Raw genomic sequence first — 55,000 nt, 5'->3', positions numbered from 1 at the left:
CATCGCCCTGCAACAAGCGCAGCATCGGGCGCGACTGGGCAATATCGCCCTCAAGCTCCGCAAGCACCCGCAGTTGTGCGCCGGTCAGGGCAAAGGGCAGTTGCAGCCGGTCGACGAGTTGCCCCGTGCCCGCAATCGGCACCGCCTTGCGCTGGTCCATCGCGGCGCGCACCAACCGCATGGCAAGCTGGTTGGAAAACAGCTCGTCATAAGCCAACCGGTCGCGGTTTGCCTGATCGTCCTTGTGGTGCACCTGATTGAGCGCGGCGTGCCACCCCGCCCAATTGCGCGCCGTCAGCAAGCTGGGTTCGATCCATTCGGACAGGTCCGGCAAATGCTCGAGTGCAGCGGTGGCCAGTTGCCCCATCCGATTGTTCGTCAATCCTTCCGACAACGGGTAGACCGGTTCGGCCAGCCCCGGCGCGCCTGCCTCGCCGACCGCAACGATATGGTCGGGATGCACCATCTGCAATTCGTCGCCATAACGGTCGAGCTTGCCCGAAATGATCCGCGCCTCCCCCACCGGCAACTGCTTGCGCGCCCATCCGCCGTTGCGGCCGAAAAAGGTCAATGTAATATAATTTCCATCCGCATCGGCGGCATAGATGCGTAAAGGTGCCCGCGCGCTGCCGCTGCTGCGGTGGTCCATAACGGTAACCGAAAGGATGATATTGCTGCCGACATCCGCCACATCGAGCCGGTGTACGGCCTTTCGATAGGTCCAGCTCGCCGGAAAATGATACAGGACATCCTTGATCCTGACCAATCCCAGTCTCTCAAGCGGCTTGGCCAGCCCCGGCCCGACGCCTTTCATCGCGCGCACTTCTGCAAATAACGGATTGAGAATATCTGGACGCATGACTAGGGCGCTTATAACCGGAAATTCTGCCTAAACCACAAGCTTAAAGGATGCGCCCGATGGACGCCGACCCCTATCTTCGCAAACTACACTTTCGCGCGCACCATCGCGGCACGCGGGAGGCGGACGCCATGGTCGGCGGATTTTTCGACCAGTATCACACCCAATGGAGTGAAGCCGACTTCGCCTGGTTTGAAATGCTGCTGGAAGAGCAGGATGTCGACATCATGGCTTGGGCGCTCAAAACCGCGCAGCCCGACCCTGCCTTGGCAGGGCCCATGATGGACCAGTTGCAACGGCTGGATTTCATCACGTTGCCGGAAGGGCTGAACACGGCGGGAAAATGACCGACCTGCAACGTATCATTCACAGCCCGGCAGGGCTGACTTTGTCGTCGGTGCCGTCGGGCTTCGCGCCCCTGTTGCTCGCCGATCTGACGCGCGCGGCCAAGGCGCGCACCTTGTATATAGCGCCCGACGATTCTGCGATGCGCGCCATTGCCGATGCGGTGCCCTTCTTCGCGCCCGAAATTGAGATAATGCAGCTCCCTGCATGGGATTGCCTTCCCTATGACCGCGCCTCGCCTTCGGTCGCGGTTACATCGCAGCGGATGTCGACCCTGCAGGCTTTGCAGCAACCGACATCCAAAAAGCAGCTTGTGCTAACCACCATCGGCGCGGTCATCCAGAAATATGTCACGCCCTTTCGCATCCGCCAAACGGGCGAGAGGCTCACCGCAGGGCGTGAGATAAGCCGCGAGCGGCTAGCATCACTTCTACAATCCAACGGCTATTTCCGCGTCGATACCGTGGCCGAGGCCGGCGAATTTGCCATTCGTGGCAGCATCGTCGACCTGTTTCCCGCAGGCAGCGAATTTGGCCTGCGCCTCGATTTCTTCGGCGACGAAATCGAGAGCATCCGCCGCTTCAATCCCCAGGATCAGCGCAGCATCGACCGGGTCGAGCATTTCGACATCCTTCCTGCGGTCGAGGCGTTGATGGACGAAGAAGCAATCAAGCGGTTCCGCGTCGGATATCGCGACCGCTTCGGCGTCACCGCCACCGGCGATCCGCTCTATCAGGCCGTATCCGAAGGTCGTCGCCTTTCGGGAATGGATCATTGGTTGCCCCTGTTCGAAGAACGCATGGCAACCATTTTTGACCATGTCGGCGCGGACGCGCTTGTTATCCGGGATGCTGGCGCCATTGCCGCGGGACAGTCACGGCTGGATGCGATTGCCGATTATTACAACAACCGCGTCAAGGCCCAGGTCGCCGAACCCGGCAGTTACCGTCCCTTGCCACCTGAAATGCTCTATCTTTCGGGGGATGAGGTGGAACAGCTGCTGGTCAACAACGCGGCGCATCTTCTCACCCCGTTCGCGCAACCGGATTCGAACAAGACCATCGATTTCGCCATCGCTGCGGCGCGCGATTTTGCGCCCGAACGCACGCAAAAGGCGAATGTGTATGAAGCCGTCGCCGGTCATCTGAAGGCCTTGCTGAAATCCGGCAGCCGGCCGATCATCGCCAGCTATTCCAACGGCGCGCGCGAACGGCTGAAGGGCTTGTTAAAAGATCATGGCGCCCCGTCCCTAGCGGATGCCGATGGCTGGCAAGCGGCACTGGGGCTCGCTGCCCCGGTCGGCGGACGCGGAACCGTTGCGATGGTTGTTCTACCCATCGACCACGGCTTTACCTCAGCCGATATCGCGCTGATAAGCGAGCAGGACATGCTGGGCGACCGGCTGGTACGCCGCCACAAAAAGCGCAAATCGGCCGACGCGTTCCTGGCCGAACTGGCCGCACTTAGCCCCGGCGATCTGGTAATGCATCAAGATCACGGCATTGGCCGTTATGAAGGGCTTATTTCCATCCCCGTAGGCAACAGCCCGCATGACTGCGTAGCGTTAAGCTACTCGGGCGGTGACAAGCTCTATGTTCCGGTTGAAAATATCGATGTCCTGTCGCGTTATGGGTCGGATAGCGAGAATGTAAGCCTCGACAAATTAGGCGGCGAAGCGTGGCAGCGGCGCAAATCGAAGCTGAAAGAACGCATTCGCGCCATCGCGCACGAACTGCTGAAAACCGCTGCCGAACGCGCCCTGCGACCCGGCGCGGTCATTGAGGTCGACGATCAGGCCTATGCGAGCTTCGTCGACCGTTTCCCCTATGAGGAAACCGAAGACCAGTTGCGGGTTATCGAAGAAGTGCTGGAAGACCTGTCGGCGGGCAAGCCCATGGACCGGCTTGTGTGCGGCGACGTGGGCTTCGGCAAGACAGAGGTCGCGATGCGCGCCGCCTTTGCCGTTGCGATGGCCGGGTATCAAGTCGCGGTCATTGCCCCCACGACCTTGCTGGCGCGGCAGCATTATACCAATTTTCTCGACCGTTTCCGTGACCTTCCACTGAAACTCGGACGTTTGTCGCGGCTGGTACCCGCAGGCGAAGCCACCGCAACACGCGAAGGATTGGCAGATGGCACCGTCGATATCGTTATCGGCACCCATGCTGTACTTGCAAAGTCGCTGAAATTCAGGCGGCTCGGCCTTGTTATCGTGGATGAGGAACAACGCTTTGGCGTCAACCACAAAGAACAGCTGAAGGCGCTCAAAACCGACGTCCATATGTTGACCCTGACCGCGACCCCCATTCCCCGCACGTTGCAGATGGCCATGTCGGGCCTGCGCGATTTGTCGGTAATCCAGACCCCGCCGGTCGACCGGCTAGCCGTGCGTACCTATGTCATGCCATGGGATCCGGTCGTGTTGCGTGAGGCTTTGCTGCGCGAACATTATCGCGGCGGCCAAAGCTTTTTCGTTGTTCCGCGCATTGCGGATTTGACCGAGATGGAGGAATTTCTTCGCACCGAAGTGCCTGAAATCAAACATGTGACCGCGCACGGCCAGATGTCGGCAACGCAAGTCGAAGAACGGATGAGCGCCTTTTACGAAAAGCGGTACGATGTGTTGCTGTCCACCACCATCGTGGAAAGCGGTCTCGACATTCCGAGCGCGAACACGTTGATTATCCACCGGGCCGACCGCTTTGGCCTTGCCCAGCTCTATCAGTTACGCGGACGTGTTGGCAGGTCCAAGATACGGGCCTATGCCTATATGACGCATGAGGCGAACCGTGTGTTGACCGAAACGGCGGAAAAACGCCTGAAGGTTCTGGGCGACCTCGACAGCCTCGGTGCCGGGTTCCAGCTTGCCAGCCATGATCTCGATATTCGTGGCGCGGGCAATCTGGTCGGCGATGAACAGTCTGGACATATCAAGGAAGTCGGGTTCGAACTGTACCAATCGATGCTGGAGGATGCGATTCTGGAAGCGCGGGCGGATTCGCAAGGGCTCGCCAAGCCACGGGGCAGCTTCTCGCCGCAGATCACCATTGATGCACCGATCCTGATCCCCGACGATTATGTCCCCGATCTGTCCGTCCGCATGGCGCTGTACCGTCGCTTGAACGAATTGGAAGAAGGACAGGACGTCGAAGGCTTTGCCGCCGAAATCACTGACCGTTTCGGGACTATCCCGGAACCGACCCAAAATCTGCTCAAGCTTATCCAGATCAAGCAAAATGCGCTTGTCGCACAAGTATCCAAGATCGAGGTGGGCGCGCGCGGAACGCTGGTCAGCTTCCACGAAGATACTCCACCCAATGTCCCCGGCCTGCTCGCTTATGTGGCCAAACTGGGCGAAACCGCAAAGCTGCGCCCCGACAGCAAGCTGGTCATCAACCGCGTCTGGGGCGACCCGACCTCGCGCTTGAACGGATGTTTGCAACTGTCGAAGGGCTTGGCCAATCTGGCGCGTAAGGTTGGGTGATGGGGGTTGGGGACAGTCTGACCAAGCACCCACCCTCTCCCCTTCAGGGGAGAGGTACGGAGCCTTATTGCTTTAGCAATTAGGCGGAGTGGAGAGGGGGAGTTCGCGAACGCACTTCACCGTCGCTCCCCTCTCCGCTGCGACTAGGCGGCAAGCCGCCAAGTCTCGCACCTCTCCCCTTTAGGGGAGAGGGAACGTAATTAGGGACCGTCTCTTTAGGCCACTCCCCTCAATTCGCCCTCAACGCAAAACGCTCGAACTCCGCCGGTGCCAGCGGCGGTGAGCGTAAAAAGCCTTGGAAATAATCGCAGCCTTCGGCCTGCAGCATCTCCAGCTCTTCCGCTTTCTCCACACCTTCAGCAATAATCGCCAAACCGAGCGCTTTCGCCATCGCAATGATGGCGCGCATAATAATCCGGTCTTTGCCGGTGCCCACTATATCCGGCGTCATGCCCTTGTCGATTTTGAGATAATCGAGCGGCAACGACTTCAGATAGGCAAGGCTGGAATAACCCGTCCCGAAATCATCCACCGCGATCCTCATTCCCTTTGCACGCAACAACTCAAGCTGGCCGGCCGTCCGCTCCAGATCGCGGATCAGGCTTTCTTCTGTAAGTTCTAGCGTCAACCGGTCGGGTGCGAACCCGGCTTGCGCCAGAATTTCCAGCAAATGGACACCATAATATTCGGTCAATTCCTCCGCGCCCAGATTGACCGCAAGGCGTAAATCGTCCAGCGCAGCGGGCCATGCGGCGGCGATATTGATCGCCTTTTCCTGAATCAGGTGCGACAGTTCCTCGCGTAAATCGCACCGGTCCGCTGAGGCGAACAGGTCGCCCGCGCTGATCTCCCCCAATTGTGGATCGTTCAGCCGGGCAAGGGCTTCGGCCCCCACCAAATGACCGGTCGACACCTCGAATTGCGGTTGCAGCAATATCACGATCTCGCGCGCCGCCAGGGCAGAACGCAGTGCGATATCTACCTGCTCCACGGCCGGATTGAACGGGGGCTGGGCTTCGGCAACGACATAGCGCCTGCCCTTGCGGCCATAGGCTTTCGCCAGCGCATCGGCGGCACGGGCAGCCATATTCTGGCGGCTTTCGGTTGGCCGCGACAGGGCGATCCCCAACCGCGCATTGATGTGCAGGGGCGCGGCGCCTTCGCCAAGATCGACCGAGACCATTTCCAGCAATTTTTGCGCGGCGAGCTCAAGCTGTTTTCCGCCCCTATTGCCGTCCACCACCAGCATGAATTCACGCCCCGGCATCTTCGCCATCAAACGGATAGGCGATAGCTGTTGCTCGGCAAAGCTCCGGATTTGCTGGCCCACACGCCGGATAACCGCGTCACCCACGGCACGGCCTAAACGGTCATTGATCTGCTTCAAATCCTTGATGCCAAGCAACAGCAAGGTCACCGGCTCATAGGATGCTTCGCCAAGCCATTCGCGCACATGGCGTGCCCGGCGCATGGTCAATATTTTACTGGATGTATCGCGCAAGTGCAGCATTATGCCGCTTTAGCGCGAATATGTTTAGCAACTCTTGCGATTTTTGCATTTCGGCTTTGTAAGCCGCAAATTTCTGCTTACATGGCCAGCATGATTGACGGACACGGGCGCCACATCGATTATCTCCGCATCTCGGTCACGGATCGGTGCAATTTCCGGTGCCATTATTGTATGCCGGAAAAGCAGAAGTTCCTGCCTCATGCCGATGTTCTGGATTATAGCGAAATCGCGCTTCTGGCGAACCGCTTTATCGCACACGGCATCCGGAAAATCCGCCTGACGGGCGGCGAACCGCTTGTGCGTCGCGATATTGATATACTTATCAATGAGTTAGGGACACACGTTCAGGCCGGCCGCCTCGACGAGCTGACCCTCACTACAAACGGCAGCCGGCTCAAGCAATTTGCCCCCATTTTAGCACGCTCAAGCTTCAGCCGAGTCAACATAAGCCTCGACAGCCTGAACCCCGACACGTTCAGGACCATCACAAGAGGAGGCGATTTAGCGCAGGTTTTGGACGGAATAAGCGCTGCAGCAGAACATGGCTTGCGCGTTAAAATCAACATGGTCGCGCTAAAAGATGAAAACCAGTCCGAAATTATCGCAATGGCCGAATTTTGCGCTGCCAATGGCTATGATCTATCGCTGATCGAAACGATGCCGTTGGGCGAAGGCGTGGCGGACCGGCACGATCGCTACATTCCAATGGAAGATTTTATCGCGCCGTTGCGGGACCGTTTCGAATTGGAACCGCTGGCACACCGCAGCTCTGGCCCTGCCCGCTATTGGAACGTCGCACCGCTGGGGCTCAGACTTGGCCTGATTACCCCAATGACCCACAATTTTTGCGACGACTGCAATCGCCTGCGCCTCACCACCGATGGCAAAATCTATATGTGCCTTGGCTCATCGATGCATGTCGATTTCCGCAAAGCTATGCGGGAAAATGGCATGGAAGCAGTCGACAAATTGTTGCAACAGGCTTTGCGCTTGAAACCGGCACGTCATGACTTTGAACGGCAAATGGCAGAACCTGACCAGCGCCTTTCCCGTCATATGAATGCGACCGGCGGATGACGGATTATTCACGTCTTGCAATTCTGTCGTCCGCTACCCCCGCCGCGCGCGAGGCGGAGCAGATTTTGAGCGAACAAATTGACTTTGTGCCGCTTGACGACGCCGAAGCGGTCATCATTTTGGGTGGCGATGGTCATTTGTTGCAGGTCCTGCACCAATTATACGAAAACCGACGTGACATTCCGGTTTATGGCATGAACCGGGGTACAATCGGGTTCTTGATGAATGTTTGGCAGCCTTCGGACCTGTTGAGCCGGCTGACCCGTGCGAAATCCTTTTCGGTCCGGCCGCTGGTCGCGACAATTACGACCGTCAGCGGCCAGAGCTTCACATTGCCAGCGATTAACGAAGTGTCGTTGCTGCGCGAAACACGCCAGGCGGCGAAGTTGGAGATTTCGGTGAATGGCCGGGCGGTGATACCCGAACTGATTTGCGACGGCATATTAGTGTCCACACCCGCCGGATCGACCGCCTATAATCTGTCGGCCAATGGCCCCATTTTACCTCTTGATTCCTCTCTGCTCGCGCTGACGCCAATCAGCCCGTTTCGGCCACGGCGTTGGAAAGGGGCAATATTGCCTGACCGCTATGTTATCAAATTGAAGATTTTGGAGGCCGGCAAACGTCCGGTCAGCGCCGTCGCCGACCAGCGGGAAATCCGCGACATTTCGCACGTCGAAGTTGCTCTTGACCGCAACCGCGCCCTTACGCTTTTGTTCGATCCCGAACATGCACTGGACGACCGGATTGCGATGGAACAATTTATTGTCTGAATTGGCAAAGGGTGCTTGCCAAAGTTTAAAAAGCGCTGCTATAGGCGCGCCTCTGCCTGAGAAATCGGGCTGCTCCCTGGTAGCTCAGTGGTAGAGCAGTTGACTGTTAATCAATTGGTCGGGGGTTCGAATCCCTCCCGGGGAGCCATTTTCACCTACATCAGGCCCCAGCCCTGCCACAGCAGACGCAGCGCGGCGTAGCCGACCAACAGCGCGGTGAGTGTCTTGAGCAGACGCGGTGTCATTATCTTCATACCCAACATACTGCCAATCTGGCCGCCAACAAAAACTGCGATCAGCAACGGCCAATATTGCCCCGCCGGTTCGGCCAGCGAATGGGGCCCGGCCTTGATAAGCTGCCCCGCCAGTCCTGTGACCGAGTTGATCAAGATATAAATAGAGGCAAAAGCGGCAATCCGGCGGGCGTTGGACCAGCGGATAAGATGCAACACCGGTGCCATAAAAATACCGCCGCCAATACCGGACAGCCCGGCCAACAAGCCAACGCTACCCGACAATAGCAGCAACACTCTTTTGGGGATCCGCTGGGGTGCCATCCGTTCGGGCTGCACGATGAGCGCCACCGCCGACAACAGCAACGCACTGCCCAAAATCATTAGGAACAGCCATTGTTTAAGCGGCACCAGACCGCCAACGAAGGCAAGTGGTGCCGATACAAGCAGCAACGGCATTATCTGCGGCCACTTTACTAGCCCAGCCCGAACAAAACGGACACTGCCCCCAGTAACAACGATAATGTTGCACAAAAGCGAGATAATCGGGATCAAGGCATAATCGACACCCCAAAGACCCAGCAGGGCAGTATAGGTCGAACCGCCGCCAAAGCCAACCGAGGCGTAAATCAACGCAACGATGGCGAATAACCCGGTTAGCCAAAACATTCCTGCCCTCCCTCAATCTTTGCCAGTCTATCCTGAACTATTTTCAAGATAGCGACGCAATCATATAATTCAGTCCCGACTATTCCTAGAAGCGGGATGATCAGGCAAGCTACCTTATCATTCCTCAAAAGGCGCCATGGCAATGCTTGTATTTCTTGTCCGATCCACAAGGGCACGGATCATTGCGACGAATATCGAGATTACCGGCGAAAGGATCATCGCCTTGCGGAGGCGTCGGACGAACCAGACGCGTCGTCACTAGTCCCGAAGTTCCACCATCCACATCTTCACTGTCATCTTCGCCCGTAAAGGGGTCGATATGGGTAGTCAGGAAGTCCGGAAGTTCGGGTAATTCCGGTGGCACCAAATCTTGTTCTGCTCTGAATTCATTAGTGGCAATCGTTTTGGTAACCCCTTCACGAATAGCGACGAGCATCCTTTCAAAAAGGCCGAATGCTTCCTGCTTATATTCATTGATCGGATTTTTCTGGGCATAAGCTCGCAGATATATCACCTGACGCAAGGCGTCGAGAGTTGAAAGATGTTCTTTCCAATGGTGGTCGAGTGTCTGTAATAAAATACTTTTTTCAACCTGGCGCCACACCGTTGAGTCCAAATCCACACCCTTGGCTTCAAATTTCGCAGCCGCCATTTCGGCAAGCCGGGATTCAATTATTTCAGGCTCAATCGCGTCTTCCTGGAGCCAACTGTCAATGTCGGGGGCAAGTCCAATGACGTCCGCGCATTTTTGTTTCAGGCCATCGATATCCCATTGCTCGGGATAAGTTCCCATGGGACAGTGATCGCCGACCAGCATATTTACGGTGTCGTTACGCATATCTTCGATAATATCATCTACCGCTTCGGCATCCATGATATCACTGCGCTGTTCATAAATGACCTTCCGCTGGTCGTTCATGACATTATCATATTCTACTAGTTGCTTGCGGATATCGTAATTGCGCGCTTCTACTTTTCGCTGCGCAGTTTCGATTGCTTTGGACAGCCATTTGCCGCCAATTGCTTCGCCATCTTCCAAACTCGAATTCATCATCCGCGAAAACAAGGTCTCAGATCCGAAAATCCGCAACAGGTCATCATCAAGCGACAGATAGAAACGTGAAAGACCTGGGTCCCCCTGTCGTCCGGAACGACCACGCAATTGGTTGTCAATCCGACGACTTTCGTGCCGTTCAGTCGCCAGGACGAATAGACCGCCGGCTTCGATGACTTTTGCTTTTTCAGCCGCGATTTCGGCTTTTAACGCTTCAACAGCCGCATCCCGTTCAGCCCCCTCGGGCTTGTCACGAAGTTCATCCTCAAGCCGAAATTCAAAATTTCCACCTAACTGTATATCCGTTCCACGACCCGCCATATTCGTCGCAATTGTAACGCTTCCCAGACGACCGGCCTGTGCGACGATATGCGCCTCGCTTTCATGGAAGCGCGCATTCAAAACGCTGTGCGTCACACCTTCTTTTTCAAGAAACTCGGATAACAACTCAGATTTCTCAATTGACACGGTGCCCACCAGAACAGGCTGCCCCCGATCATTGGCTTCCTTGATTGTCTTTGCAATCGCTCCAAATTTGTCTTGGGTATTCTTATAGAATTGGTCGTCTTCATCCACGCGCAGCACCGTTACATTGGTCGGAATTTCAACGACATTCAGCTTGTAAATTTCGTGAAACTCACCTGCTTCTGTTGCGGCAGTTCCCGTCATGCCTGACAATTTGGGATACATACGGAAATAATTCTGGAACGTAATCGTGGCCAAAGTCTGGTTTTCTGGCTCGATTTGTACACCCTCTTTTGCCTCAACGGCTTGGTGCAGACCATTGGACCAACGGCGTCCATCCATCATACGTCCGGTAAATTCGTCGATGATTATAACTTTGCCGTCTTTTACAATATAATCGGTATCGCGCTTGAACATGACATTGGCTTTGAGCGCCTGATCGAGATGATGCACAACCAATGTATTTTCATAATCGTAAAGATTGGACCCCGTCAGCAATCCCGCAGCCTCAAGCAATCGTTCCGCTTTTTCCGTGCCATCTTCGGTCAAAGTCAAATTGCGGCTTTTTTCGTCCTTTTCATAATCACCGTCATCAAGCTGCAAAACGACCGCATGAACCTGCATATAAAGTTCAGATTTATCATCCGTGGGTCCGGATATAATCAACGGTGTACGGGCTTCATCGACAAGGATCGAGTCCACCTCGTCAACGATGGCAAAATTAAACGGCCGCTGCACCATTTGGGCGCGTTCATACTTCATATTGTCGCGCAAATAGTCGAACCCGAGTTCATTGTTAGTTGCGTAAGTAATATCGCTATTATACGCGGCGCGACGTTCATGTTCAGTGACGCTTGGCACGACAACGCCAGTACTCAAGCCGAGAAACCCGTATATCCGCCCCATCCATTCTGCATCGCGCCGGGCAAGATAGTCATTCACGGTCACGACATGCACACCCTTGCCTTCAAGCGCATTGAGATAGCAAGCGAGTGTCTCGGTAAGTGTCTTTCCTTCACCTGTTCGCATTTCAGCGATTTCACCCCGGTGAAGTACGATCCCGCCAACCATTTGAACATCGAAATGCCGCATACCCATGACCCGCTGAGAAACCTCTCGCACAGTCGCAAATGCTTCCGGCAATATATCATCCAAAGTCTCGCCAGCAGCTAAACGATCCCGAAAAAGCTGCGTTTGCTGGGTCAGACGTTCATCCGTCATTGCGGATATTTCGTCCTCAAGTGCGTTTATTTTTTGCACGATCTTCATAATCGATTTGACGTAACGGTCGTTCGAAGATCCGAATATGGCTTTTGCTACTCCACCTAACATGGGTGTTTCCTTTGATATATCGATGTGTGGCTTCGCCTTTTGCAAACGGCGATAAAATGGATGGATTTTATGCGGGCGCGACAATGCGCCCGATCATTTTACTGACGTGATACGTCGTGCGCCGTAACCGGCGTCGGTACGATATGGGCATCGTCACTAAAGTAAAATATTAGAATGGGGCGTGAAACCAAATCCACATCGGCAGATTCATGATGCGACTTATGGCCAAACTCGACAAGAACAACCGACGCGGCAACTATTGCCGTCGGGGACACAGCGGAACCCAGTGCAGCAGGCGTTACCGTCACAGGACGCGACGCTTCTGCTGCGGAAAATCCGGTCAACATCGCCAAAAGGTAAATCAGCAAGCGCATAATGGGCCCTGTTTTGTGATATTGGCCATATAAGGATGCCACACGCTTAAGTCTATCCCGAAGGCTATTTTAACATTCGGGCGCATGTGCCGTCGTTTCGACATTTGTTTCACACGCAATTGCTGCTAGCGCGACAAGCCGTAAATGGGTGCACAATTCACTCTCTGAGGTGCTCTGACCATAGCCCGATTTGTAATGAAAGATTCTGGAATTGTCCGTAAAATCGCCTTTAGCCCGACCCTTCCCTCAATCTCCCTTAATTGAAGGCGCAACGGCGCGTGTTGCTCGCGCCGGGTACAAGGATTGGGGACGGTGCGACCTTACATTTGTCGAACTGTCCGAAGGTACAACGGTCGCAGGCGTGACGACGCAGAATATATGCTGCTCTTCGGAAGTTGAATTATGCCGCAACAATGTCAAAGGGGGCAAGGCGCGAGCTTTGGTGGTAAATGCTGGCAACAGTAACGCATTTACCGGTCGTCGCGGTCTTGAGGCGGTGGAAGCCATAACATCCAAAGTCGCCGCGCATTTGGGATGTGATACTGGCTCCATATTTGTCTCGTCTACTGGCGTGATCGGCGTTCCCTTGCCGAAAGACAAAGCTGAGGCTGGCCTGGACGCCGTATTCAATGCCGAACCCTGTTCCTGGGAAGATGCAACTAACACGATTGGAACAACCGATACTTTTGCAAAAGGCGCGACCGCCAGCGCAATCGTTAATGGCACAAAGGTAAATATAGTCGGAATAATAAAGGGTTCTGGCATGATCGCACCCGATATGGCCACTATGTTGGGATACATCTTTACTGATGCTGCGGTTGATGCAGCATTTCTTCAGCAAATATTGTCGGAATCGAATCAGAACAGCTTTAGCTGCATTACCGTCGATAGCGACACATCGACGAGCGACACAGTACTTGCCTTTGCGACGGGCAAAGCCGGGAACACGTTGCTCCGTTCATTCGCCGATGCCGGTTCAGACGCTTTTGCCTCTGCCTTTCAAGATGTCTGCTTGCAATTGGCCCATCTGGTTGTGCGCGATGGCGAAGGGGCGCAGAAGTTTATTGCTATAAACGTCACTGGCGCAGTGAATGACACAAGCGCGCGCCGCGTTGGTCTGGCCATTGCAAATTCGCCATTGGTCAAAACGGCAATTGCCGGTGAAGACGGCAATTGGGGACGCGTGGTTATGGCGGTTGGCAAGGCCGGTGAGCCTGCGGATCGCGACCTTTTATCCATTTCGTTTGGCGGGACCCAGGTCGCGAAATATGGTCTACCGGTCGATAACTATAACGAGACCCCAGTGGCACAACATCTCAAAGAGCAGGATATTGAAATCGGCGTTGATCTGGGCCTTGGTAATGGCCGGGCAACCGTGTGGACGTGCGACCTCACCCACGGTTATATCAGTATCAACGCCGACTATCGCAGCTAGGTTCTGACCCTAGATTGCGGGTATCGAGGTTGCCCCCGATATCTTGCATCATGCGTTAAAGGGCAGCTTCCAGCCAGCCCTTGATCTGGGCCTTTGGTGCAGCGCCGACTTTGGTGTCGACAACGTCGCCACCTTTGAACAGGATCATGGTCGGAATTCCACGCACGCCATATTTGGCGGGTGTGTCGGGGTGGTCGTCAATATTTAGCTTCACGATATCGACTTGCCCGCCCAATTCCTCGCTAATTTCTTCAAGGCTTGGGCCGATCATTTTGCAAGGACCGCACCATTCAGCCCAAAAATCGACCAGAACGGGGCGTTCGGATTGCAGCACCTGGACATTAAAATCAGTATCGGTGACGGATTTGGTGGCCATAATAATCTCCTTTGTTAGCCCCATATCTATGCCCTGCGGTCAATGCTGGCAAGGCAGCGTGGCGATAGAATTGCTTTTATAGGGTGGAGGCTGGTTTGTGCGGCGCCAAAAGCGCATCGGGCAACATAATGAGACGCGGAGCATGGGTGTAAAGCAACGATGCCTCCACCACCCTGTCAGGGAAAATGGCTTCCAGCGCAGCAACATAATGTGCCATTTGCCGCAAATAGGGCGTGATAACGCCGGATTCATCGGCCGGAACCGACCGTCCGGTCTTGAAATCAACAAGACGCACCCGTTCAGGTTCGACGATCAACCGGTCAATACGACCCGTAATCACGGTTTCGCCGACCAATGCAGCCAATGGAACTTCGGCCTGCGCAGGTGGCTGGAAGAAACCAGCCCAATCAGGATTATGCACCACTGCCGCGACCGCCTGCAAAATCTGTTGTTTATCGATTTCCGGATCGCGCACGGTCATATCCAGCCACCGAGCGGCCGCAGCCAGCGATCCCTCGTCCGTGACCCTTTCGAACAGCGCATGCAATATCTTGCCACGCGTGGCAGCAGCCTGCATTGCGGGTGACGGCGGCGCATCGCCATATTCGTCATCTTCAAGCCGCGAAGGGACAAGAGGACGAGGCGGCCGGGTTTCCTGTGGCGCTTGGGCAAACAGCCATGCGGGTGAGTCCGCCGGCGTGTCACTAGCGCCGCTGACGACTGCGGTCCCGCTTTGTGGTGATGCGGCAATACCCTGTGCGCCTTTATGCCGCATGACCCGTCCCCAGCGAGCGTCATCTTCCCAATCGCAACCGAGTGCTCGCATCGCACCCTCCAGCATCAAGTACCAACTGTCGGCGGGTGCGACGCCCTTTTTCTGTCCACCCAGTGCGCCGCCCATGATCAGCCTTTCTTCCGCGCGGGTGACGGCGACGTAAAGCAGACGGCGATGCTCTTGCAATTCTCGACCTTCTTGCAATGTCATAAGATCGAGCAATTTCCCAGACTTCTCGGCGCTGCGGATGGGCAATAAGGGGACATTTCTCCCTTCGTCGATAAGCAGTTCGGATGTCTGTTCAGGCTTTTTTCTCGGATCATAAGTAGTGTCAGCCAGAATGACCACGGGCGCTTGCAGCCCTTTGGATCCGTGCACGGTCATCACCCGCACCTCGTTCGCGCCGCTTTCGCCCTCACGCTTGATGACATTCTCGCCTTTTTCGAACCAGTTCAGAAAGCTTTGCAAGCCCCCACCCTGTTGCTGTTGAAACAGCAAGGCAATGTTGAGCATTTCTTCAATTGGCACCAGCGCTTCGGTTCCCAAACGCTCGACAAATTTACGTCGAGCGGCGATCGGTCCGGACAGAATATCTTCCAGGAAATCATAGACGGTCACATAATCGGCCGCATCCAGCATCGCACGAAGAGGTTCAATCTCGAGGGCAATCGACGGCTGCTGGCGCAAACGCTGCCACAGGCTGATCCCTTTTTCTTCACGATAGCCATATTCCAAAAGCTGATCCTGCGTCCATCCGATGATGGGCGAGACCAGGATGCACGCAAGGCTGAGATTATCCTCCGGCTGCAACACGAAACGGATCGCGGCGAGCATATCCTGCACCGCGAGCGGTTGCGCCAGACGCAGACGGTCGACGCCCGCCACCGGCACGTTGCGCTTATGCAATTGCGCGACCAGCAAGGAAGCAATATCCCCGCGGCTACGCATCAGGAACATGATGTCTCCTGGTTCAAGATGCCGCTTCTGTGTCGAAAGCCAAGGTCGTTGATCAATCAACTCCTGAGCATAATCAGCCAGCTTGATCGCCAATTCCCGCTTCTGGTTGGGAACCCATTCTTCTTGCTCGTCCGGTCCCTCATCCACGTCTTCCTTGGGTGAAATAGGTGCAAGCAGTTCGACCAGCCCGACCTCGGACAGCATTTGGCTATAATGAACGGGCACCGGATCAGAGATTCCGAATTCCGTGCTGCCGACCGTCGAAATCAGGGCATTGACGAGATCAAGCACAGGCGTTGTCGATCGAAAGGATTGCGAAAGTGTCAAACGTGCCAGTTCGCCCCCTGCACCGGCAATATCGGCGGCAAATTGATGCCCCGCTTCCTCATAGCGTTTCGGGTTGGTTCCCTGAAATCCGTAGATCGCCTGTTTGAAATCCCCGACCGCAAAAATAGTCCGCTCTTTTTCGGCGCGCTGGCCCATACCGCTGAAAAAATCGGAGGCCAGTGCATTCACAATGTCCCATTGCGCCTTGTTTGTATCCTGCGCCTCATCGACCAAAATATGGTCGATTTGCCGGTCTAGCTTGAATCGGATCCATTGCGCCATTTCGCTACTGGTCAACAATTCTGCTGTCCGGCGGATCATGTCGTCAAAGTCGATGACGCCGCGTTCATGCTTGGCGCGGCTATAATAATAAGCAAGCCGTTTGCCGACCAACAGGGCGCTGGCAAGACGTTCGGCATATTCTGCGCGAACGAGATGGTCGGCAATGGACTTGGTCCAATCGTACAAATCTTGCGCCAAGTCACGATAGGCATCGTCTATCGGCGTGTGATTGGCTGACGACACCATTGGGCCATCGCTGGCGTTCGACCAGCAACGATGCAATGTCGGAAATGCTGCGGCTCTTTGCGGCGGAGTCATTGCCAGCCAGTCGTAAAGTGTTTGCGCCCTTTTCCCTCCGCGACTTTCGCTTTTGCCCTTGCCCCATGCGAGGTTTTGGTCTGCAATCCATTTAATATCTTCACGGCTGATATTCGGGTCCGCCAAAGCATGTTCAAGCATTTCCCCGGGCGAACCTTCAAAAGTCACCCCCGCCACATGACGCGCCCAGACTGCGGCACCCGAGCCTTCCGGTATAGCGGCCATCACATCGGGAACCGACGCACATTTCGCGAGGAATTTTTCCGCCGCGGCCTCACCCATGACAAGGCTCATATCTTGCAGGCTGCGAATTAGGTCCTGATCCCCCGTGGCCTCTGCAGCAATCACCATATTTGCCAATGCTTCGCGCAGCAGCAATTGCTGCTCGGCGCCTTCAACCGGTTTGAAGCCGGGAACAAGACCAGCTTCTTCGGGAAAGCTGCCCAACAAGGACTGGCAAAAGCTGTGGATCGTCAAAATCTGCAGTCCACCATGCGGGGCATCAAGCACTTTGGCGAATAGCTTGCTGGCCCGCTGGCGATAATCCGGTATGGATTTGGCCCCGATTGCCTCTAGATCGGCAAAAAGTAGCTTGTCATCAAGCTGCACCCACGAGGCAAGCCGCTGGTTGATGCGCTCCGCCATTTCGGCGGCACCAGCTTTGGTGAAGGTAATACACAGCAAATTTTCGGGCTCGACGCCGTCGACCAACAATAACCGAAGCACGCGCGCGGTCAGCACCTGCGTTTTGCCAGTTCCCGCCGATGCGCTGAGCCAGATATTATCCTCGGGCTGCACCGCGGCGAGCTGCGCTGGGATCAGCGCGTGGAGCGGCTTGTGCTTTTCGGATTCGGTCACGCCTGCGATGCCTCCGAAATGGACTGACGTCCGTCCCATTCCTGCATCCGCATGAGCTGGTCATAATCGGCGTAATTGGAAAATTCAGGATGCAATTTTGCGATGAAAGGCGCGGTGCCCAAAATCCAGAGCTGAAGCGCCTCTTCCGCCTGACCCGCAATGAAGCTGACAAAATCCTCGGCAGCTTTTCGCTTGTCATTGGCTTTTGTGGCCGTGGCATGGGCAATAAATCCGAAACCGCCCCGTTTCGTGTCTTTCGAGAGGCTCCAATATTCAAAGCCCCGCGCAGTTCCGTGGACATTCTCTATTGCCCCGCGTTCAGCCATCAACCCAATCAGGCCGAGCTGTAGGGCAAACCCTGCGTTGATCTGTTTCGGCTTGGGTGGGCCACCGTTTTTATAATCCATGATGATTAGGTCGCCATCCGCCGAAGCATCAATCCGGTCGGCCCTGCCGGTGATACGCAGACCCAGCAACTCGAACGTGCCCTCCTTCTCCGCGATCAGAAGTTGCCGCCCTTCCTCTACGCGCAACCGCTGTGTTTCCTCGGCGATCCAGAGCAGTCCTTGTGCAACCCGTGGTTGCCAAAGCGTCCTCAGGATCGGATCGAGCGCCCCATTGGTTAGCAAGGCATCCGCCCGCTTTATCAGGCCATCTGGATCGCATCCATCCTGCCAAAACCATTTTTCCAAAATATCATGTACCAAAATACCGCGCCATTTATGGTCGGGCTCGGCATCAACGGGGTCCATGGGACGCAATCTCAACACGCGCTTGGCGTAGAAAGAATAGGGATCGGACTTGAGCTGGTCGAAATCGGTAACCGACAATTTCACCCGCCGCTGCGCCGGCGATGGCATCGGCTTGGGCCGGGGTGCGAAGTCGACTTTTTCCGTCGGCGCATCGAGCAGCGCGACGAGTTGCGGGGTGACAGTGTCAACCTCCAATTGCGCGCCCAAAAATGCCTTCATCCGCAGCAAGAAGCGAGACGCCACGGTAGGTCCGCTCCGGTCACGCCGCGCCCGGGTCAGCACTACCTGCTTGCCCCCCAACGCAGCAGCCAAATCGTGCGCCGACAGGCCAATATTGCGATCCAGCGTTGCCAGCCCCAATTGACGCCGGATAGCAGGGGCAAGCCAGGGATCAGGCTGGGCAATTTGCGGCCAGGTCATTTCGTTGAGTCCCGCACAAATCACGAGATCGGCCTGCTGCAAACGCGCCTCAAGCAGACCATAGATTGCGACGCGCGGGTGCCCGCCATAGGGAGGTCGCACCACCAACCCTGCGAGCAATTCGCGCAAAATCGCGGGCAAAGCGCTACGGTCGTCCAGCTTAACAGCTGACAGATTACATTCCGCGAGTTCAGACAAGGCACGCGCTAATTCCCGCCCGGCGGTTCCTTTCCAGATCTGGCCACCGGTCAACCGGTCTGCTACCTGTTTCAAAGCTTCAAGCGCCGCGGCCAAACCGTCCTTGAACCCATCCTCCAATTTCTGGAGTTCATTGGTATAGTCCGCCCACCATGTATTGAGCGTCTCATCTTTTAAGTCGGCAATCCGGTCCGCAAATGCATGAATGTCAACGCCGGCTGCTGGCCCACGCACCGCTGCATCAAACTGACGCGTCCGGTCCAACCACAAGAGGCGGTCCTGTCCCATATGGACCAGCGGATGTTTCGCCACTTCCAGGATGTCGGTTGCCGTAAAACGATGGGCAACCGTTTGGGCGAGTGCCAGAAATAATGCTCCTTCAGGCGCTTGAAGCAGCGGTTTACCCGCACTGTCGTCCACCATTATGCCCCAGCGCCGCAATTGCGAAGCTACGCGCATGGCGATTTCGCGATCGGGCGTAATGATGGCCGTCCGCTGTCCCGGTTGCTCCAGCCTTTGCCGGACAAGAACCGCAATCATCTTGGCCTCTTTCGCGCTATCGTCGGTTTCAATCAGTTGCACATGGCGCAATTTCTTCCGCCCGTGCGGCAAGTCACGCCAATGGGTGCTTTGCGTAGGCAAACAGAAAATATCGGTCAGCGCAAGCCCGACATCCGACGCATTGCTTCCGGGAATAGGGGCAACCTCATCGCGTCGGACACCCATGCGGTCGAGCAGTAGACGCAGGTGAAATTGCGGATGTACTTCGAAGTTACGGGGCGGTTGCGGTGTGCTGTCTTCCCGTATTTGGGGACGGAGCGCGTCCCACTCGGAATCGGGCATGTGCATATCCAGACCGGGCAAAACGACCGATCCGTGCGCCAACCGGGCAATCCTGCGCAAAAGATTCGCAACAGCAACGGCGGATGTAGTAATCCCGGCGGCAATCATCGGCACGTGCGGCGGATAGTCGCGCAGACGCTGCTCCATCCTGCCTAGCAGGATATTACGCCGCTCAGCCGGACCTAGGAGCTTTTCCTGCTCTAGTGCCGCGCGATAGGCAGGGATAATCTGCGCGATCTGGCCATAGGCCTTTTGCCAATGGTCCTGCAATTCGCTCGCATCTTCAGGGGCGCCGAGGCGGTGAAAATCGACCTGTTCAATTTCCAGCTCGTCGATCATTTCCGCCAGTTTGCGCGCAAGGCGTAGAGATTCTGCTGAAGAAACAGCCTTGTCCTTTGGCCGGTTCTTCATCACCAATTCAGCCAATAGCAGAACTCGTTTTGTTGGATTGATAACGGGCCAAACGATACCTTCGTCTGTCATCGGGTCCAAAATCGGTCCAAGCGCTTCGTCCAACGCAAGGTCGCCAATGGCGACCATCTTAGGCAACAACAGTCCCGGTGAAACCCGCCGCACAAAAGCTTCAGTCATCGCCTTTATCGCACGGTTGTTCGGCAATAACAAAGTAGTACGGGTGATCGCCAGCGGATCGTCACCGCATTGCGCAATTATATAACTCACCGTCGTGTCGCAAAAATCCGAGCCTAAAGGAACCGTGAAGACACGTGTACCCCTATGCGCGGGTTCAACGCTGTGCATGGTTCATCAATTTCGCTTCGGTTGCCGTGATCGCGTCTGGATATCCGACATCGAACCAAAGACCACGATGCACGAGACCATAGCAACGCCCTTTGGATATCGCACGATCCCAAAAGACATTGGTCGAAAATACATCGGACGGCGGATCGATGATAAGGGCCTTCGACAGTATTTGAATTCCCGTCCACACATAGGCTGCCTGTTGACCGGGTTTCCTGCGAGACAATCGGCCATCGCCATCCAAATCAAAGTCGCCCTGCCCCTGCGTATTGTTTGCTTCGGCATAGGGAATGAGCAGCATGAGGACGTCCATGGCTTCGCCATTCCACGCCGACATAAGGCGGGTGAAGGCGTTTTCCTCATCATTTGTCCACCAATTGTCGGCATTCACGCATATGAAAGGGTCGCCCGAAATCAGCGGCAGTGCCCGAATCAACCCGCCCCCGGTATCCAGCAACAGATCGCGCTCATCTGAAAGGGCCACCTGAAAATCGGCGGCATGGGCGGCCATATGGTCTTCGACCTGAGACGCACGATAATGGGCGTTGATCACGATCCGGCCGACACCAGCGTCACGAAGATGGTCCAGCACATGATCCAGCAACGCCGTGCCAGCCACCTCGATCAAAGGCTTCGGTCGATCCGCAGTCAATGGCATCATCCGCGTGCCCTTGCCGGCGGCCATAATCATGGCGGTGTTTACTTTTCGGATCATTCCGTACCCAGCGTATTCGGCGCGATTTTCCGGATATCTTTCGGGATATAGGTGTCGAACCAGTTTTTGAGTGCCGCGAGTTGCGGGTGGTTCAAATCGCGCTCGAGTAATGCCCACATTCGGGGAAGGAAATCCAGATAGCGCAACTTTCCGTCGCGTTTCCATAACCGGGTGAATATGCCGATAATCTTGGTATTCCGCTGTGCACCAATCAGGGCGTAGTGATGCCCGAAATCATAATCTGGTTCAGCCCGCGTGATGTAATAATCCAGCATTTCGGTTTCCAGTTCTGCCGATACGTGCCGTCGCGCATCCTGAAGCAATGACACCAAATCATAGGCAGGATGTCCGATCAGCGCGTCCTGAAAATCGATCAAGCCTTGCGTACCATCGTCCAGAAGCATGATATTTTCCGCATGATAATCACGCAAGACAGTAACAACCTGCGTGCCTGCGACTGGCGCCAGCGCATCGTTCCACATCCGGTCGAATTCCGATTGATCGAAGTCGATCTGCATCGCGGGCAGATACCATTCGGTCAGCAAACGGACTTCGCGTAGATAGGAAGCTTCATCATAAGGCGGCAAATCGGCACATTCGGTGTGCGCCAGGTTGATGAGAGTATCGATAGCCTGCATATAAATCCGAGCTTCATCGGCAGGTTGAGCGTCCAGATGCTCTCGCATCCTTCGGTCTCCGAAATCTTCAATCAACACAAATCCACGATCCAAATTCTTGGAGAAGATTTTTGGCGCGCGAAATCCGTGGCCAGTCAGATACTCAGCCACGTCAATAAAGGGGCCCGGGTTTTCATGCGGCGGAGGAGCATCCATCAACATGGCATTGCCATTTGCGGAATCGGAAACCCGAAAATATCGCCGGAAAGACGCATCGCTAGGCAACGGCTGAACGATCGATCGCTCCCAGCCGGATTGTTGCAGAAAATCGTCCAAACCAGATGGCAAATTAAGTTCAGTTTGTGGCTTCATTCTCGTCCATTTTCATTTTCACTTCGCGGGTTCCATCCGCTTGTGGTTCTATTGATATGCTGATTGTCGGCAATGTATAATCGGCACCCGCCCGTTCAGCCCATTCCACCAACGTTATCCGGCCGCTGCGTTCTTCGGCAAGGCCGATCTCTTCAAGCTCCGCGACATCATCAAGACGATACAAATCCGCGTGCGCCACCGCAATAGAGACCTCGGGTGGATCATATTGATGGACGATCGCATAAGACGGACTCGCAACTTCGCCGGAAAAACCCAGTCCTTGAAGAATGCCGGAGCACAACACGGTTTTGCCCGCGCCCAAAGGGCCGTTGATCGACACCCAGTCACCGTCGCGCAATTGCTTTGCCAACTGTCGCCCAAAGGCCCGCAATTCATCTTCGGATTTGAAATTCATCGACCGGGTATAGTCATTATGATCGTTAAACCTTCGCCAGGTTTGGACTCCATATTGAACGTGCCTTGATGCGTCTCGATTAATTGCTTGGCGAGCGGCAGCCCAAGTCCTTGCAAAATCGAGTCATCCGCAGACTGCGATGATTTTCGGCTGTCACCCGAAAGCATCTGTTGGTCTTCGGCGCTCATTCCCGGCCCGTTGTCCGAAACAATAATTTCAAGCAAATCGGGACTATTCCGGACAAATAACAAAACCTCTCCATCTGGCTCATGATAGCGGATGGCATTATCAAGTATTTGACTGACCGCCTGACCAATGCGTTTGGGATCGAGAAAAAATGTTCCCTTTGCTTCATCCAACCGCAACTGTAGCGCCACACCGCGCTCCTTTGCAAAGACTGCCTTTGCATCAGCCACGTCCGCAAACAATTTTTTAACATCGACATTTTCACGGGCAATTGGCATCGCCCCGGCTTCGCTCTGGCTATAGTCCAGAACAGTATTTATCTGTTCCGACAGACGTTCCGCCGACGACAAAATTGCCTCTACATACTCCGTAGCTTGAGTGTTCAATGGCCCAGCAACGCCGGCTTTTAACAGATCTGCAAAACCGCTAATCGACGTCAGCGGAGTTCGGAATTCATAGCTCATGTTCGCAAGGAATCTGGCCTTGATCCCATCGGCCTCTTGCAACGCTGCATTGCGGTCGCGCAACGCTTGTTCGATCTTTAGACCATCCGACATATCCAACATCGTGAACAAGGCATTGCCATCCGGCAGCGGAATTGTCGCGATCTGGAATATGCGTTCATCGGCAAATGCTGCCTTGCTGCGGCGTTGTTCACGATTGGCGGTTGTCATTCGAACAAGCTCGCCGATTATCGAAATCTGTGACGGCTTTTTCAGATGCTTTGCCATGAGCGGAAGAATTTCGTCCAGTCGTGGATGTTTGATCAATAGATCGTCCGGCAAGCCCCAGGTTTCCGCGAAGAGCCGGTTCCAAATACTAATCCGTCCGTCGGCTGCAAATACCGCAATTGCCTCGAATAGATTATCGAATGTCGCTGTTCTTACCCGCAACAAAATGTCGCGCGCGCTCGCCAATTGGGCCTGTTCCGTCCGATCCTCAAATATCAAAAGCAGGCCGCCGTCGGGAACCGGTTGCGCCAACACCCGCAAATGGGTTCCATCGGGTAACAGCCAATTCTCTTCACTCGGTTCCGGATTGCGAAACCAGCTCTCCCTCTCACCGCGCCATGCCGGAAAGTCGCGCACTTCGGGTAGCTTGCCATTTTCACGCATTCGATCGAGGACGCGAGCAAACTCAGGTTTCTCGGTCAGCCATTGGTCGCGAAACGCGAACACGCGCTGAAAGGGCAAATTGGCAAAACTTAACGTGTAATCCGATCCGAATTGGACGACCCCGGCAGACATCATATTCAGCAAATGGCGTTGTGCATCGGACAGTTGCCGAAATTCGTTACGGGCGGTGGTTAAATCCTGAATATCAATGGCCAGACCCGCAACCCCTGCCTGACCGGCTTCGCCCAAAGGAACATCGAACACGCGCAATTGCCGCCGTTCCTCACCCAGCGTCGCCGACACGATGCGTTCAATTTTCTCGCCCTTTTCCATTGCTTCTCTGGCAAAAGCAGCCGCGCTTTTCCCATTCTCGGCCTCCAGCAACTCGATCCCGTCTTGCACGACCTGAAGCCCATCAGAAGCTCCGACAGCCTCAACATACGCGACGTTTACGAAGTTGAGCGACATGTCAGGGCTACGATGCCACATAGGCAAAGGTGCGGATTCGATAAGTCCGGCCAACGCTGTAAAGGCTGCTCTTGCCTTTTCCGACTCGTCCGTTCGTGCCTCAAGTTGGCGCAGGCTTTCTGTAGAATCAAAAAACCACAGAAGCGCCGCACCATTCGGGTAAATCACGGTGTCTGCAATAGCGCCAACTACCAACAGTCTCCGTTGCGAGCCTGCGATAGGAAGCGGTAATGTAAAGTCTTTTCCGGTCCGCTGAGTTTCACGCACCTTCTCTTCAAGCAGCGCCAGATCCTTGCTGCTTAACCCGCCATCGATATGTCCCCCAAGGTCAGTCAGTGTGGCGGCAGGTTTGGATAATCCCATCAATCTCGAAAAACGGTCCGCGGCCTCGATCCGTCCGTCGCCTTTTACAACAACCGGGAATGCTGGCGCGGTCTCCAGTAACCGGGCCAAACGCGATGTCTGGCGCAGCATTTTTTGCGACTGCCGCCGCATAGACAGGCCAATCCAAACGGCGACAGTCGCTCCAACGAGCCAAAGCGCCATCAATATGCCTATCAGTGCAATTGGCAGGCCCTCGCCCGTCATTTGTCCATCATCCTTCGCGTTTTCATTTATTTGCTAATGCCTGAAAGGGTGCGCGGCGCAACAAAAAACCCGCCACGTTTCCGCAGCGGGTCTTTTCGAACCGCAAAAATTTGTATGCGATCAATAGCGATAGTGGTCCGGCTTGAACGGCCCTTCAGTCGAAACACCGATATAACTGGCCTGTTTTGGCGTCAGCTTGGAGAGCTTCACACCCAATTTTTCGAGATGGAGCATAGCCACCTTTTCATCGAGATGTTTAGGCAGAACATAAACTTCGTTTTTGTAGTTGGCCCCGTTCGTCCATAGTTCGATCTGCGCCAGTACCTGATTGGTAAAACTTGACGACATCACAAAGCTGGGATGACCGGTCGCGCAACCCAGATTCACCAGTCGCCCCTTGGCCAATATAATGATCTGCTTGCCATCAGGGAATTCAACGAGATCAGTCCCCGGCTTCACTTCGTTCCAGTTGTAATTGGACAAGGCCGAAATCTGGATTTCGCTGTCGAAATGGCCGATGTTGCACACAATGCTCATCGGCTTCATGTTCATCATATGCTCGGCGGTTATAACGTCCGCATTTCCGGTCGCGGTGCAAAAAATATCGGCCCGGGTTACAGCTTCTTCCATCGTGACGACTTCAAAGCCTTCCATCGCGGCCTGAAGCGCGCAGATCGGGTCGACTTCGGTAACCATCACACGCGCGCCACCATTACGCAACGACTGGGCCGAACCCTTGCCCACATCGCCGAACCCGGCAACGCACGCAACCTTGCCGGCCAGCATCACATCGGTCGCGCGGCGGATTGCGTCGACGAGCGATTCCTTGCAACCATATAGATTGTCAAATTTCGACTTGGTCACGCTGTCATTGACGTTGATTGCGGGGAAAGGCAGCTCGCCCTTCTTTGCAATTTCGTAAAGGCGATGGACACCGGTGGTGGTTTCTTCCGAAACCCCCTTCAAGTTACGGACGGTTTCGGTCAGATAGCCGGGCTTTGCCGCGACAAAAGCCTTCAAAGCGCGCTGGAATTCGACTTCTTCTTCATTTTCCGGCTCGCCAAAGCTTTCGCCGCGCTCCAGCTTCGCACCCCAAAGCGCGAACATGGTCGCATCGCCGCCATCGTCCAGAATGATATTCGCGGTTGTGTCATCGCCCCAATCGAAAATGCGGCCGACATAGTCCCAATAATCAGAAAGGCTTTCACCTTTGATAGCGAAAACGGGTATCTCACGCGCAGCAATTGCTGCGGCGGCATGATCCTGCGTCGAAAATATATTGCAGGTTGCCCATCTTACATCGGCGCCCAAATCCACAAGTGTTTCAATCAACACTGCGGTTTGGATCGTCATATGCAGCGAACCTACGATGCGTGCGCCCCTCAACGGTTTCGACGCACCAAACTCTTCACGCAAAGCCATAAGGCCAGGCATTTCAGTTTCGGCGATGTTGATTTCTTTACGGCCAAAATCGGCCTCGCCGATATCGGCAATGACATAATCGTTGAAAGCCACAGGCTTGTTCTCCGGGAGGGTGTAGAATAGCCCCGCCCATAGCCCTGGCCTTCAACGAAATCAAATATAAAGATTACTTTATATGAATATCACTACCTTCAGGGGCGCTTGGCGATGCGTACCGGACAGGCCGGGCCTGACCAGGATTGCCCTGTTATAACAATGTCCGCAGCTGCGGCCATCGTCACGACCCCATGAGACTCGGACGACAATTTCGACGCCAAATCCTTCAATTGTTTGCAATCCATGTTTTTATGGCCGTTGCCATAGCTGTTGGCGTAACCGATCGACATCCGGTCAAGTGCGCCTTCTGCCCCTCTGGCCCCATAAGTCTGCGCCAAATGCCCTTTCAGAGCCGTATTTTGGGATCCGATAAGACTGTTATGTTTTACAACGAACCGATTATAATGCGGCAGGAAATTGTCCGGCGTATTCCGGCAGCGCAGCGCAGTTACCATCAACATGGTATTCAAATGCTTGATTTTGGCGGCATCCTGAGCTGCATTTGTCCAACACGCTTGAGCAGGCTGGGAACATATTGCCATACCAACCGCGAACACGACGGAACATTTTTTCGATTTCATCATTTGCCCTACCCCTTGCTTGTTCAACTCGGGAATAATTGACAATTCTGATTACTGTTTTTTCAACGGGTGCGGTTAAGGCGAATTAATCTTACATATGATTGAAACTACCGCATCTTATGTTTTGGAAATGTCGGACCTCCTGCAAATTTGACGGAGCCCGCGTTCACAAAGCAAAAGACCCGACTTGACTCGGTGTCAGTCGTCTCGGATTACAAGTACAAACACCCCCCCTTTGAAAGGTAACAGTTATGAGCATTTCAGTTGGAGACAAAATTCCTGACGTAAAGCTGGTCAAGGCCACAGCAGAAGGTCCGCAACCGGTTCAGTCCGCCGATTTTTTTGCGGGGCGTCGGGTCGCACTTTTCTCGGTGCCAGGTGCATTCACCCCGACTTGTTCCGCAAAGCACTTACCAGGCTTCGTTGAAAAGGCAGATGATCTTGCAGCCAAAGGAATCGATGAAATCGCCTGCACCGCGGTCAATGATGCTTTTGTGTTAGGCGCATGGAACAAGGCAGGTGGCTCGGACGCGATCACCATGCTGGCCGACGGAAACGGAGATTTTGCAGCGGCGTTGGGACTGGAAATGGACGGCACCGCTTTCGGCATGGGCAAGCGTGGCCAGCGTTTCTCACTCGTCGTCAATGACGGTGTGGTTGAACAGGTAAATGTCGAAGCACCTGGCGATTTCAACGTGAGTTCCGCCGATCATATGCTGGGTCAACTTTGATCTCCGGTAAGCATTATAACCATCAAAGCGTTTAGGTTTGAGCGATCTAGGGAGGGGCAACTCTCCCTTTTTTGTTGCGAAATTTTCAAAGTTCGCCGACAGATAGATATGCCCAGCACAGAATCTAATGACATAATATCACAGCTTGTTTCAGAATATGATGCATCTGTAAAACGCCTTCAATCGTCGCTTTCGCGTTACCTTAAAGATGGAACCGTACCTACAGAAGGCGAACGGCTTGGCCGCGATTTTTGCTATCCGGAACTGATTATCAAATATAGCGGTAAGGAACGGGATGCGGTTTCAAACCTTGCGTTTGGCAAATTGGAAAAAGTCGGAACATATCGAACGAGCTTTACCAAGCCGGAAATGTTTGCCGATTATGTCGGCGAACAACTCGACCTTCTCACCGAACAATATGAAGTTGAAATTTCTGTTGGCCGCAGCAGTCAGGAAATTCCGTTCCCTTATGTTTTGGATGGTTCGGCAGACCTTGAATTGGGATCAACCAGCCCAAGCGAATTGGCGCGATATTTTCCGACGACCGAACTGGCCGACATTGGCGATGAAATTGCCGACGGTCTGCTTCGGATAAAGGGCAATGACAATTCGCCGCTTGCGTTGTTCGATGCCCTGCGAACCGATTTTTCGTTGGCACGGCTGCGCCATTATACGGGCGCCCCTGCCGAGCATGTCCAAAATTACATCCTGTTCACCAACTATCACCGATATGTGGACGAATTTGTAAGCTGGGCTTGCACTCAAGTCGGCAACGGTCGCTACACAGCTTTGTCTGGCGCAGGCGGCCTGTTTGTGGATCAACCAACGGACAATGCCGCCCAGTTGGTCGCGGATAGCACGTGGCGGCGGCACCAGATGCCGGCCTATCACTTGATGGCACCGGACCGGACCGGCGTTACCTTGGTCAATATCGGTGTAGGGCCGTCGAACGCCAAGACCATATGCGACCATTTGGCTGTGATGCGACCCGAGGCATGGCTGATGATCGGCCATTGCGGCGGCTTGCGCGAAACGCAACGGATCGGGGATTATGTTCTGGCACATGCGTATTTGCGTGATGACCATATTCTCGACGAAGTATTGCCACCTGAAATTCCCATCCCGCCAATTGCTGAGGTGCAGCAGGCACTTGCGGCTGCGGCTGAACGGGTTTCGGGCACAAGCGGCGCGAACCTGAAGCGGCGGATGCGGACAGGCACCGTGGTGACAACCGACGACCGCAATTGGGAACTACGCTATTCGGCATCAGCCTTGCGTTTTTCCCAAAGCCGCGCGATTGCCATCGATATGGAATCGGCGACTATCGCGGCGCAAGGCTACCGGTTCCGCGTTCCTTATGGAACGTTGCTGTGTGTGTCGGACAAACCGTTGCATGGTGAAATCAAATTACCGGGGCAAGCCAACCGCTTTTACGAAGAAGCGATTGCAGCGCATTTGCAGATCGGTATCCAGACATGCGAGTTTTTGCGCGATGCTGGTAACAGTCTGCACAGCCGAAAACTTCGGGCCTTTAACGAACCACCATTCCGCTAATTTTCAAGGCAACGACGGGGTGGCCGTCACCACCCTTTTTTCGCGCCCTTGTTTTGTGTCTTCAGCCATTTCATCAGTGGTGCGAAATATTCGATCATCGCTTTACCTGACATTTCACGACTGCCGGTAAATGCTTCCAATGCGTCAGGCCAAGGTTTCGACGCGCCCATTTCCAACATTGCATTCAAACGGGTACCCACATCTTTGTTGCCATAAAAGGAACAACGATGCAGCGGGCCTTTCCAGCCAGCTGTATCACAGGCGGCCTTATAAAATTGGAATTGCAAAATCCGCGCAAGGAAATAGCGCGTGTAAGGCGTGTTACCGGGGACATGATATTTGGCCCCTGCATCAAAAGCAATTGCGGGCCGCTCAACCGGCGGCATTATACCTTGATATTGCGTCCGCAATTTGGTCCAGGCCGTGTTGTAATCAGCAGGCTTAATATCCCCTGCAAACACGCCCCAACGCCATTTGTCGACGATTACACTAAAGGGCAGGAACGCGACTTTGTCCATTGCCTGACGCAAGAGTAAGCCGTTGTCCTTGTCTGCATTCGGCACTTTGCCTGCATCCAACAAGCCAATCTGAACCAGATAATCGGGTGTGATCGACAACGCGATGGCATCGCCTATCGCTTCATGAAAACCGTCATTGGCACCGTTAAGATGCAGATAGCTCTGCTTGTTATACGCGCGCTGATAATAATTATGGCCCAGTTCATGATGCACCGTAACGAAATCATTCGAATTGATCTTGATGCACATTTTGATCCGCAAATCATCGACATTGTCGATATCCCAAGCAGAAGCGTGGCACACCACTTCACGATCGGCCGGCTTCAGGAATTGAGAGCGCGCATAGAAACTTGCAGGCAACGGCGCAAAACCTAGCGACGAGAAAAACCCTTCGCCAATCTTGACCATGCCAACTTCATCTATTTTCTTGGCCTTGAGCAGATCGCCGATATCATAGCCGATATCCCCCGACCCCGCAGGTGCGACAACGTCATAAATGTCGCCCCATTCTTGCGCCCACATATTGCCGAGCAAATCGGCCCGGATTGGCCCGGTATTGCCTTGCACAGCTTCGCCATATTTCTTGTTCAATTGCGTGCGAACATAAGTGTGAAGTTCGTCGTAAAGCGGCTTCACCTCTAGCCACAGCTTATCCGTTAGCTTGGCAAAATCGTCCGCAGGCATATCATAACCAGACCGCCACATCGCGCCCAGATCGGCAAAGCCCAGTTCATTTGCACCTTTATTGGCAATTCCAGCCATGCGGGTATAGTCATCCTTCATCGGCGTGCCGACATTATCATGCCAACTGACCCACATTTCCTTCAATTCTTCGGGGTTCCGGTTGGTCCCCATTTCGGCCTCGATATCCGAGCCGTTGATCGGCTGACCCTTTAACGTTCCCTTACCCTTGCCATAAGCCGAATTCAGCTTGGTTGCGATTTCCGCAAGCTCTTTCGCCGCGCCCGGTGTCGTTGGCGCAGGCAGGACCAAGCCACCGCGCAGAATATCAAGTTTGCGCCTGGTTGTTGCCGAAAGCCCGGCGACATTCTGATATTTTGCAGCCTCAAGTGCATATTGGACCGCTTTTTCCGTTCCGATTTCTCCATATTTCGCCGCCAGCGCATCGGTATCATCGGTGATATAGGTGCTATTGATCCATGCTACCCGTCCACCTTCAACGGAAAAATCGAACAGGTCTTTTTCGGCACGCGCCAGAAAAGCTTCAGCGTCGGCTACCGAGGGAGCCGCACTGACCGCCGCGGCGTCCAGGGTTGCGGCAACCGATGGAGTTGAAAAAGTTGCAACCGCAAGTGCGACCAGCGAAACTAGATTTTTCATATGAATTTCCCAGCAAATAATATGACGGAATGTTGGAACTTTCTTACCCAGCCGTCAAGCGGCACGCTTTGCCCTTTGTCGAAGGAATAACGCCACTAGCAGACCAAAGAACGTCACGAGAAATGCCGAAGATTTGAACGGCTGCGCGGTTGCCGCAATATAGGCAAGACTATCGTTACCCTTAAACGTCATCGCTTGCACAAATTGGCAGATTGTTTCGACATAGTCGGCCGCCCCCACGACAACCGCAGCGCCAACTATGACCCAGCCCAGACGACGCAGCGGAGCCCAAGCGGACTGGGCAAACAAGCGACCTCCGCAAAAAGCCCCAAAGGAATAGATGCCGATATAGACAAGGTCGAGGGCGATGCCGAAGCGGGCCAGATTCATGACGCCTGCCGCTTGCCATGCGGCTTGAATGGCATCGACACGAAGCGCGCTGCCGGCGGATTGATGGTCCCTGATGCCCCAAGGAGAAACCGCATTGGAAAACCATGGATTCATCGCGAACATCGCCGCCAGGATCAGCAATCCACCTAGCCAGAAACGCCAGAAACGTCGTTCCAACTTGCTCTCCCGCATCATATATCCTCCAGTGCCAATGCCCCTGCCCGCGCATCTTCGACTGTCAGATGATACATCACATAGTCTTGGCTTTGTCCCTGATATTCGCGCACATAGCTCCGCACGAACTTTCCGCCAAGACGTTCGACTGCAGTGCGGGAACGCAGATTATGCGCGCCGATTTGAAACACCACCGTCTTCACATACGCAAAAATATGCCTGAGCATCAGGGCCTTGGTTTCGCGATTAAAGCCGCCGCGCCAGTGGCTGCATGCGAAGAACGTCCAGCCTATTTCAATTTCGCTTGCCTGCGCGTCATAATTGGCAAAGCGGCTGCTGCCGATTATTGCATTGCTTGCCCGGTCGAAAATGGCAAAGGCCCCTTTTGATGCAATCGCTTCTTCGAAAAATCCTTCAAAGACGTCGCGTCTATATCGATCCGGATAAGGATGCATGGCCCAGATGTCAGGATCTGACGCAACCGCGTACAGTGCCTCAAAATCCAAATGGGCAAGCGGACGCAATTCAACTTTTTCACCAACAAGCGTCGGCTGGATATCAAATGGCGGCACGCTCACCACGCGACCTGCGTCATCGCGGTTATCATCGCGTCCCCTAGTTCGGGTTTAACGACCGCGCTCATATGATTGCCGGGTACCTCGAACAGCTTACCGCGCGGGAGAAGTTTCGCAAGGTCGGCGGCGTACCCGTTTTCTTGATCCTCAACCCCGCAAATGACCGCTACGGGCAAATCAAATGCCCGCAACTGTGCCTCGTCGGTGTCGACGAATGTATCCAGTATATGGCGCAACGCCAATGGGTCACCGCCCGTGGTCTTCAAGAATGCTTCGGCCATAAATGCCGGAGACCCGCGTTCATGTTGACCCAGATTGTCCAGAACATATTTGAAATGGCCGCTGCGATTGCCGGTCTTTGTCAATCCGTCGAGCCCCATGCCCGAAATGATCGCCCGCCCCGGCTTCGCGCCGCGTGCCAGCATCCGGGCCACGGTCCGTCCACCGAGAGAATAGCCGCCCAAGTCGTAATCCGTGATACCCAGATGATCCAGCAGGGCAAATTGGTCATCAGCCAAAATGTCCTTGGGATAAAGTGCCGCATCGTGCGGCTTTCCGCTCAGCCCATGGGCACGTAGATCGGGCATGATGACGCGGTAACCAGCGTCGGCGAGCTTTGCCGCATGACCATATTTGATCCAGTTCGTTTCGGCTTGGGAAAAATAGCCATGGATCAGGATAAGCGGTCGACCCGTGCCGATTTCCCTCCAGACGATTTGAATGTCGTCGGCTGTCTCGAAAATATATGTGGCAGTCATGGCCGCTTGATCAAGCCCTTCTGCTGCATCCGCCAGACTGCCATGGCTATTCGGTCTTGCCCGAAAAAGGGCTCACCATCGAACACCAATGTCGGAACACCCCAATGGCCGGCGGCTTCGAGCGCGCTTTGGTTGGCCGCAATTTCTGCGTCTAACGCCTCGGCATCGCTTAAGGCCTCTGCATCCAGTTCAGCGAGATCCAGTCCGGCGCGTGTTGCCGCACCCGCCAGATGATCTCCTTCATGCCAGTTCTCCGCACCGCCCCAGATCAATCGGGACACCTCGTCGCAAAAGGCAAGGCTTGCCCCCCGCCTGGCCGCAGCCTGCCCCAACCGTGTAAGGCGGAATATATAAGGCTGCTCCTCCGCAATTTGGCGAGTCATGACATTCTGCACGATGGGGTCCGGGCGCGGCGGACCAAAAGGAATGCCGTGAAATTGCGCCACCCGGAACATGTCGGTAAAGGTGTAGCGCAGCCAATTGGGATGGCTGCGTTCGAAAAAGGTCGGCTCGCGTATTGCCAGTGGATAGACAGGACGCAAATTGACGGTCAGATCATATTCCTCGGTCAACGCGCGATAGCGCCGCGTGGCGAGATAGCTATATGGGCTGCGGAATGACCAGAAAAGGTCTGCGGTCAACGTCATATTTTCTCTCTCCAGCGCAAGGACATGCAGGATAAGCCGGCATCAATGCGGCCGATCTGTTCGACGTTCAAGCTGATCGTCGGGATGCCAAAGGATTCCACAATGGCGCGGCTTTTGTGAAAGTCAGCGCCCATCAAAATGCTGTCCCGGATGCGCAGCTTGTTTGCCGCCTTTTCTTCTCCAGCCGGAACCTCGACGACCCGCATACCGGCAAAAGCAGGTGAATTCACCATGGGTGCGAGGGCAAATACCGTCTCTTCGTCAATCAGGCTGCACCCTGTTTTGAAGTGTAAAATGCCGGGCGGCGTTTCGGCAATCTCGCCCTTTTTGCCCAAACGGGCCAGCAGCGAAATCAGCTCTTCTGCCCCTGCACGGTCGGTGCGGTTGGATAGGCCGATCAGCACGCGGTCGCGAAGAACCAAGATGTCCCCGCCATCTGCATGGCCGGGGCCTTGCATCCGCAGCACGGTTTCAAAACGGTCTTCCAGCACGGGCGCAAGTAAGGCCGATTCCCCTGCCCGGCTTGGCGCTGCCAAGTTAAGCGCAATTGCCGCTTCACCAAAGACCAACGCGGGATCTTCCACAAAAATGGAATCCGGAAACTCTTGCGATGCCGGAAGCTGCATCACATGCAGCCCAAGCCCCTCAAGCGCCTGCACATAGGCCTCATGTTCGGCGCGCAGCGCATCAAAATCGGGATCCGGCCCATCCTCTGCCCGTAACCCCGCCACGACAGACGCGGCAGGGCTTCGGACGATGGCATGGCTATAATCAAACATGCGCGATGACCGGAATTACCCCTTCTTCAAATGCCGCCGTCCCAAAAGTTCAGCGATCTGCACGGCATTCAACGCCGCTCCCTTACGAAGGTTATCGGACACACACCAGAAGGCAAGACCGTTATCCACGGTCGGGTCTTCGCGGACGCGGCTGACATAAGTGGCGTCGTCGCCTGCGGCCTCGATAGGCGTCGCATAGCCGCCATCTTCGTGCTTATCGACCAACATGATGCCCGGGGCTTCGCGCAGGATAGACTTTGCCTTGGCCGCCGACATTTCGCGGTCATATTCAATGTTCACAGCCTCGCTGTGGCCAACAAAGACAGGCACACGCACACAGGTAGCGGTCAGCTTGATCTTGGGATCAAGGATCTTCTTGACCTCCACCATCATTTTCCATTCTTCCTTGGTGTAACCGTCTTCCAGAAAGCTATCGATATGCGGGATAACGTTGAACGCGATCTGCTTTGTGAATTTCTTTGGTTCGGCACTGTCGCCGACAAAGATATTGCGGCTTTGTTCGAACAGTTCGTCCATGCCTTCCTTGCCCGCACCAGACACCGACTGATAGGTTGAGACCACGACGCGGGTGATGTTGGCGTAATCGTGAAGCGGCTTGAGTGCCACGACCAGCTGCGCTGTAGAGCAATTGGGATTGGCGATGATATTCTTGCGCTTGTACCCATCGATGGCATCTGGGTTCACTTCCGGAACGATCAAGGGAATGTCCGGGTCCATGCGGTGGAGCGAGCTGTTGTCGATCACCACACATCCGGCGGCTGCGGCAATGGGGGCGAATTTCTTGGTCGCTTCGGAACCGATCGCAAAAATCGCCATGTCCCAGCCCGCCCAGTCGAAATTCTCGATATTCTGGATCTTCAGCATCTTGCCGGTGTCACCATATTCGATTTCGATGCCCTGGCTGCGTGACGATGCCAATACAGCCACTTCGTCGGCGGGAAATTCGCGCTCGGTAAGGATGTTGACGACTTCGCGGCCAACATTGCCCGTCGCGCCCGCAACTACGATACGATAACCCATGTGTATTTTCCTCAAATCTGGTTTGGACAAAGAAAAAGGCCGGGCTCTTTGTGGGAGCCCGGCCTTTCATGTTCGGATTAAGAACGTCAGCGAGCTCCTGCTTATTCAGCAGCCTCGGTTGTCTTAATAGGGCGAGGGTCGCGGCGTTCGGCGATACGCGCCTTCTTACCGGTCAAACCACGCAGATAATAGAGTTTCGCACGACGCACTACACCGCGACGAACGACTTCGATGCTGTCGATATTCGGGCTGTACAGCGGAAATACGCGCTCAACACCTTCGCCGAACGACATTTTGCGTACGGTGAAGTTGGAGCCCATTCCCTTGTTCGAACGCGCAATGCAAACGCCTTCGTAATTCTGGATACGCGTGCGGTCACCTTCGATAACCTTCACGCCCACCTTGATGGTGTCACCCGCGCGGAAGGCGGGGATTGTCTTGGTTTCTGCCAATGCCGCAATGGCTTCGGCTTCGAGTGTCTGGATGAGGTTCATGCCCCATTTAATCCTTATTCTTCTGTTGCACGTCAGAGGCAGGCTGAACCCGGGCGTCCTTATAACGCCCCCAAAGGTCCGGTCTGCGTAACCGAGTATCTTCCTCCGCCCTTTGTTTCCGCCAGGCGGCGATTTTCGCATGATCCCCCGATCGCAACACTTCGGGGATCATCCGCCCTTCCCAATCATTGGGTCGGGTATAATGCGGATATTCAAGTAATCCTTGTTCAAAGGACTCCTCGTCACCGCTGGAAGTCGCGCCCATTACGCCGGGAAGCAGCCGAATGCAAGCGTCTAACAGCATCAAAGCCCCAATTTCTCCACCTGACAGGATGATGTCGCCCATCGAGACCTGCTCAATTTCAGGATGCGCGTCGAAAAGGCGTTCGTCGAAGCCCTCGAAACGCCCGCAGATTATGGTGACCCCGGGGCCAGAAGCGAGTTCGCGGATGCGTGCCTGGGTGATAGGTGCGCCGCGCGGGGTCATGGCGAGGATGGGGGCGGTGGGCTGGGCTGCTTTGGCATGTTCAACCGCCGTCGAAAGAATATCTGCCCGCAAAACCATCCCTGCTCCGCCGCCAGCAGGGGTGTCGTCAACGGTGCGGTGTTTGTCAGTTGCAAAGTCGCGTATGTGAATGGGCGAGCAGGCCCACTTCCCCTCCTCCAACGCACGCCCCGCCAGCGAAATGCCAAGCGGACCGGGGAACATTTCGGGGTAGAGGGTGAGGATTTGGGTGGCGAAAGTCATATGACGAAAGCGGCTTCGATTACGACCTTCTCACCCCATTCGGGCACGGCATCTGGCGTCATCGGGACCATGAATTTCTTGCCATCAGGCATCTGAATTTCCAGCACATCGCTCGCGCCGAAATTTTCGACGGCGATGCACTTGCCAAGGTCGGTACCGTCCGTGGACACGCAGGGAAGACCCAGCAGGTCGCTGTAATAATATTCACCCTCGCCGAGTTCGGGCAATGCTTCGCGTGGTACGGTTAGCACAGTGCTGCGCAACTTCTCGGCGGCATTTCGGTCATTGATTTCGGCAAAGCGGGCAATTGCACCGTCTTTGGTAGGCCTCAGCGACTTAACCGTCAGCGTGCCGTCATTGAAACTTTTGTACCGTTTCAAGCTGTCCAGATTTTCTGCAAACAGCTTGAGACGGACTTCACCCGTCACGCCATGCGCGCCAGAAACGGCGGCAAGCGTGACGGTGTTATCGGCCAAGGCTTAGCCCTCGGCCTTTTCTTCGGTAGCTTCTTCAGCGGCAGGCGCAGCTTCTTCAGCAGCTGGCGCTTCTTCGGCAACTGCTTCAGGTGCGGCTTCCTCAGCGACTGGCGCTTCTTCAGCAGCCGCTTCTGGGGCAGCTTCTTCCGCCACAGGAGCTTCCTCAACAGCTGCTTCAGGCGCAGCTTCTTCTGCCACAGGAGCTTCCTCAACAGCTGCTTCAGGCGCAGCTTCTTCTGCCACAGGAGCTTCCTCAACAGCTGCTTCAGGCGCAGCTTCTTCGGCGACTACTTCTTCAACAACTTCTGGCTCCGGCTCAGGTGCAGGCGCAGCGGCCGCTGCAGCAGCAGCTTCTTCAGCTTCAGCCAGCTTGGTTGCCTTGTCTTCTGCACGATCCTTGGCTTTCTGGCCTGGTTCACCCTTGTTCGGGTTACTCTTGACCTTGCGTTCCATGACACCTGCAACGTCAAGGAAACGTGCAACGCGATCCGAAGGCTGCGCGCCAGCGGCCAACCAATGCTTCGCGCGTTCGGCATCAAGGATCATACGCTCAGCGCTGTCCTTGGGAAGCTGCGGGTTGTAGCTGCCGATACGTTCAATAAACTTGCCATCCCGTGGTGCACGGGCGTCGGCTACGACGATTTTGTAATAAGGACGCTTCTTGGAACCGCCGCGAGACAAACGCATGGATAATGCCATAAAACTAACTCACCTTTCTGGTATAAAAATACATTAAATTAGAACTTTATTTCTTTTTATTAAGAAGTCGTGCGAGATCAGGTGGAAGCCCCCCTGCACCGCCACCCAGACCGGGCAATCCGCCCATTCCCGGCGGCATCGCGCCGGGAGGCAGGCCGTGCATACCCTCCATTGCACCGCCCAGATCTGCGCCGCCTTTGCCGCCACCAAACATCGCCGCAAGGCCCTTAAGCCCGCCCATCTTGCGGATGCGCTTCATAGCGTTAGCCATTTCCTGGTGCATCTTGATCAGCTTGTTCACATCTTGCACCGTCATGCCAGAACCCTTGGCTATGCGGATCTTCCGCTTGGCGTTCAGCAATTCCGGCTTCGCCCGCTCTTTTGGCGTCATGGAGCCGATAATCGCGTCCATATGGACCAATAACTTGTCGTTCATACCGCTGGCATCCATTGCCGCCTTGGCTTTTTTCATGCCGGGCATCATACCCGCCAGCGCGCCCAGACCGCCCATCTTGGTCATCTGGCGAAACTGCGTTCTTAGGTCGTCCATATCGAACTGACCCTTGGCCATCTTTGCGGCGAGCTTGTCGGCTTCATCCTTATCGACGATTTCCGCCGCCCGCTCGACCAACCCGACGACGTCGCCCATGCCAAGGATACGGCCAGCCACACGTTCAGGATTAAACGCCTCAATAGCGTCCAGCTTTTCGCCCACACCTGCAAATTTGATCGGTTTGCCGGTAATGGCACGCATCGATAGCGCCGCACCGCCGCGCGCATCGCCGTCCATACGGGTCAGCACGATACCGGTCAGATCGACGCGTTCGCCAAAATTCTTGGCCACATTGACGGCGTCCTGACCCGTCAGCGAGTCAACCACCAGCAGGATTTCCTGCGGCGTCGAAACCTTTGCGACCGCTTGCATTTCGTCCATCAACTGCTGATCGACGTGCAGGCGACCTGCGGTATCGAGCAATAGAACGTCGAATCCTTGCAGTTTTGCCGCCTGCATCGCGCGCTTGGCGATATCGACAGGTTGTTGCCCCTGCACAATGGGCAAGGTCGCGACTTCGGTTTGCGTCCCCAGCGTTGCAAGTTGTTCCTGTGCCGCGGGCCGATTGACGTCAAGCGACGCCATCAAAACTTTTTTGCCCTGCTTGGTCTTCAACAACCTCGCGATTTTGGCTGTCGTGGTGGTCTTACCCGAACCTTGCAAACCGATCATCATGATGATTGCGGGCGGTGCGACGGCCAGATTCAGGTCGCTCTGTTCCGCGCCCAGCATTTCGACCAGCGCGTCATTGACGATTTTGACAACCTGCTGGCCGGGCGTGACCGACCTCAGAACTTGAGCGCCTACAGCAGTCTCAGTAACCTTGTCGACAAATTCACGAACAACCGGCAGCGCAACGTCAGCCTCCAGCAAGGCAACGCGCACTTCGCGCATTGCTTCGCGGACATCGGCTTCGTTCAACGCACCGCGACCACGCAGGCGGTCGAACACCCCTCCTAACCGGTCGCTCAGCTTGTCAAACATGCGTCTTCCTTACCAAAATGTCCGTTTCCGGACATAAACGAACAAAAAGCCGGTGAGCGAAACTTCGCCGACCAGCCTGGAAAAAGTTGATTTTCCATAGTTACAGTAGCGAGCTATCACTCGCAGAGCACGCCTTTAGCCATCTCAACCCGGGAATGCAAGGTTCTTTACTCATCCAACCGCCATTGCGCCGTTGCAGGCATTTATGAACGAGATTTAATCAAATATTGACTTTTTTCAGCGTAGTAGACTGCCTGATTGGAATAACAAGATCTATGCAACTTCAGCCAACGGACCACGAGTATAGCGCGCCAGCAATCTTGACCTACGTCAAGGCTGGTAACCGCGTATTCTATGGCGTTGTCATGTTCGCCGCCATAGCTATGTTCGTCGCAATAGGCGGACAAGTCGGTGCCCAAACGGTCCGAACGCTCATAGGCAATAGCCCTGGTGCCGATCAGGTGATGGTAACCGCGTTGCTTTTGAACATTGCGCTCATTCTTCTTATCTGGCGGCGTACCAGCGCGTTGAGCGATGAAATTGACGTCTACCGGAAAGCCGAAGTCCGCGCACAACATCTGGCGATGACCGACCCATTGACAAACCTTTTCAATCGCCGCGCCGTCAAAGAAAAAACAACCGAACTCAGTGCGCGTGCGTCAAGACGCGGCAAATCCATCGCATTCATGATGGTTGATCTCGACGGGTTCAAAAAAATCAATGATCTTTATGGCCATGATTGCGGCGATTTTCTGTTGCGCGAAGTTGCTGACCGTATGCGTGATGTCATCCCCCCAAGCAGCGTCATCGCAAGGCTGGGCGGTGACGAATTCGGAATTTGTGTCGTTTTTGAACCGGAATATCCAGAATCGGTGGATCGGATTGCAGAAGAACTGGTCGATGCGCTTGCCCGCCCCGTCACAATTTCTGATTCCGAGCAAACCGTCACGGCGTCGGTGGGGATTAGTCGGCCCGAACAGGATTGCGATTCTATCGAGATGCTTATCCGTCGCGCCGATATTGCGCTTTACGCGGCCAAGAAAAACGGTCGCAATTGTTACAGCTGGTTTGAAAACGGCATGGAAACGGAAATTCGCTCTCGCAACTCGCTGGAAGGTGATATTCGAGCCGCAATTCCAAATGATGAATTTGTACCCTTTTTCGAACAGCAAATAAATCTTGCGACGGGCGAATTGGTAGGGTTTGAGATGCTGGCCCGTTGGGTATCGCCGGTCCGCGGACTTATTTCGCCGGATGATTTTATCCCGATTGCCGAAGAGACCGGGATGATCGGCGATCTGTCGTTGAGCGTCATCCGCAAAGCAATGATTGAAGCCAATCTTTGGGACCCAAAGCTTACAATATCGGTCAACATCTCGCCTGTGCAGTTGAAAGATCCTTGGCTAGCCCAGAAAATTGTTAAACTGCTGGTAGAAACAGGATTTCCTGCAAGCCGATTAGAAGTCGAGATTACCGAGAGCTCACTCTTCAAAAATCTCGGCCTTGCACAATCGATCGTCGGAAGCCTGAAAAATCAGGGCATCCGCATCGCCTTGGATGATTTTGGCACAGGATATAGCTCACTTGCGCATTTGCGTGCGCTGCCCTTCGACCGCATAAAAATAGACCGCAGCTTTGTTGCGTCTATGTTCGATAACGCCGAAAGTGCCGCAATTGTAAGCGCAATTGCAGGCCTTGGTGCGAGCCTGGATGTTCCCATAACGGCCGAAGGCATCGAAAATGAAGAAATATTGGCGAAGCTAAAAGCCTTGGGATGCACGAAAGGCCAAGGATGGTATTTTGGTCAACCCTTGAATATTGACCAGGCGCGTCACCTTCTAATTCAGAAAGATTTGTTGCCTGCGCGACGCCGTCAATCCGAAGCGACCGCGACACCCTATTCAAATCTGGAAGAACGCAAGGCGTCCTAATCTGGGGGAACTCGCTTTAACAGCGGATGATTTCTGGACTTGAAGGCGCACAGTCCTTAAATCGCGGCGCATGACGCGCGGTGAATTTCACAAAATGCATGGATTGGGCAATGATTTCGTGATCATTGATGCCCGCAGCGCACCTGTGGAGATGACCCCCGCGCGGGCAAAAAAATTGGCCGACCGCAGATATGGGATTGGTTGTGACCAACTGATCCTGCTGGAACCTTCTTACGTCGCGACCGTCCGGATGCGGATATTCAATCAGGATGGCAGCGAGGTTGAATCCTGCGGCAATGCGACGCGCTGTGTCGTGTCGCTGCTCGGTCGGGATGCGACGATCGAAACCGCAGGCGGGATGATCGATGGCGCCTATGGTGAAAACAGCATCACCCTGCATATGCCGCCGCCCCGTTTTGATTGGCAGGATATTCCTTTGGCTTTTGCGATGGACAGCGCGGCCATGCCAATAGCTTGGGACGAACTGGCTGGCCCCATGGCGGTGAATGTCGGAAACCCCCACGCTATCTTTTTCGTCGAAGATGCAGATGCCGTCGATTTGGAAAATTTAGGGCCACTGATCGAACATGATGCCGCCTTTCCCGACCGCGTAAATGTCAATGTAGCTTCGGTTCAGGACGGAGCCGTATTTCTGCGCGTCTGGGAACGCGGCGTCGGCGAGACGCAGGCATGCGGCACCGGGGCCTGCGCCACCGCCATTGCCGCAATCAGGCAAGGAAAAGTGGCTTCACCCGTAACCGTGCACCAGGCCGGGGGCAGTTTGACCATAGGCTGGGAACCAGGCGGGGTTATCCAGATGACCGGCGCGGCCACTTATGTGTTTAAGGGCGAAATCAATTGGGATGATTTCGGGTGAGCCAGATAGAAGTTATCAGCATGGGCTGTCGCCTCAATCTGGCGGAGAGCAATGCGCTTGCCGAGCAACTGGCCGATCAGAACGATGTCATCATCGTCAACAGCTGCGCCGTGACAAATGAAGCCGTGCGCCAGACCCGGCAAGCGATCCGGCAAGCTCGCAAAAGGCGCCCCGATGCACGGATCATGGTGACCGGCTGCGCCGCACAGGTGGAACCTGACACATTCCGTAACATGCCCGAAGTTTCGGCTATTTTTGGCAATGCCGAAAAACAGGATCCTGTCTTGCTCAGCCAGATCGTGCGGCAACCGGACCGTCCGGTGGTCGTGTCCGATATCATGACGTTGCGGCAGACCGCGCCACATCTGGTCACGGCCTATTCGGGAAAGACCCGCGCTTTTGTCGAGGTGCAGAACGGCTGCGACCACCGGTGCACCTTTTGCATCATTCCATTTGGCCGGGGCAATAGCCGTTCTGTTCCTGCTGGAAGCGTAGTCGAACATATCCGGATGCTGGTCGACAAAGGCTTCAAGGAAGTTGTTTTGACCGGCGTGGATGTCACAAGCTATGGCCCCGACCTGCCAGGAAAGGACAATCTGGGCCTGCTGGTTGAGCGCATATTGAAGCTGGTTCCCGATCTCGAACGGCTCCGCCTTTCGTCGATCGACGGCGTCGAAATTGACGAACGCCTGTTTGCGCTGCTGACCGGCGAGCCGCGCCTTATGCCGCATGTGCACCTATCGCTGCAGGCAGGCGACAATATGATCTTGAAACGCATGAAGCGGCGACATAGCCGCGAAATGGCCATTGATCTTGTCGCACGGATGAAAAAGCTGCGTCCCGAAATCGCCATTGGAGCGGATATCATCGCCGGTTTTCCAACCGAAGACGATGCGATGTTCGAAAACAGCCTTGATCTGGTCCGCCAGTGCCAGATTGTCCACGGGCACATTTTTCCTTATTCTCCCAAATTGGGAACGCCCGCTGCAAAAATGCCGCAAGTTCCCGCAGCACATATTAAGGCGCGTGCCAGAGCCCTGCGCGATGCTGTCGCCGCCGAGCGCAGCGCATGGCTCGGCACTTTGACCGGTTCGGTTCAGAAAATTGCCGTCGAACGGGGTGGTCGTGCTGGTCATGCGGAAAATTTTGCTTATGTGGGTCTGGACAGGCCAATGCCCGAAGGCAGCATCGTGCCAGCTCGGATGATAGAGACAAAGGACGGTATGTTGCAGGCAAAGGTCATCGCATGAGCGAGAAAGCAGGTTGGAAAGACCGGCTGTTTGGCGGCCTCAAAAAAACGTCTGGCAAGCTGACCGACAATATCACCGGTCTGGTCACCAAAGCCAAATTGGATGCCGGGGATCTGGACGAAATTGAAGATGCGTTGATTGCGTCTGATCTGGGCCCGGCGATGGCAGCGCAAATCCGTGATAAAATTGCCGCCGGGCGCTTTGAAAAGGGCATTGATGCCGAAGGCATCCGGCAGATCGTTGAAGACGAGATTGCCGCCGTGCTTGCGCCAGTGGCCGAACCCCTCGACATCGATGCTTTCCCGCGGCCGCAGGTCATTCTTGTGATCGGCGTCAACGGGTCAGGAAAAACCACGACCATTGCAAAGCTGGCGCATCTGTTTCTTGAGCAGGATTATGGAGTTATGCTGGCCGCAGGCGATACATTCCGCGCGGCTGCCATTGGCCAGTTGAAGGTCTGGGCCGACCGGATTGGCGTCCCGATTGTCACTGGCCCCGAGGGCGGTGATGCCGCTGGGGTCGTGTTTGATGCGGTCAAACGCGCCACGGCCGAAGGGATAGATGTCCTGATCGTCGATACCGCCGGCCGTTTGCAGAACAAGCGCGAGTTGATGGACGAACTGGCAAAAATCCGTCGTGTTCTGGGACGGCTTAACCCCGAAGCACCACATGATGTCGTGCTGGTTCTGGATGCGACCACAGGACAAAACGCCCTGTCGCAAATTGAGATATTCAAGGAAGTCGCCAACGTGACCGGACTCGTAATGACCAAATTGGATGGCAGCGCACGCGGAGGCATATTGGTTGCAGCAGCCAAACAGTTCGGCCTGCCGATCCACGCCATCGGCGTTGGTGAAACAATCGACGACCTTCGCCCCTTCAACGCGCAGGACCTGGCCCGCGCAATTAGCGGAGGGGCACAATGACGTCTGCGCGACCTTCCAAAAAGCCATCGGGCTTGCTCAGTTTCGCGCTCGATTTTGGTCCTTTATTGCTGTTCTTCTTGGGGTCGCGCTTCGGCCATTCCGACACTGATCCTGTGCAGGGCCCAATTGTCGGTACCGCAACCTTCATGGTGGCAATTGTAGTGGCGATGGCAGTTGCTAAATGGAAAACGGGGCATATCTCGCCCATGATGAAAATGTCGGCGGTGTTCGTCATTGGCTTTGGCGCTCTGACCCTTTGGTTCCGGGATTTCGGATTCATCCAGCACAAGGCGACGGCGGTCTATTTGCTGTTCTCGGCTATCATTCTAATCGGCTGGATGCGTTCAAAACCCGCGCTGAAATATTTGCTGGAACAAGCTTATGACGGGTTGAGCGATGACGGTTGGTTGAAGCTCTCGTTAAGTTGGGGCCTTTTCTTCATGGGACTGGCCATTCTCAACGAGATACTCATCCCTTTGCTGACTAACGACCAATATATCACCGTCAAAACATTCGGATTGCCCGCATTGTCATTCCTGTTCGCGATGGCAAACATCCCGATGCTGCTTCGGCATGGGCTTAATTTGGGCGATGAAACGAAAGAAGATAACAAGCCCGACTTGTAACCAGTCTAGCGCTTGGCTAGGCTAAAAACAGATTTGAAGTAAATCATAGGGGATTTTGAATGGCGAAATTTTTTGGAAATCTGCATCTGGTGCTGGTCGCGGGACTGGTATTGGCTTTGGCAGTTATGTTTGGTGTTGATGGGGACGCATTGACCGCACAGTCGGTAACGCGTTGGCTGCACACTTTTTTTGGTATCGTGTGGATCGGCCTGCTCTACTATTTCAACTTCGTGCAAATACCGACAATGCCAAAAATTCCTGCTGAATTGAAGCCCGGCATTTCAAAGCATATCGCACCGTCAGCTTTGTTTTTCTTCCGTTGGGGCGCCGCGTTGACTGTTCTGACAGGCCTAATTGTCGCAGTTCAGGCCGGTTACGCGCATCAGGCCTTTACGTTGCAGGATCCGTTCAAGCTGATTGGTATCGGCATGTGGCTCGCCGTAATTATGGCGTTCAACGTATGGTTCATCATCTGGCCTAACCAGAAAAAAGCTTTGGGTATTGTAGAAGCCGACGACTCGACGAAAGCAAAGGCGGCCACCACTGCGATGATGACGTCGCGTCTGAACACGCTGCTGTCGATCCCTATGTTGTACTGCATGGTCAGTGCAAACGGCGGCTGAACTATCTCCTCTCCCTTTGGGAGAGGATACGAAGCCTTACCGCTTTAGCGGTTAGGCGAAGTTGGTGAGGGGTTGTTCCGTCTCGAGATGGCGGATCCCCTCACCCAGCTACGACTAGCAAACAAGTTTGCAGGTCTCCGCAACCCTCTCCCTACGTGAGAGGGGCTTTTACGCTAACAGATCATGCTTCTTCAAAGTATGCCTTAGCTGGTCATAACTGAGGTTGAGTGCCTTGGCAGTCTGCCGCTGGTTGTAACGGCATTTGGCCAGTGCCTGTTCCAGCACTGCCTTTTCATATTTCTCGGTCGCCTCGCGAAAGTCGATCACGTCCACCATCTGACTCAAGTCTGTCGAGTAACGGGGTTCGGTGGATTCATTCTCCTTGCTGGCCGGCGTATGGGTCGGGGCCGAAGCAGCTATGCCGGTCCGCCACGGGCTGTCGAACGGGTCGAACTGGATATAATCCACCGGCTGGCCGGGATCAGCCCAGCGATAGACAGCACGCTCGACCACGTTACGCAATTCTCGTACATTGCCCGGCCATAGATAATTTTCCATTGCGCGTGCCGCCACGTCGCCAAAGCCTGGCCAGCCGTCCCAACCCAGTTCGGCGGCCATACGTCGTCCGAAATATTCGGACAATACTTCGACATCACCTTCACGCACCCGCAGCGGCGGCAAAGTGATGACTTCAAAGCACAGTCGGTCCAATAGGTCGGCACGGAACTTGCCGGTCTCAACCATTTTGGGAAGATGTTCGTTGGTAGCCGCGACGATGCGGACATCGACCCGCACTGGCCGCGAGGAACCAATGCGTGTCACCTCGCCATATTCGACCGAACGCAATAACCGTTCCTGCGCGCCCATGCTGAGCGTGCCGAGTTCGTCGAGGAACAGTGTCCCACCGTCCGCCTCTTCAAAGCGGCCTTCGCGTGCGCGCGTCGCGCCGGTGAAGGCGCCTGCTTCATGACCAAAAAGTTCTGCCTCGATTAAGGTCTCCGGCAACGCCGCGCAGTTCATGGTCACCAGCGGACCGTCCCATCGCGAACTCAGGCGGTGCAGACGTTCGGCAATCAGTTCCTTGCCCGTACCCCGTTCGCCCACCACCAGCACCGGTCGGTTCAAAGGTGCCGCACGGCTGGCACGCTCGACGGCGTCTAAAAAAGCCGACGACTGCCCGATAAATTGGTGACTTTCACGATCCATATTCAAAGATTGGCATATTTCACCACCTAATAGCAATAATTACCAGTCGATATGGGTAGAAAATATGAAAAACTGGCTAATTTCTGGGAAAAAGCGAAATTGGCACGCTCCCTGCAAAGATGTTGGCAAGCCGGCAAAAGCAGGCAAAGCAAACAAAGGGAAGACCAAATGAGCACCGAAAACAAAGCACAGGAAAGCTTCAAAGAAAGCGAAAGCCGCCTCTGGGTAGCCGTGGCCTTGTCCATGTCCATGATCTTTACCAGCTATGCGATTTCGGTGTTCAATCACCAGGAAGACAATCAGGTCAATGCATATACCCATTCCCAACGGCCTGTCGTTGTCAGCTATCTTGCCTGACCTCGTAAGCCCGCGACCGGGGTCACCCGGCTCCCCCCCTCCCCCAACGAGGTCCCCGGTCGCCCCCATTTTTGAAGACACGCGCAGAACAAGTCATAACCGGAGTTACCCTATGGGCATTTTTTCACGAACTCGCGACATCATCGCCGCCAACGTCACCGACTTGCTCGACAAGTCGCAAGACCCGGCCAAGATGATCCGCATGATCATCCTCGAAATGGAAGAAACCCTTGTCGAAGTCCGCGCCTCAGCCGCGCGCACGATCGCCGACCAGAAAGAACTGCGTCGTCATATCGACAAGCTGAACACGCTCGAGGCGGATTGGACCGATAAAGCGCATCTGGCGCTGTCGAAGGATCGTGAAGATCTCGCCAAGGCGGCTTTGCTGGAAAAGCGCAAAGCAACCGACATGAAGGACCAGCTGACCTCCGAAGTCGATGTACTCAACGATGCCCTGAAAGCATCGGAGCAGGACATTCACAAACTGCAGAAAAAGCTCGCCGATGCCCGCAGCCGCCAGAACGCGTTGATGACTCGCCTTGAAAGCGCCGAAAATCAGGTCAAGCTGCGTACTATGTACAATGGCGATAAGGTCCGCGACGCCTTTTCACGCTTTGATGTTCTGGAGCGCCGGGTCGACGAGGCTCAAGGCTATGCTGACTCGCTGGCCATTGGCAGCGACGCACCCCGCAGCCTCGGTGACGAAATCGCCGCGCTCGAATCCTTCGATGTCGTCGATGCCGAACTGGAAGCGATGAAAAAAGCCATGAAGCAAGACGCAAAGAAGGAGGGTTAAGTTTATGGACGGTGAAATCATCATGGTGCCGATTGTTGTTGGCATCCTCTTTCTAGGCCTCCCCTGGCTCATTCTCCACCATCTCACCAAATGGAAAACAGCCGCGACGCTGACCAATGATGACGAACGGCTGCTGGGTGAAATGTACGAACTGGCCCGCCGTCTGGAAGATCGCATGGATACAGTGGAACGGCTTGTAGGACAGGATAACCCCAATTTCATTCCGCGCCGCATCGATCATGATGCAGAAGATTATACCGCTGAAAATATTCGCCGGCTGGAAAGGAACCGTTGAGATGAGCAGCAAACACACACAATTCTATCTCGACAAGCAAAATGCCAAATGGAAAGGCGTATGCGCTGGGATTTCCGACTATACCGGTGTTGATGTTCTCTGGGTACGTTTGGGCGCGGTCATCCTGACACTTGCGGGTGGTTTTCCCTGGACATTGGTTGCCTATTTTGGCGCGGCATGGTTCGCCAACAAAAAGCCGATCCATCTTTATGTCGACAATGACGACCAGAAATTCTGGCAAGGCGTAAGGCAATCCCCTGCCCGCACCACGCGCGACATCCGCTCACGCTTCCGGGAAATCGACAACCGCCTTGCCGATGTCGAACTTTATTATGTCAGCAACAACAAGCAGCTGGCCGACGAAATCGAAAGCCTGCGCTAAGCGGAGCCTTTGGGAGGGATAAAATGGAAGCCGAAGGATTTTTTCTAACGACCTTTTTTGGAATGGCCATCGGAGCCGTCTGCACATTGACAATCCAGTGGTATGGGCGGCGCAAGGTGAAAGCTGCGCTAAAAACCGAAGGCATCGCACCAAGCCGTCAGACCGAATTATTGAGCAACGAAAATGAACTGATGCGCGGCCAAATGCTGCGGCTCGAAGAACGCCTTTCGGTCATGGAGCGCATCACGACAGATAGCCATATGAGCTTGAACCAAGAGCTTGAACGCCTGCGTTAAGCGCGGTATCTGGGAGGAAACACATCATGTTCACGTTAATCATTTTCGGCTTGATTGCCTGGTTCACTTACCGCCATTTTTCAAAAAAGAAGCGCAATGCCGACCAGCGCAACTGGAGTGTGGACTTTCGTAATTCAGACATACGCCCTGTGACCCGGCGCTTGCCATGGAAGGACCTGACATGAGCTTTAGCGGACCATCATTCATCGTCGCAATCGTGATGATTTGCACGGCTGGCTGGATCATTAACAACTGGATACGAGCGCGCCATGGTTATCCGCTCGAAAATGAGTGGGGTGGAACCACTCCCAAGGTTGACGTCGATGCTGACCGCAAAATCACGCTGCTGAGCAGCGAAAATGAAACGCTTAATGGCAAGATCGGGAATCTGGAAGAGCGCATCACAGTTCTGGAGCGCATCGTAACCGACAAAGCCGGACGGCTTTCGGAAGAAATTGAAAGACTGCGCTGAGCGCTGAGGGAGGGAAATAAATATGGATCCGTCTTTAGTTGAAGGCCTGATGCAACTGGCGATGCCTATTACGCTCATCACGGTTGTTGGCGTAGCTGGCTGGGTCGTCACGACCTGGTTACGAATAAAAAATGGCTACCCGCTCGATGGGGCTTGGGGTCAGGCTGTGTATCCTAAAAATGACCAGGAAGCAGTCGAACGCGTAAAATTGCTGAGCCAGGAGAATGCCCAGCTCCGCGCAGAACTGGGCTCCATCAAGGATCGCCTCGCCAATGTCGAAAAAATCGTTGTGGACGATAGCCATCGCCTGACGGCCGAAATCGAGTCGCTTCGCGGCCCTTCGAATTAAGGAGAACATCGATGGATATCAGCCCCCTTCTTATCCCAATCCTAGGTATCAGCTGCGGCCTCCTTGCAATTTTTGGCGGTGTGTTTGTGAAACCTTGGTTTGCATATCGCCAGCGGAAGCTTGAACTTGAAGCGCAGTTGATTGCCGAAAAAGCAGCCCAATATGCCGCCAGCAATAGTCGGCTCGAACAACGGGTGCAGGTGTTGGAGCGCATCATCACCGATAGCGGTTATGAAGTTGCCAGTGCGATAGAAAATCTCCGTGAAGTTCCTGTCGCACGGATTAAAAAAGAAGGAGTTTAAATGTGTTTGACGAAATCTGGATATTGATTCCACTTGCTCCGTTCATTCTCGGTGGCTTCGCTATCTGGTCCCGGCACAAGCAGAAAGAAATGGAACTTGGCGGTAGCCAACAGCGGATGCTTGATGACCCCGACGCTCGTCGTATGCGTGAGGAAATCAGAACGCTGAAGGATCGTATCCAAGTGCTGGAACGGATTGCGACCGACAATAACGCCGCCAATGACATCAACCGACAAATTGAACAATTGCGCGACCGTTAACCGGTTACGCAGGCAATGAAAGGAAGGAACCATATGACTCAGGATCCCAATTTCTACATTATTATCGGTGCTTTCGCACTGACATGTGTCGCGGTCGTATCTACACTTTCGCTGCGCGGTTGGCGCGACTGGATTGCGTTGAAGCATGCCGAACTGGAGATGGCGCGACAAGGTGGCGATGCCCCTGTGCCATCCGCCACCTCGCGGATCGAGGTCGCCGACCTTAAAGAGCGAGTGAAAAAGCTCGAAGCTATTGCGGCAGGGATTGATATCTGAGCTCTACCGCCATAAGCGGGGCGCGACATGACCGCACTCAGTGACATTTTTGAAGAATATGACTTTCTCGACACGGATGACCGGTACCGCTTGCTGATCGATCTTGGCAAAGGGTTGCCGACCATGCCTGACGCCCTGAAAACCGATGCAACTTTGGTGCGCGGATGTTCGGCGAGCGTCTGGGTCTATCCCTTAACCGATGCAGACAAGCTATCGTTTCTCGCCGACAGTAACGCCGCCATCACCAAAGGCATTATCGCGCTTGTCCTGAAAACGGTCGAAGCCAAGTCCGCATCAGAAATCGGCCAAACGGATATCGAAGGCGCCCTCGCCCCATTCGACCTCAAAAACCAGCTGAGTTCGAACCGGACACAAGGCATCCCCAATATGATCGCGCTGATCCGAGAAACCGCCGCGCGCTACGCGGGCTGAGCCGACCGCACGCCGAGCCATTGCGCCAGCGATGGAAGGCGCGGCAACAGCAACCGGTCAAATAGCCAGAGCACCAGTAACGAAGCAGCCAGCAGCGGCAACAGCACCGCCATCACGATGAGAATTATGGCCGCACCCCGCATCTTGTGCGTTGCCGACGGCAAAGGTGGTGCACCCAAGGAAGCTGCGGGCTTGCGCCGCCGCCAAATCAGAAATCCAGTCACCGTCAGGGTGACAAGTGCAACGGCGGTCAGCAGGCCCACCAACTGGTTGATCCACCCGAACAACTGCCCCTCATGCCAGGCAATGCCGTAGTTCACGACACGGTCGATGACATGTTTGTTGGCGAACCCCGTGCGCGACAATTCCCCGCCAGTCGCCATATCGAACGTGATAGTGCGGTTAAGCGGCCGGTTCTGCGCCTCTGACTTCACCGTCCACGCCATGGCGGCGGGCGGACCGAAACGTTCGGGCGCACCCGGTGGCTTGACCCAGACCGGATGCGGCAGCTTTTCCGCTTCGGCCTTGCGGACCATATCCCTCAGCGCCACCAACGGGACACCGGCGGCTTGCATCTTCATCATGGCATCATGATCATGTTCAGCATGGGGCGCTGCGGCTCCGGTTTTCCAATCCTGCGCCCCTTGCAGCAGCCCCAGTTCGGTACGCGCCAAACGGAACGCGTCACCCCAGACGCTTGCCCAGGGCAAACCCGTCGTCAGCAGCACAAGTGCCAGCCCGGATACCCAGAATCCTGTGACGGCATGCAAATCACGCAAGAATACCCGTTGCCCGCGCAGTAGCCGGGGCCAGACCACGCCCGCCAGCCCCTGCCCACGCGGCCACCACATATAGAGGCCAGTGATGATCATCACAATCGCCCAGCACGCCGCCAGCTCCACAATCCAGTCGCCGACTTTACCCAGAAAAAGCGAACCATGGATACGCGAAACGACTGCAGAAATGCGGTTTTCCGGATCGACATTGCCGAGAACTTTGCCCTGCGGGGACACATAGATATCGCGCATCGACCGCCCGTCGGCGAGACCGATATGGATCACCGCGGCATCGCCCGCCCTTTCGGGCAAGCGATAACCGTGGAACTGTGCATCCGGATTTGCCGCCATGACAGCCTGCAGCAGCGCATTGGGTGAAACCGCTTGCTCGGTTGGTAAGCCGGAAAAGGCCCGCTCCTCCCATCGATCCAGTTGCGGCTTGAACAAATAGATCGCACCCGTCGTCGCCAGCAGAAGCACGAGCGGCATCACAAACAGCGAGGCATAAAAATGCCAGCGCCAAATCGCGCGGTAAAAAGACGTCTCTTCCATCATGCCCTCCTACAAAAGCGCGCCCGATGGCTGACAATATCCGTACCGCCGGGTGTCTTGATCGCCCGCTCCTCCGCTTCATCCGATGCGGCGCGGCCGATCACGATGATCGTGGGGTCGGCAGCCCCTTCGGCGGCGACATTCTGGGCAAGGGTAACGCAAAGGGCGCATGCCGATGCGCGCAAAAGGGTTCTGATATCCATGTAAATTTCCTAAATCTAAACGGGAGAAAGGCCGTAAAGCAGCCCCAGGGTTTAGAAGTGGGAAGGTGGGCCTATGGCCGGTGGCGGCGGTGCGGCAAGGCCGTGACCAACCGAAATTTCGCGCATCGCAAATATAGGAAGCGCCGTTGCGGCGGGCGGCATGGCAATAAAGACTTTATCCGCAGGCGCGTCGCCGACCATCGCGGCACCCGCAAAAGCGCAGGGTTGGTGCTCGACTGATTTGCCTTTGGCCGGGTCTTCCTTGTGCAACTTGCCCGACTTGTCCATCCAGACCGTCTGCGTGTCCATGCCGGTACAGATGGTCAATGCAAAGCCACGCTCGCTAAACGGCATAAAGCCTGAAGGAATAACCACCCGCACAGCCAGCGCGAGCACAATGAGTGCAGCGGCCAAGTTCCGGAAAGGGAAAAAGGTAGGAATCACGCGCGCCCTACGCGCCTACACCTGTCGCCGTGCAAGACCCTACACCTTCCACTCGCGCCGCTCTTCGGCGACACGCAAGACGTCATAAGCGGCTTGTCCGGCCTGAAAAGCCTTTGCCGCATCGGTATTACCCGGGTTCACATCAGGGTGGGTTTCCTTGGCAATTTTACGCCAGGCTTTTTTGGCATCCTCGAAAGTGGAATCGCTATCGAGGCCCAATATATCGAGGGCATGCATCTCGTCACGCGTGCGGCTGCCATCGCCGGATCCGGCCCAGCCATAATGTGCAGATTCCTTATAACCAGATGCATCGCGCCGCTCATTGGCCTCACGCTGCTCAGCCTCTTCCTTGGTCAGTCCCTCAAAATAATCCCAGCCGCGATTATACTCCGCGGCATGATCTTCACAAAACATCCAGCGATCCGGATTATTCGGGGACTTTGGTGCGGGACAGTTACCGGCTTTGTTGCAACCATGCCGGTCGCAAAGCCGCACCTGTTGCGCCTCACTGCTGCTGCCATAGCCACGCCAGCGGGGGAATCCCCAGTCATTTTTTCGGGTGGATCGAACCATGCCGCCGACTTAGCGACGACATGGCGATATTGCTAGAGGCGTAAGCGCAAATTATGCTCCGGACATTGCCCCGGCCATCATGGCGCCACCGAAGAAGGTTGAGAATAAGAGCCCGATAATGATACCGGAAACAACCATTGTCAGAACGATGTAGATCAGCACTATTACGACGGTGAAGCCGGCAACTTTTTCTTGCGGCACACCCAAGACAGGCTTCAACCCAAGATAGATGAGGTATACAACATAGGCGATTGCCGCCAATGACACCAATCCGCCTAAAATCGGCACCCAGGCAACCAAGCCCGCAACCCAAGTTGGCGTAGAGGCATAAGCCATAAGTTTTGTAGACTGCGTCAAGTCAGATTTGCCATTAAAGCTGGGTGAAACGCTGTTTACGATCAATGACATCAAATATAACGTCACCATCGACAGGACGTAGCCAATAACTGCCATACCCGCGACAGCGGTAAAGCCCATAGCCATTGCCCCGCCGCCCATGGCACCCAGGCCTCCGGCTGAAATTCCCAGTGCCCCGGTAAAAATGATTCCGGCAACCATTGGAATTGCCGCTAATACCATCGCGTAGTTGGTGAACAATCCGCTTACCGACGCAGGCTCCTCTGCAATTACATTCCACTCATCTACGGGTTTAAGGATGATATTTTTCGCACGATCCACAATCGACATTGACTTATCCCTCAAAAAAATTTTCTCCGATAACAAGACAGAACATAATCATAGCCTTATGTAAATGTTGACGTGAGCGTAAAGGAAACGAAGATGCCGTTTATAATGAGGATTGTTGTGGGATTGATTGGCATTATGGCCTTGCTCGGTGTCAATCCGCACTGGTTCAAACTCGATGATCTGGCTTCTGAACGCGGGATCGAAGCGATAAGCGCAATCGGGCGCGCCAACGTTCGGGCGGACGTCGGCGGCCTGTTTCTGGCGATTGCTATTTTTGCCTTGCTCGCAGCGGCAAAACAAAGCCGAACATGGCTGCTGGCGGTCACGTTGCTCGTTGGCAGCGCGTTGTTGGGACGGGTTGTCAGTGTCGCCATCGACGGCTATGTCGCCGCCGTCGGTCCGCCAATGGCAACCGAAACCGCAATAATAGCCATCTTGATTCTCGCTTACTGGTCGTGGGGTAAAAAGCCAGAGGGTCTATAAGCCGGGTTTTGTCCACCGCCCGAAGGCGATTGTGCGACCATTCATCTAGGCGGAACATTGCTGCGCCGCTCATGCAACCAACCCGGGCGACTGGCAGGAGGATGCCATGTGCCG

Annotated in this window: 55 protein-coding genes, 1 tRNA gene and 2 pseudogenes; 26 read left to right on the top strand and 32 right to left on the bottom strand. The window is 54.9% G+C overall.

Annotated elements, in window-relative coordinates; all coding sequences use genetic code 11:
• Window positions 1-859: pseudogene (locus ACEW72_RS03260) on the bottom strand (ATP-dependent DNA helicase RecG); the annotation flags it as partial.
• 59 nt (window positions 860-918) lie between these two features.
• Here ACEW72_RS03260 and ACEW72_RS03255 point away from each other — a divergent pair.
• On the top strand, window positions 919-1,206 hold the full coding sequence (locus ACEW72_RS03255; RefSeq protein ID WP_373474947.1) for a succinate dehydrogenase assembly factor 2: 288 nt from the start codon (window positions 919-921) through the stop codon (window positions 1,204-1,206).
• Entirely contained in the window at window positions 1,203-4,688 is a 3,486-nt protein-coding gene (mfd, locus tag ACEW72_RS03250) for a transcription-repair coupling factor (protein ID WP_373474946.1), read from the top strand. Before ACEW72_RS03255 ends, mfd begins: the two co-directional genes overlap by 4 nt.
• Window positions 4,689-4,917: 229 nt before the next feature.
• On the opposite strand, the gene ACEW72_RS03245 is transcribed toward mfd, so the two are convergent.
• A complete protein-coding gene (locus tag ACEW72_RS03245) occupies window positions 4,918-6,159 on the bottom strand; it encodes an EAL domain-containing protein (RefSeq protein WP_373474945.1) in 1,242 nt (413 codons plus the stop codon).
• Window positions 6,160-6,279: 120 nt separating this feature from the next.
• Here ACEW72_RS03245 and moaA point away from each other — a divergent pair, with 120 nt between their 5' ends.
• The 3 genes from moaA (at window position 6,280) to ACEW72_RS03230 (ending at window position 8,196) form a co-directional block, all read left to right on the top strand.
• The gene (gene moaA, locus ACEW72_RS03240) at window positions 6,280-7,275 is read left to right on the top strand and encodes a GTP 3',8-cyclase MoaA (protein WP_373474944.1); all 996 of its coding nucleotides are present in this window, start codon (window positions 6,280-6,282) and stop codon (window positions 7,273-7,275) included.
• Complete coding sequence (locus tag ACEW72_RS03235) at window positions 7,272-8,048, top strand: NAD kinase (RefSeq protein ID WP_373474943.1); 777 nt, start codon at window positions 7,272-7,274, stop codon at window positions 8,046-8,048. The genes moaA and ACEW72_RS03235 overlap by 4 nt, the downstream gene beginning before the upstream one ends.
• A 73-nt stretch (window positions 8,049-8,121) precedes the next feature.
• Window positions 8,122-8,196, top strand: a tRNA-Asn gene (locus ACEW72_RS03230).
• 7 nt (window positions 8,197-8,203) lie between these two features.
• Here ACEW72_RS03230 and ACEW72_RS03225 read toward each other — a convergent pair.
• The 3 genes from ACEW72_RS03225 to ACEW72_RS03215 form a co-directional block, all read right to left on the bottom strand.
• Complete coding sequence (locus tag ACEW72_RS03225; RefSeq protein WP_373474942.1) at window positions 8,204-8,950, bottom strand: sulfite exporter TauE/SafE family protein; 747 nt, start codon at window positions 8,948-8,950, stop codon at window positions 8,204-8,206.
• A gap of 124 nt (window positions 8,951-9,074) precedes the next feature.
• A complete protein-coding gene (gene secA, locus ACEW72_RS03220; RefSeq protein WP_373474941.1) occupies window positions 9,075-11,801 on the bottom strand; it encodes a preprotein translocase subunit SecA in 2,727 nt (908 codons plus the stop codon).
• Window positions 11,802-11,899: 98 nt separating this feature from the next.
• A complete protein-coding gene (locus ACEW72_RS03215; protein WP_373474940.1) occupies window positions 11,900-12,175 on the bottom strand; it encodes a hypothetical protein in 276 nt (91 codons plus the stop codon).
• A gap of 211 nt (window positions 12,176-12,386) precedes the next feature.
• Here ACEW72_RS03215 and argJ point away from each other — a divergent pair, with 211 nt between their 5' ends.
• Complete coding sequence (argJ, locus tag ACEW72_RS03210) at window positions 12,387-13,610, top strand: bifunctional glutamate N-acetyltransferase/amino-acid acetyltransferase ArgJ (protein ID WP_373474939.1); 1,224 nt, start codon at window positions 12,387-12,389, stop codon at window positions 13,608-13,610.
• Between the two features lie 55 nt (window positions 13,611-13,665).
• On the opposite strand, the gene trxA is transcribed toward argJ, so the two are convergent.
• The 9 genes from trxA to ACEW72_RS03165 all read right to left on the bottom strand — a co-directional run bounded on the left by trxA (window position 13,666) and on the right by ACEW72_RS03165 (window position 27,053).
• On the bottom strand, window positions 13,666-13,986 hold the full coding sequence (gene trxA, locus ACEW72_RS03205; RefSeq protein WP_373474938.1) for a thioredoxin: 321 nt from the start codon (window positions 13,984-13,986) through the stop codon (window positions 13,666-13,668).
• 76 nt (window positions 13,987-14,062) lie between these two features.
• Entirely contained in the window at window positions 14,063-17,503 is a 3,441-nt protein-coding gene (gene addA, locus ACEW72_RS03200; RefSeq protein ID WP_373474937.1) for a double-strand break repair helicase AddA, read from the bottom strand.
• On the bottom strand, window positions 17,500-20,475 hold the full coding sequence (gene addB / locus ACEW72_RS03195; RefSeq protein WP_373474936.1) for a double-strand break repair protein AddB: 2,976 nt from the start codon (window positions 20,473-20,475) through the stop codon (window positions 17,500-17,502). Before addB ends, addA begins: the two co-directional genes overlap by 4 nt.
• The gene (locus tag ACEW72_RS03190; RefSeq protein ID WP_373474935.1) at window positions 20,462-21,190 is read right to left on the bottom strand and encodes a nucleotidyltransferase family protein; all 729 of its coding nucleotides are present in this window, start codon (window positions 21,188-21,190) and stop codon (window positions 20,462-20,464) included. The genes addB and ACEW72_RS03190 overlap by 14 nt, the downstream gene beginning before the upstream one ends.
• Window positions 21,187-22,179 (bottom strand): aminoglycoside phosphotransferase family protein, encoded by a 993-nt coding sequence (locus ACEW72_RS03185; protein ID WP_373474934.1) that lies wholly within the window; start codon window positions 22,177-22,179, stop codon window positions 21,187-21,189. Before ACEW72_RS03185 ends, ACEW72_RS03190 begins: the two co-directional genes overlap by 4 nt.
• On the bottom strand, window positions 22,163-22,594 hold the full coding sequence (gene tsaE / locus ACEW72_RS03180; protein WP_373474933.1) for a tRNA (adenosine(37)-N6)-threonylcarbamoyltransferase complex ATPase subunit type 1 TsaE: 432 nt from the start codon (window positions 22,592-22,594) through the stop codon (window positions 22,163-22,165). Before tsaE ends, ACEW72_RS03185 begins: the two co-directional genes overlap by 17 nt.
• Window positions 22,591-24,951, bottom strand: a complete 2,361-nt coding sequence (locus ACEW72_RS03175) for a PAS-domain containing protein (protein WP_373474932.1) — start codon at window positions 24,949-24,951, stop codon at window positions 22,591-22,593. Before ACEW72_RS03175 ends, tsaE begins: the two co-directional genes overlap by 4 nt.
• A 120-nt stretch (window positions 24,952-25,071) precedes the next feature.
• On the bottom strand, window positions 25,072-26,466 hold the full coding sequence (gene ahcY, locus ACEW72_RS03170) for an adenosylhomocysteinase (protein ID WP_373474931.1): 1,395 nt from the start codon (window positions 26,464-26,466) through the stop codon (window positions 25,072-25,074).
• Window positions 26,467-26,564: 98 nt separating this feature from the next.
• Entirely contained in the window at window positions 26,565-27,053 is a 489-nt protein-coding gene (locus ACEW72_RS03165; protein ID WP_373474930.1) for an S-adenosyl-L-homocysteine hydrolase, read from the bottom strand.
• A 248-nt stretch (window positions 27,054-27,301) separates the two neighbouring features.
• Here ACEW72_RS03165 and ACEW72_RS03160 point away from each other — a divergent pair, with 248 nt between their 5' ends.
• Both ACEW72_RS03160 and ACEW72_RS03155 read left to right on the top strand, forming a co-directional pair.
• A complete protein-coding gene (locus tag ACEW72_RS03160) occupies window positions 27,302-27,781 on the top strand; it encodes a peroxiredoxin (protein ID WP_373474929.1) in 480 nt (159 codons plus the stop codon).
• 108 nt (window positions 27,782-27,889) lie between these two features.
• Window positions 27,890-29,335: an AMP nucleosidase gene (locus ACEW72_RS03155; protein WP_373474928.1), complete on the top strand. Its 1,446-nt coding sequence runs from the start codon at window positions 27,890-27,892 to the stop codon at window positions 29,333-29,335.
• Between the two features lie 26 nt (window positions 29,336-29,361).
• Here ACEW72_RS03155 and ACEW72_RS03150 read toward each other — a convergent pair whose 3' ends face one another.
• The 12 genes and pseudogenes from ACEW72_RS03150 to ffh form a co-directional block, all read right to left on the bottom strand.
• Window positions 29,362-31,194 carry a M2 family metallopeptidase gene (locus ACEW72_RS03150; RefSeq protein ID WP_373474927.1) on the bottom strand — a complete coding sequence of 611 codons (1,833 nt, stop codon included), beginning with the start codon at window positions 31,192-31,194 and terminating at the stop codon, window positions 29,362-29,364.
• 54 nt (window positions 31,195-31,248) lie between these two features.
• Window positions 31,249-31,779, bottom strand: coding sequence for a hypothetical protein (locus ACEW72_RS03145; RefSeq protein WP_373474926.1), 531 nt, complete (start codon window positions 31,777-31,779; stop codon window positions 31,249-31,251).
• On the bottom strand, window positions 31,776-32,336 hold the full coding sequence (locus tag ACEW72_RS03140) for a GNAT family N-acetyltransferase (RefSeq protein ID WP_373474925.1): 561 nt from the start codon (window positions 32,334-32,336) through the stop codon (window positions 31,776-31,778). The genes ACEW72_RS03145 and ACEW72_RS03140 overlap by 4 nt, the downstream gene beginning before the upstream one ends.
• Window positions 32,333-33,091 (bottom strand): alpha/beta fold hydrolase, encoded by a 759-nt coding sequence (locus ACEW72_RS03135; RefSeq protein ID WP_373474924.1) that lies wholly within the window; start codon window positions 33,089-33,091, stop codon window positions 32,333-32,335. The genes ACEW72_RS03140 and ACEW72_RS03135 overlap by 4 nt, the downstream gene beginning before the upstream one ends.
• Window positions 33,088-33,738, bottom strand: coding sequence for a 2-hydroxychromene-2-carboxylate isomerase (locus tag ACEW72_RS03130; protein ID WP_373474923.1), 651 nt, complete (start codon window positions 33,736-33,738; stop codon window positions 33,088-33,090). The genes ACEW72_RS03135 and ACEW72_RS03130 overlap by 4 nt, the downstream gene beginning before the upstream one ends.
• Window positions 33,735-34,517 carry an arginine deiminase family protein gene (locus tag ACEW72_RS03125; RefSeq protein WP_373474922.1) on the bottom strand — a complete coding sequence of 261 codons (783 nt, stop codon included), beginning with the start codon at window positions 34,515-34,517 and terminating at the stop codon, window positions 33,735-33,737. The genes ACEW72_RS03130 and ACEW72_RS03125 overlap by 4 nt, the downstream gene beginning before the upstream one ends.
• Before the next feature lie 15 nt (window positions 34,518-34,532).
• Window positions 34,533-35,558, bottom strand: a complete 1,026-nt coding sequence (locus tag ACEW72_RS03120; RefSeq protein ID WP_373474921.1) for an aspartate-semialdehyde dehydrogenase — start codon at window positions 35,556-35,558, stop codon at window positions 34,533-34,535.
• A 101-nt stretch (window positions 35,559-35,659) separates the two neighbouring features.
• Window positions 35,660-36,052 carry a 50S ribosomal protein L19 gene (gene rplS / locus ACEW72_RS03115; protein ID WP_373474920.1) on the bottom strand — a complete coding sequence of 131 codons (393 nt, stop codon included), beginning with the start codon at window positions 36,050-36,052 and terminating at the stop codon, window positions 35,660-35,662.
• A 7-nt stretch (window positions 36,053-36,059) separates the two neighbouring features.
• Window positions 36,060-36,800, bottom strand: coding sequence for a tRNA (guanosine(37)-N1)-methyltransferase TrmD (gene trmD / locus ACEW72_RS03110; protein ID WP_373474919.1), 741 nt, complete (start codon window positions 36,798-36,800; stop codon window positions 36,060-36,062).
• Window positions 36,797-37,276, bottom strand: a complete 480-nt coding sequence (gene rimM, locus ACEW72_RS03105) for a ribosome maturation factor RimM (RefSeq protein ID WP_373474918.1) — start codon at window positions 37,274-37,276, stop codon at window positions 36,797-36,799. The genes trmD and rimM overlap by 4 nt, the downstream gene beginning before the upstream one ends.
• Before the next feature lie 237 nt (window positions 37,277-37,513).
• Window positions 37,514-37,975, bottom strand: a pseudogene (rpsP, locus tag ACEW72_RS03100) (30S ribosomal protein S16); the annotation flags it as partial.
• A 46-nt stretch (window positions 37,976-38,021) separates the two neighbouring features.
• On the bottom strand, window positions 38,022-39,512 hold the full coding sequence (ffh, locus tag ACEW72_RS03095) for a signal recognition particle protein (protein ID WP_373474917.1): 1,491 nt from the start codon (window positions 39,510-39,512) through the stop codon (window positions 38,022-38,024).
• A 275-nt stretch (window positions 39,513-39,787) separates the two neighbouring features.
• Here ffh and ACEW72_RS03090 point away from each other — a divergent pair, with 275 nt between their 5' ends.
• The 6 genes from ACEW72_RS03090 to ACEW72_RS03065 all read left to right on the top strand — a co-directional run bounded on the left by ACEW72_RS03090 (window position 39,788) and on the right by ACEW72_RS03065 (window position 45,745).
• Window positions 39,788-41,443 (top strand): putative bifunctional diguanylate cyclase/phosphodiesterase, encoded by a 1,656-nt coding sequence (locus tag ACEW72_RS03090; protein WP_373474916.1) that lies wholly within the window; start codon window positions 39,788-39,790, stop codon window positions 41,441-41,443.
• Window positions 41,444-41,513: 70 nt separating this feature from the next.
• Entirely contained in the window at window positions 41,514-42,320 is an 807-nt protein-coding gene (gene dapF, locus ACEW72_RS03085; RefSeq protein WP_373474915.1) for a diaminopimelate epimerase, read from the top strand.
• Entirely contained in the window at window positions 42,317-43,570 is a 1,254-nt protein-coding gene (gene mtaB / locus ACEW72_RS03080; protein WP_373474914.1) for a tRNA (N(6)-L-threonylcarbamoyladenosine(37)-C(2))-methylthiotransferase MtaB, read from the top strand. Before dapF ends, mtaB begins: the two co-directional genes overlap by 4 nt.
• A complete protein-coding gene (gene ftsY / locus ACEW72_RS03075) occupies window positions 43,567-44,496 on the top strand; it encodes a signal recognition particle-docking protein FtsY (RefSeq protein ID WP_373474913.1) in 930 nt (309 codons plus the stop codon). The genes mtaB and ftsY overlap by 4 nt, the downstream gene beginning before the upstream one ends.
• Window positions 44,493-45,122 (top strand): inner membrane-spanning protein YciB, encoded by a 630-nt coding sequence (locus ACEW72_RS03070; protein WP_373474912.1) that lies wholly within the window; start codon window positions 44,493-44,495, stop codon window positions 45,120-45,122. The genes ftsY and ACEW72_RS03070 overlap by 4 nt, the downstream gene beginning before the upstream one ends.
• A gap of 59 nt (window positions 45,123-45,181) precedes the next feature.
• Complete coding sequence (locus ACEW72_RS03065; protein ID WP_373474911.1) at window positions 45,182-45,745, top strand: urate hydroxylase PuuD; 564 nt, start codon at window positions 45,182-45,184, stop codon at window positions 45,743-45,745.
• Between the two features lie 168 nt (window positions 45,746-45,913).
• On the opposite strand, the gene pspF is transcribed toward ACEW72_RS03065, so the two are convergent.
• Window positions 45,914-46,951: a phage shock protein operon transcriptional activator gene (gene pspF, locus ACEW72_RS03060; protein ID WP_373474910.1), complete on the bottom strand. Its 1,038-nt coding sequence runs from the start codon at window positions 46,949-46,951 to the stop codon at window positions 45,914-45,916.
• Window positions 46,952-47,119: 168 nt separating this feature from the next.
• On the opposite strand from pspF, the gene ACEW72_RS03055 reads away from it, so the two are divergent.
• From ACEW72_RS03055 to ACEW72_RS03005, 11 genes are all read left to right on the top strand, one after another.
• The gene (locus tag ACEW72_RS03055) at window positions 47,120-47,308 is read left to right on the top strand and encodes a hypothetical protein (RefSeq protein WP_373474909.1); all 189 of its coding nucleotides are present in this window, start codon (window positions 47,120-47,122) and stop codon (window positions 47,306-47,308) included.
• 112 nt (window positions 47,309-47,420) lie between these two features.
• Window positions 47,421-48,104, top strand: a complete 684-nt coding sequence (pspA, locus tag ACEW72_RS03050) for a phage shock protein PspA (RefSeq protein ID WP_373474908.1) — start codon at window positions 47,421-47,423, stop codon at window positions 48,102-48,104.
• Between the two features lie 4 nt (window positions 48,105-48,108).
• Entirely contained in the window at window positions 48,109-48,399 is a 291-nt protein-coding gene (gene pspB, locus ACEW72_RS03045; protein ID WP_373474907.1) for an envelope stress response membrane protein PspB, read from the top strand.
• Window position 48,400: 1 nt separating this feature from the next.
• Complete coding sequence (gene pspC / locus ACEW72_RS03040) at window positions 48,401-48,781, top strand: envelope stress response membrane protein PspC (protein WP_158898957.1); 381 nt, start codon at window positions 48,401-48,403, stop codon at window positions 48,779-48,781.
• A gap of 23 nt (window positions 48,782-48,804) precedes the next feature.
• Window positions 48,805-49,077, top strand: a complete 273-nt coding sequence (locus ACEW72_RS03035) for a hypothetical protein (RefSeq protein WP_373474906.1) — start codon at window positions 48,805-48,807, stop codon at window positions 49,075-49,077.
• Between the two features lie 181 nt (window positions 49,078-49,258).
• Complete coding sequence (locus tag ACEW72_RS03030) at window positions 49,259-49,549, top strand: hypothetical protein (protein ID WP_373474949.1); 291 nt, start codon at window positions 49,259-49,261, stop codon at window positions 49,547-49,549.
• Between the two features lie 49 nt (window positions 49,550-49,598).
• Entirely contained in the window at window positions 49,599-49,898 is a 300-nt protein-coding gene (locus ACEW72_RS03025) for a hypothetical protein (RefSeq protein ID WP_373474948.1), read from the top strand.
• 11 nt (window positions 49,899-49,909) lie between these two features.
• Entirely contained in the window at window positions 49,910-50,200 is a 291-nt protein-coding gene (locus ACEW72_RS03020; RefSeq protein ID WP_373474905.1) for a hypothetical protein, read from the top strand.
• 2 nt (window positions 50,201-50,202) lie between these two features.
• Complete coding sequence (locus ACEW72_RS03015; protein ID WP_373474904.1) at window positions 50,203-50,460, top strand: hypothetical protein; 258 nt, start codon at window positions 50,203-50,205, stop codon at window positions 50,458-50,460.
• Between the two features lie 33 nt (window positions 50,461-50,493).
• Entirely contained in the window at window positions 50,494-50,736 is a 243-nt protein-coding gene (locus tag ACEW72_RS03010; protein WP_373474903.1) for a hypothetical protein, read from the top strand.
• Between the two features lie 27 nt (window positions 50,737-50,763).
• Window positions 50,764-51,168, top strand: coding sequence for a SufE family protein (locus ACEW72_RS03005; protein ID WP_373474902.1), 405 nt, complete (start codon window positions 50,764-50,766; stop codon window positions 51,166-51,168).
• On the opposite strand, the gene ACEW72_RS03000 is transcribed toward ACEW72_RS03005, so the two are convergent.
• From ACEW72_RS03000 to ACEW72_RS02980, 5 genes are read right to left on the bottom strand one after another with little or no spacing between them, the layout of a single operon-like run.
• Window positions 51,156-52,499, bottom strand: coding sequence for a PepSY-associated TM helix domain-containing protein (locus ACEW72_RS03000; RefSeq protein WP_373474901.1), 1,344 nt, complete (start codon window positions 52,497-52,499; stop codon window positions 51,156-51,158). The two genes, ACEW72_RS03005 and ACEW72_RS03000, sit on opposite strands and share 13 nt — an antisense overlap.
• Complete coding sequence (locus tag ACEW72_RS02995) at window positions 52,496-52,699, bottom strand: hypothetical protein (protein WP_373474900.1); 204 nt, start codon at window positions 52,697-52,699, stop codon at window positions 52,496-52,498. Before ACEW72_RS02995 ends, ACEW72_RS03000 begins: the two co-directional genes overlap by 4 nt.
• Window positions 52,700-52,750: 51 nt before the next feature.
• Window positions 52,751-53,143 (bottom strand): hypothetical protein, encoded by a 393-nt coding sequence (locus ACEW72_RS02990; RefSeq protein ID WP_373474899.1) that lies wholly within the window; start codon window positions 53,141-53,143, stop codon window positions 52,751-52,753.
• Window positions 53,144-53,182: 39 nt separating this feature from the next.
• A complete protein-coding gene (locus ACEW72_RS02985; RefSeq protein ID WP_373474898.1) occupies window positions 53,183-53,716 on the bottom strand; it encodes a J domain-containing protein in 534 nt (177 codons plus the stop codon).
• Window positions 53,717-53,767: 51 nt separating this feature from the next.
• Window positions 53,768-54,403, bottom strand: a complete 636-nt coding sequence (locus ACEW72_RS02980; protein ID WP_373474897.1) for a Yip1 family protein — start codon at window positions 54,401-54,403, stop codon at window positions 53,768-53,770.
• Between the two features lie 93 nt (window positions 54,404-54,496).
• Here ACEW72_RS02980 and ACEW72_RS02975 point away from each other — a divergent pair, with 93 nt between their 5' ends.
• Complete coding sequence (locus ACEW72_RS02975) at window positions 54,497-54,886, top strand: hypothetical protein (RefSeq protein ID WP_373474896.1); 390 nt, start codon at window positions 54,497-54,499, stop codon at window positions 54,884-54,886.
• Window positions 54,887-55,000 lie beyond the last annotated feature (114 nt).

The organism is Sphingorhabdus sp. (genome assembly GCF_041737645.1).
GTDB lineage: Bacteria > Pseudomonadota > Alphaproteobacteria > Sphingomonadales > Sphingomonadaceae > Sphingorhabdus_B.
The sequence above is the reverse complement of the archived record's forward strand: the minus strand, read 5'-3'. Positions and strand labels throughout refer to the sequence as shown.

What these genes read in the sequence shown, in the direction of transcription:
- ACEW72_RS03255 (WP_373474947.1), top strand. Translation starts at nt 919, where the DNA reads ATGGACGCCGACCCCTATCTTCGCAAACTACACTTTCGCGCGCACCAT.
- mfd (WP_373474946.1), top strand. Translation starts at nt 1,203, where the DNA reads ATGACCGACCTGCAACGTATCATTCACAGCCCGGCAGGGCTGACTTTG.
- ACEW72_RS03245 (WP_373474945.1), bottom strand. Translation starts at nt 6,159, where the DNA reads ATGCGCCGGGCACGCCATGTGCGCGAATGGCTTGGCGAAGCATCCTAT.
- moaA (WP_373474944.1), top strand. Translation starts at nt 6,280, where the DNA reads ATGGCCAGCATGATTGACGGACACGGGCGCCACATCGATTATCTCCGC.
- ACEW72_RS03235 (WP_373474943.1), top strand. Translation starts at nt 7,272, where the DNA reads ATGACGGATTATTCACGTCTTGCAATTCTGTCGTCCGCTACCCCCGCC.
- ACEW72_RS03225 (WP_373474942.1), bottom strand. Translation starts at nt 8,950, where the DNA reads ATGTTTTGGCTAACCGGGTTATTCGCCATCGTTGCGTTGATTTACGCC.
- secA (WP_373474941.1), bottom strand. Translation starts at nt 11,801, where the DNA reads ATGTTAGGTGGAGTAGCAAAAGCCATATTCGGATCTTCGAACGACCGT.
- ACEW72_RS03215 (WP_373474940.1), bottom strand. Translation starts at nt 12,175, where the DNA reads ATGCGCTTGCTGATTTACCTTTTGGCGATGTTGACCGGATTTTCCGCA.
- trxA (WP_373474938.1), bottom strand. Translation starts at nt 13,986, where the DNA reads ATGGCCACCAAATCCGTCACCGATACTGATTTTAATGTCCAGGTGCTG.
- addB (WP_373474936.1), bottom strand. Translation starts at nt 20,475, where the DNA reads ATGCACAGCGTTGAACCCGCGCATAGGGGTACACGTGTCTTCACGGTT.
- ACEW72_RS03190 (WP_373474935.1), bottom strand. Translation starts at nt 21,190, where the DNA reads ATGATCCGAAAAGTAAACACCGCCATGATTATGGCCGCCGGCAAGGGC.
- ACEW72_RS03185 (WP_373474934.1), bottom strand. Translation starts at nt 22,179, where the DNA reads ATGAAGCCACAAACTGAACTTAATTTGCCATCTGGTTTGGACGATTTT.
- tsaE (WP_373474933.1), bottom strand. Translation starts at nt 22,594, where the DNA reads ATGAATTTCAAATCCGAAGATGAATTGCGGGCCTTTGGGCGACAGTTG.
- ACEW72_RS03175 (WP_373474932.1), bottom strand. Translation starts at nt 24,951, where the DNA reads ATGACGGGCGAGGGCCTGCCAATTGCACTGATAGGCATATTGATGGCG.
- ACEW72_RS03165 (WP_373474930.1), bottom strand. Translation starts at nt 27,053, where the DNA reads ATGATGAAATCGAAAAAATGTTCCGTCGTGTTCGCGGTTGGTATGGCA.
- ACEW72_RS03160 (WP_373474929.1), top strand. Translation starts at nt 27,302, where the DNA reads ATGAGCATTTCAGTTGGAGACAAAATTCCTGACGTAAAGCTGGTCAAG.
- ACEW72_RS03155 (WP_373474928.1), top strand. Translation starts at nt 27,890, where the DNA reads ATGCCCAGCACAGAATCTAATGACATAATATCACAGCTTGTTTCAGAA.
- ACEW72_RS03150 (WP_373474927.1), bottom strand. Translation starts at nt 31,194, where the DNA reads ATGAAAAATCTAGTTTCGCTGGTCGCACTTGCGGTTGCAACTTTTTCA.
- ACEW72_RS03145 (WP_373474926.1), bottom strand. Translation starts at nt 31,779, where the DNA reads ATGATGCGGGAGAGCAAGTTGGAACGACGTTTCTGGCGTTTCTGGCTA.
- ACEW72_RS03135 (WP_373474924.1), bottom strand. Translation starts at nt 33,091, where the DNA reads ATGACTGCCACATATATTTTCGAGACAGCCGACGACATTCAAATCGTC.
- ACEW72_RS03130 (WP_373474923.1), bottom strand. Translation starts at nt 33,738, where the DNA reads ATGACGTTGACCGCAGACCTTTTCTGGTCATTCCGCAGCCCATATAGC.
- ACEW72_RS03125 (WP_373474922.1), bottom strand. Translation starts at nt 34,517, where the DNA reads ATGTTTGATTATAGCCATGCCATCGTCCGAAGCCCTGCCGCGTCTGTC.
- ACEW72_RS03120 (WP_373474921.1), bottom strand. Translation starts at nt 35,558, where the DNA reads ATGGGTTATCGTATCGTAGTTGCGGGCGCGACGGGCAATGTTGGCCGC.
- rplS (WP_373474920.1), bottom strand. Translation starts at nt 36,052, where the DNA reads ATGAACCTCATCCAGACACTCGAAGCCGAAGCCATTGCGGCATTGGCA.
- trmD (WP_373474919.1), bottom strand. Translation starts at nt 36,800, where the DNA reads ATGACTTTCGCCACCCAAATCCTCACCCTCTACCCCGAAATGTTCCCC.
- ffh (WP_373474917.1), bottom strand. Translation starts at nt 39,512, where the DNA reads ATGTTTGACAAGCTGAGCGACCGGTTAGGAGGGGTGTTCGACCGCCTG.
- ACEW72_RS03090 (WP_373474916.1), top strand. Translation starts at nt 39,788, where the DNA reads ATGCAACTTCAGCCAACGGACCACGAGTATAGCGCGCCAGCAATCTTG.
- dapF (WP_373474915.1), top strand. Translation starts at nt 41,514, where the DNA reads ATGACGCGCGGTGAATTTCACAAAATGCATGGATTGGGCAATGATTTC.
- ftsY (WP_373474913.1), top strand. Translation starts at nt 43,567, where the DNA reads ATGAGCGAGAAAGCAGGTTGGAAAGACCGGCTGTTTGGCGGCCTCAAA.
- ACEW72_RS03070 (WP_373474912.1), top strand. Translation starts at nt 44,493, where the DNA reads ATGACGTCTGCGCGACCTTCCAAAAAGCCATCGGGCTTGCTCAGTTTC.
- ACEW72_RS03065 (WP_373474911.1), top strand. Translation starts at nt 45,182, where the DNA reads ATGGCGAAATTTTTTGGAAATCTGCATCTGGTGCTGGTCGCGGGACTG.
- pspF (WP_373474910.1), bottom strand. Translation starts at nt 46,951, where the DNA reads ATGGATCGTGAAAGTCACCAATTTATCGGGCAGTCGTCGGCTTTTTTA.
- ACEW72_RS03055 (WP_373474909.1), top strand. Translation starts at nt 47,120, where the DNA reads ATGAGCACCGAAAACAAAGCACAGGAAAGCTTCAAAGAAAGCGAAAGC.
- pspA (WP_373474908.1), top strand. Translation starts at nt 47,421, where the DNA reads ATGGGCATTTTTTCACGAACTCGCGACATCATCGCCGCCAACGTCACC.
- pspB (WP_373474907.1), top strand. Translation starts at nt 48,109, where the DNA reads ATGGACGGTGAAATCATCATGGTGCCGATTGTTGTTGGCATCCTCTTT.
- pspC (WP_158898957.1), top strand. Translation starts at nt 48,401, where the DNA reads ATGAGCAGCAAACACACACAATTCTATCTCGACAAGCAAAATGCCAAA.
- ACEW72_RS03035 (WP_373474906.1), top strand. Translation starts at nt 48,805, where the DNA reads ATGGAAGCCGAAGGATTTTTTCTAACGACCTTTTTTGGAATGGCCATC.
- ACEW72_RS03030 (WP_373474949.1), top strand. Translation starts at nt 49,259, where the DNA reads ATGAGCTTTAGCGGACCATCATTCATCGTCGCAATCGTGATGATTTGC.
- ACEW72_RS03025 (WP_373474948.1), top strand. Translation starts at nt 49,599, where the DNA reads ATGCAACTGGCGATGCCTATTACGCTCATCACGGTTGTTGGCGTAGCT.
- ACEW72_RS03020 (WP_373474905.1), top strand. Translation starts at nt 49,910, where the DNA reads ATGGATATCAGCCCCCTTCTTATCCCAATCCTAGGTATCAGCTGCGGC.
- ACEW72_RS03010 (WP_373474903.1), top strand. Translation starts at nt 50,494, where the DNA reads ATGACTCAGGATCCCAATTTCTACATTATTATCGGTGCTTTCGCACTG.
- ACEW72_RS03005 (WP_373474902.1), top strand. Translation starts at nt 50,764, where the DNA reads ATGACCGCACTCAGTGACATTTTTGAAGAATATGACTTTCTCGACACG.
- ACEW72_RS03000 (WP_373474901.1), bottom strand. Translation starts at nt 52,499, where the DNA reads ATGATGGAAGAGACGTCTTTTTACCGCGCGATTTGGCGCTGGCATTTT.
- ACEW72_RS02995 (WP_373474900.1), bottom strand. Translation starts at nt 52,699, where the DNA reads ATGGATATCAGAACCCTTTTGCGCGCATCGGCATGCGCCCTTTGCGTT.
- ACEW72_RS02985 (WP_373474898.1), bottom strand. Translation starts at nt 53,716, where the DNA reads ATGGTTCGATCCACCCGAAAAAATGACTGGGGATTCCCCCGCTGGCGT.
- ACEW72_RS02980 (WP_373474897.1), bottom strand. Translation starts at nt 54,403, where the DNA reads ATGTCGATTGTGGATCGTGCGAAAAATATCATCCTTAAACCCGTAGAT.
- ACEW72_RS02975 (WP_373474896.1), top strand. Translation starts at nt 54,497, where the DNA reads ATGCCGTTTATAATGAGGATTGTTGTGGGATTGATTGGCATTATGGCC.